This window comes from Lysinibacillus sp. KU-BSD001, from assembly GCF_042920265.1.
In the GTDB taxonomy this organism is placed as follows: domain Bacteria; phylum Bacillota; class Bacilli; order Bacillales_A; family Planococcaceae; genus Lysinibacillus_B.
On the sequence record NZ_JBDQZI010000001.1, the window covers coordinates 518,545 to 574,182 of the forward strand.

At 37.8% G+C, this 55,638-nt stretch carries 73 protein-coding genes (1 of these 73 only partly in view); 68 read left to right on the top strand and 5 right to left on the bottom strand.

What is annotated here, in order from left to right:
• The 3 genes from AAGS61_RS02700 to AAGS61_RS02710 form a co-directional block, all read left to right on the top strand.
• Positions 1-1,222, top strand: the 3' portion of a protein-coding gene (locus AAGS61_RS02700; RefSeq protein ID WP_391366988.1) for a hypothetical protein. 47 nt of this gene lie to the left of the window's left edge; the window shows 1,222 of its 1,269 coding nt (coding positions 48-1,269); its start codon lies off the left edge, out of view; its stop codon occupies positions 1,220-1,222.
• Between the two features lie 105 nt (positions 1,223-1,327).
• Positions 1,328-1,804, top strand: coding sequence for a nucleoside 2-deoxyribosyltransferase (locus AAGS61_RS02705; protein ID WP_391366990.1), 477 nt, complete (start codon positions 1,328-1,330; stop codon positions 1,802-1,804).
• Positions 1,805-1,952: 148 nt separating this feature from the next.
• On the top strand, positions 1,953-2,669 hold the full coding sequence (locus AAGS61_RS02710; RefSeq protein WP_391366991.1) for an SIR2 family NAD-dependent protein deacylase: 717 nt from the start codon (positions 1,953-1,955) through the stop codon (positions 2,667-2,669).
• Between the two features lie 39 nt (positions 2,670-2,708).
• Here AAGS61_RS02710 and AAGS61_RS02715 read toward each other — a convergent pair whose 3' ends face one another.
• Positions 2,709-3,725 (bottom strand): DUF4179 domain-containing protein, encoded by a 1,017-nt coding sequence (locus AAGS61_RS02715; RefSeq protein ID WP_391366992.1) that lies wholly within the window; start codon positions 3,723-3,725, stop codon positions 2,709-2,711.
• Entirely contained in the window at positions 3,722-4,291 is a 570-nt protein-coding gene (locus AAGS61_RS02720; RefSeq protein WP_391366994.1) for a sigma-70 family RNA polymerase sigma factor, read from the bottom strand. Before AAGS61_RS02720 ends, AAGS61_RS02715 begins: the two co-directional genes overlap by 4 nt.
• A gap of 1,000 nt (positions 4,292-5,291) precedes the next feature.
• Here AAGS61_RS02720 and AAGS61_RS02725 point away from each other — a divergent pair.
• From AAGS61_RS02725 to AAGS61_RS02775, 11 genes are all read left to right on the top strand, one after another.
• The gene (locus tag AAGS61_RS02725) at positions 5,292-6,485 is read left to right on the top strand and encodes an NAD(P)/FAD-dependent oxidoreductase (RefSeq protein WP_391366996.1); all 1,194 of its coding nucleotides are present in this window, start codon (positions 5,292-5,294) and stop codon (positions 6,483-6,485) included.
• 13 nt (positions 6,486-6,498) lie between these two features.
• The gene (locus tag AAGS61_RS02730) at positions 6,499-7,041 is read left to right on the top strand and encodes a hypothetical protein (protein ID WP_391366998.1); all 543 of its coding nucleotides are present in this window, start codon (positions 6,499-6,501) and stop codon (positions 7,039-7,041) included.
• A 13-nt stretch (positions 7,042-7,054) separates the two neighbouring features.
• Complete coding sequence (locus AAGS61_RS02735) at positions 7,055-8,470, top strand: MBL fold metallo-hydrolase (protein ID WP_391367000.1); 1,416 nt, start codon at positions 7,055-7,057, stop codon at positions 8,468-8,470.
• Between the two features lie 727 nt (positions 8,471-9,197).
• Positions 9,198-9,524 carry a geranylgeranyl pyrophosphate synthase gene (locus AAGS61_RS02740; RefSeq protein WP_391367002.1) on the top strand — a complete coding sequence of 109 codons (327 nt, stop codon included), beginning with the start codon at positions 9,198-9,200 and terminating at the stop codon, positions 9,522-9,524.
• A gap of 116 nt (positions 9,525-9,640) precedes the next feature.
• Positions 9,641-10,786 carry a radical SAM family heme chaperone HemW gene (hemW, locus tag AAGS61_RS02745; RefSeq protein WP_391367004.1) on the top strand — a complete coding sequence of 382 codons (1,146 nt, stop codon included), beginning with the start codon at positions 9,641-9,643 and terminating at the stop codon, positions 10,784-10,786.
• A gap of 89 nt (positions 10,787-10,875) precedes the next feature.
• Complete coding sequence (gene hrcA / locus AAGS61_RS02750) at positions 10,876-11,898, top strand: heat-inducible transcriptional repressor HrcA (RefSeq protein ID WP_391367006.1); 1,023 nt, start codon at positions 10,876-10,878, stop codon at positions 11,896-11,898.
• Positions 11,899-11,916: 18 nt separating this feature from the next.
• Positions 11,917-12,489, top strand: a complete 573-nt coding sequence (gene grpE, locus AAGS61_RS02755; protein ID WP_391367008.1) for a nucleotide exchange factor GrpE — start codon at positions 11,917-11,919, stop codon at positions 12,487-12,489.
• A gap of 60 nt (positions 12,490-12,549) precedes the next feature.
• Entirely contained in the window at positions 12,550-14,394 is a 1,845-nt protein-coding gene (dnaK, locus tag AAGS61_RS02760; RefSeq protein WP_391367010.1) for a molecular chaperone DnaK, read from the top strand.
• A gap of 175 nt (positions 14,395-14,569) precedes the next feature.
• A complete protein-coding gene (gene dnaJ / locus AAGS61_RS02765) occupies positions 14,570-15,688 on the top strand; it encodes a molecular chaperone DnaJ (RefSeq protein WP_391367012.1) in 1,119 nt (372 codons plus the stop codon).
• Positions 15,689-15,705: 17 nt separating this feature from the next.
• Complete coding sequence (gene prmA, locus AAGS61_RS02770) at positions 15,706-16,647, top strand: 50S ribosomal protein L11 methyltransferase (RefSeq protein ID WP_391367014.1); 942 nt, start codon at positions 15,706-15,708, stop codon at positions 16,645-16,647.
• A gap of 185 nt (positions 16,648-16,832) precedes the next feature.
• A complete protein-coding gene (locus AAGS61_RS02775) occupies positions 16,833-17,576 on the top strand; it encodes a 16S rRNA (uracil(1498)-N(3))-methyltransferase (RefSeq protein ID WP_391367016.1) in 744 nt (247 codons plus the stop codon).
• Positions 17,577-17,712: 136 nt separating this feature from the next.
• Here AAGS61_RS02775 and AAGS61_RS02780 read toward each other — a convergent pair whose 3' ends face one another.
• Positions 17,713-19,617 (bottom strand): recombinase family protein, encoded by a 1,905-nt coding sequence (locus tag AAGS61_RS02780; protein WP_391367017.1) that lies wholly within the window; start codon positions 19,615-19,617, stop codon positions 17,713-17,715.
• A 92-nt stretch (positions 19,618-19,709) separates the two neighbouring features.
• Entirely contained in the window at positions 19,710-20,207 is a 498-nt protein-coding gene (locus AAGS61_RS02785) for a helix-turn-helix domain-containing protein (protein ID WP_391367019.1), read from the bottom strand.
• A 253-nt stretch (positions 20,208-20,460) separates the two neighbouring features.
• Between AAGS61_RS02785 and AAGS61_RS02790 the strand changes: the two genes are divergently transcribed.
• Both AAGS61_RS02790 and AAGS61_RS02795 read left to right on the top strand, forming a co-directional pair.
• Entirely contained in the window at positions 20,461-20,610 is a 150-nt protein-coding gene (locus AAGS61_RS02790) for a hypothetical protein (protein ID WP_391367020.1), read from the top strand.
• 84 nt (positions 20,611-20,694) lie between these two features.
• Positions 20,695-20,862 carry a hypothetical protein gene (locus AAGS61_RS02795; protein ID WP_391367022.1) on the top strand — a complete coding sequence of 56 codons (168 nt, stop codon included), beginning with the start codon at positions 20,695-20,697 and terminating at the stop codon, positions 20,860-20,862.
• Here AAGS61_RS02795 and AAGS61_RS02800 read toward each other — a convergent pair.
• Positions 20,859-21,077, bottom strand: a complete 219-nt coding sequence (locus AAGS61_RS02800; protein WP_391367024.1) for a hypothetical protein — start codon at positions 21,075-21,077, stop codon at positions 20,859-20,861. The two genes, AAGS61_RS02795 and AAGS61_RS02800, sit on opposite strands and share 4 nt — an antisense overlap.
• A gap of 58 nt (positions 21,078-21,135) precedes the next feature.
• Here AAGS61_RS02800 and AAGS61_RS02805 point away from each other — a divergent pair, with 58 nt between their 5' ends.
• The 52 genes from AAGS61_RS02805 to AAGS61_RS03060 all read left to right on the top strand — a co-directional run bounded on the left by AAGS61_RS02805 (position 21,136) and on the right by AAGS61_RS03060 (position 55,359).
• Entirely contained in the window at positions 21,136-21,315 is a 180-nt protein-coding gene (locus AAGS61_RS02805; protein ID WP_391367026.1) for a hypothetical protein, read from the top strand.
• Positions 21,316-21,341: 26 nt separating this feature from the next.
• Positions 21,342-21,527 carry a hypothetical protein gene (locus tag AAGS61_RS02810; protein ID WP_391367027.1) on the top strand — a complete coding sequence of 62 codons (186 nt, stop codon included), beginning with the start codon at positions 21,342-21,344 and terminating at the stop codon, positions 21,525-21,527.
• A 36-nt stretch (positions 21,528-21,563) separates the two neighbouring features.
• Positions 21,564-21,818, top strand: coding sequence for a DNA-entry nuclease (locus AAGS61_RS02815; RefSeq protein WP_391367029.1), 255 nt, complete (start codon positions 21,564-21,566; stop codon positions 21,816-21,818).
• 21 nt (positions 21,819-21,839) lie between these two features.
• A complete protein-coding gene (locus AAGS61_RS02820; protein WP_391367030.1) occupies positions 21,840-22,052 on the top strand; it encodes an IDEAL domain-containing protein in 213 nt (70 codons plus the stop codon).
• Between the two features lie 5 nt (positions 22,053-22,057).
• On the top strand, positions 22,058-22,606 hold the full coding sequence (locus AAGS61_RS02825) for a sigma-70 family RNA polymerase sigma factor (protein ID WP_391367032.1): 549 nt from the start codon (positions 22,058-22,060) through the stop codon (positions 22,604-22,606).
• Entirely contained in the window at positions 22,603-22,860 is a 258-nt protein-coding gene (locus AAGS61_RS02830; RefSeq protein WP_391367034.1) for an AbrB/MazE/SpoVT family DNA-binding domain-containing protein, read from the top strand. The genes AAGS61_RS02825 and AAGS61_RS02830 overlap by 4 nt, the downstream gene beginning before the upstream one ends.
• 352 nt (positions 22,861-23,212) lie before the next feature.
• A complete protein-coding gene (locus tag AAGS61_RS02835; RefSeq protein WP_391367035.1) occupies positions 23,213-24,118 on the top strand; it encodes a rolling circle replication-associated protein in 906 nt (301 codons plus the stop codon).
• Complete coding sequence (locus AAGS61_RS02840; RefSeq protein WP_391367037.1) at positions 24,115-24,873, top strand: ParA family protein; 759 nt, start codon at positions 24,115-24,117, stop codon at positions 24,871-24,873. The genes AAGS61_RS02835 and AAGS61_RS02840 overlap by 4 nt, the downstream gene beginning before the upstream one ends.
• A 28-nt stretch (positions 24,874-24,901) precedes the next feature.
• Positions 24,902-25,870, top strand: coding sequence for a ParB/RepB/Spo0J family partition protein (locus AAGS61_RS02845; protein WP_391367038.1), 969 nt, complete (start codon positions 24,902-24,904; stop codon positions 25,868-25,870).
• A 9-nt stretch (positions 25,871-25,879) separates the two neighbouring features.
• Entirely contained in the window at positions 25,880-26,131 is a 252-nt protein-coding gene (locus tag AAGS61_RS02850; RefSeq protein ID WP_391367040.1) for a DUF2187 family protein, read from the top strand.
• A gap of 37 nt (positions 26,132-26,168) precedes the next feature.
• The gene (locus tag AAGS61_RS02855; RefSeq protein ID WP_391367042.1) at positions 26,169-26,417 is read left to right on the top strand and encodes a hypothetical protein; all 249 of its coding nucleotides are present in this window, start codon (positions 26,169-26,171) and stop codon (positions 26,415-26,417) included.
• A 15-nt stretch (positions 26,418-26,432) separates the two neighbouring features.
• A complete protein-coding gene (locus AAGS61_RS02860) occupies positions 26,433-26,570 on the top strand; it encodes a hypothetical protein (protein WP_391367044.1) in 138 nt (45 codons plus the stop codon).
• 5 nt (positions 26,571-26,575) lie between these two features.
• On the top strand, positions 26,576-26,977 hold the full coding sequence (locus AAGS61_RS02865) for a DUF7694 domain-containing protein (RefSeq protein ID WP_391367046.1): 402 nt from the start codon (positions 26,576-26,578) through the stop codon (positions 26,975-26,977).
• Positions 26,978-27,084: 107 nt separating this feature from the next.
• On the top strand, positions 27,085-27,246 hold the full coding sequence (locus AAGS61_RS02870; protein ID WP_391367048.1) for a hypothetical protein: 162 nt from the start codon (positions 27,085-27,087) through the stop codon (positions 27,244-27,246).
• A 19-nt stretch (positions 27,247-27,265) separates the two neighbouring features.
• Positions 27,266-27,607 (top strand): hypothetical protein, encoded by a 342-nt coding sequence (locus tag AAGS61_RS02875; protein WP_391367049.1) that lies wholly within the window; start codon positions 27,266-27,268, stop codon positions 27,605-27,607.
• Positions 27,608-27,669: 62 nt separating this feature from the next.
• Positions 27,670-28,620 (top strand): hypothetical protein, encoded by a 951-nt coding sequence (locus AAGS61_RS02880; RefSeq protein WP_391367051.1) that lies wholly within the window; start codon positions 27,670-27,672, stop codon positions 28,618-28,620.
• Positions 28,621-28,634: 14 nt separating this feature from the next.
• Entirely contained in the window at positions 28,635-29,063 is a 429-nt protein-coding gene (locus tag AAGS61_RS02885; RefSeq protein WP_391367053.1) for a hypothetical protein, read from the top strand.
• An 8-nt stretch (positions 29,064-29,071) separates the two neighbouring features.
• On the top strand, positions 29,072-29,317 hold the full coding sequence (locus tag AAGS61_RS02890) for a YopX family protein (protein ID WP_391367314.1): 246 nt from the start codon (positions 29,072-29,074) through the stop codon (positions 29,315-29,317).
• Between the two features lie 24 nt (positions 29,318-29,341).
• A complete protein-coding gene (locus tag AAGS61_RS02895) occupies positions 29,342-29,638 on the top strand; it encodes a hypothetical protein (RefSeq protein WP_391367055.1) in 297 nt (98 codons plus the stop codon).
• 45 nt (positions 29,639-29,683) lie between these two features.
• Positions 29,684-30,055, top strand: coding sequence for a hypothetical protein (locus tag AAGS61_RS02900; protein WP_391367056.1), 372 nt, complete (start codon positions 29,684-29,686; stop codon positions 30,053-30,055).
• Positions 30,056-30,090: 35 nt separating this feature from the next.
• Positions 30,091-30,282: a DUF7248 family protein gene (locus AAGS61_RS02905; RefSeq protein ID WP_391367058.1), complete on the top strand. Its 192-nt coding sequence runs from the start codon at positions 30,091-30,093 to the stop codon at positions 30,280-30,282.
• Positions 30,283-30,544: 262 nt separating this feature from the next.
• On the top strand, positions 30,545-30,694 hold the full coding sequence (locus tag AAGS61_RS02910; protein WP_391367059.1) for a hypothetical protein: 150 nt from the start codon (positions 30,545-30,547) through the stop codon (positions 30,692-30,694).
• A gap of 54 nt (positions 30,695-30,748) precedes the next feature.
• Positions 30,749-31,027 (top strand): hypothetical protein, encoded by a 279-nt coding sequence (locus AAGS61_RS02915; protein WP_391367061.1) that lies wholly within the window; start codon positions 30,749-30,751, stop codon positions 31,025-31,027.
• A gap of 13 nt (positions 31,028-31,040) precedes the next feature.
• Complete coding sequence (locus tag AAGS61_RS02920) at positions 31,041-31,610, top strand: hypothetical protein (protein ID WP_391367063.1); 570 nt, start codon at positions 31,041-31,043, stop codon at positions 31,608-31,610.
• Positions 31,611-32,011: 401 nt separating this feature from the next.
• Positions 32,012-32,626 carry a hypothetical protein gene (locus tag AAGS61_RS02925; protein WP_391367064.1) on the top strand — a complete coding sequence of 205 codons (615 nt, stop codon included), beginning with the start codon at positions 32,012-32,014 and terminating at the stop codon, positions 32,624-32,626.
• Positions 32,627-32,737: 111 nt separating this feature from the next.
• The gene (locus AAGS61_RS02930) at positions 32,738-33,166 is read left to right on the top strand and encodes a hypothetical protein (protein WP_391367066.1); all 429 of its coding nucleotides are present in this window, start codon (positions 32,738-32,740) and stop codon (positions 33,164-33,166) included.
• A 447-nt stretch (positions 33,167-33,613) separates the two neighbouring features.
• Positions 33,614-33,769, top strand: a complete 156-nt coding sequence (locus AAGS61_RS02935; RefSeq protein ID WP_391367068.1) for a hypothetical protein — start codon at positions 33,614-33,616, stop codon at positions 33,767-33,769.
• A 69-nt stretch (positions 33,770-33,838) separates the two neighbouring features.
• Positions 33,839-34,420 (top strand): hypothetical protein, encoded by a 582-nt coding sequence (locus AAGS61_RS02940; RefSeq protein ID WP_391367070.1) that lies wholly within the window; start codon positions 33,839-33,841, stop codon positions 34,418-34,420.
• A complete protein-coding gene (locus tag AAGS61_RS02945) occupies positions 34,417-34,632 on the top strand; it encodes a hypothetical protein (RefSeq protein WP_391367071.1) in 216 nt (71 codons plus the stop codon). The genes AAGS61_RS02940 and AAGS61_RS02945 overlap by 4 nt, the downstream gene beginning before the upstream one ends.
• Positions 34,633-34,946: 314 nt before the next feature.
• On the top strand, positions 34,947-35,327 hold the full coding sequence (locus AAGS61_RS02950) for an HNH endonuclease (RefSeq protein ID WP_391367073.1): 381 nt from the start codon (positions 34,947-34,949) through the stop codon (positions 35,325-35,327).
• 124 nt (positions 35,328-35,451) lie between these two features.
• Positions 35,452-35,973 carry a phage terminase small subunit P27 family gene (locus AAGS61_RS02955; RefSeq protein ID WP_391367075.1) on the top strand — a complete coding sequence of 174 codons (522 nt, stop codon included), beginning with the start codon at positions 35,452-35,454 and terminating at the stop codon, positions 35,971-35,973.
• Positions 35,970-37,673, top strand: coding sequence for a terminase large subunit (locus AAGS61_RS02960; RefSeq protein ID WP_391367077.1), 1,704 nt, complete (start codon positions 35,970-35,972; stop codon positions 37,671-37,673). Before AAGS61_RS02955 ends, AAGS61_RS02960 begins: the two co-directional genes overlap by 4 nt.
• A 15-nt stretch (positions 37,674-37,688) precedes the next feature.
• Positions 37,689-38,918 (top strand): phage portal protein, encoded by a 1,230-nt coding sequence (locus AAGS61_RS02965; protein WP_391367079.1) that lies wholly within the window; start codon positions 37,689-37,691, stop codon positions 38,916-38,918.
• Positions 38,915-39,676, top strand: coding sequence for a head maturation protease, ClpP-related (locus tag AAGS61_RS02970; protein ID WP_391367081.1), 762 nt, complete (start codon positions 38,915-38,917; stop codon positions 39,674-39,676). The genes AAGS61_RS02965 and AAGS61_RS02970 overlap by 4 nt, the downstream gene beginning before the upstream one ends.
• A 76-nt stretch (positions 39,677-39,752) precedes the next feature.
• Positions 39,753-40,949 carry a phage major capsid protein gene (locus AAGS61_RS02975; protein ID WP_391367317.1) on the top strand — a complete coding sequence of 399 codons (1,197 nt, stop codon included), beginning with the start codon at positions 39,753-39,755 and terminating at the stop codon, positions 40,947-40,949.
• Positions 40,950-40,997: 48 nt separating this feature from the next.
• Positions 40,998-41,237: a hypothetical protein gene (locus AAGS61_RS02980; protein ID WP_391367082.1), complete on the top strand. Its 240-nt coding sequence runs from the start codon at positions 40,998-41,000 to the stop codon at positions 41,235-41,237.
• Positions 41,234-41,554, top strand: coding sequence for a head-tail connector protein (locus tag AAGS61_RS02985; RefSeq protein WP_391367084.1), 321 nt, complete (start codon positions 41,234-41,236; stop codon positions 41,552-41,554). The genes AAGS61_RS02980 and AAGS61_RS02985 overlap by 4 nt, the downstream gene beginning before the upstream one ends.
• On the top strand, positions 41,532-41,867 hold the full coding sequence (locus AAGS61_RS02990; RefSeq protein WP_391367086.1) for a phage head closure protein: 336 nt from the start codon (positions 41,532-41,534) through the stop codon (positions 41,865-41,867). Before AAGS61_RS02985 ends, AAGS61_RS02990 begins: the two co-directional genes overlap by 23 nt.
• The gene (locus AAGS61_RS02995) at positions 41,868-42,290 is read left to right on the top strand and encodes an HK97-gp10 family putative phage morphogenesis protein (RefSeq protein ID WP_391367088.1); all 423 of its coding nucleotides are present in this window, start codon (positions 41,868-41,870) and stop codon (positions 42,288-42,290) included.
• The gene (locus tag AAGS61_RS03000) at positions 42,287-42,631 is read left to right on the top strand and encodes a hypothetical protein (protein ID WP_391367090.1); all 345 of its coding nucleotides are present in this window, start codon (positions 42,287-42,289) and stop codon (positions 42,629-42,631) included. Before AAGS61_RS02995 ends, AAGS61_RS03000 begins: the two co-directional genes overlap by 4 nt.
• A gap of 180 nt (positions 42,632-42,811) precedes the next feature.
• Complete coding sequence (locus AAGS61_RS03005) at positions 42,812-43,390, top strand: major tail protein (protein ID WP_391367092.1); 579 nt, start codon at positions 42,812-42,814, stop codon at positions 43,388-43,390.
• 74 nt (positions 43,391-43,464) lie between these two features.
• Entirely contained in the window at positions 43,465-43,782 is a 318-nt protein-coding gene (gene gpG / locus AAGS61_RS03010) for a phage tail assembly chaperone G (protein ID WP_391367094.1), read from the top strand.
• Between the two features lie 197 nt (positions 43,783-43,979).
• A complete protein-coding gene (locus AAGS61_RS03015) occupies positions 43,980-48,470 on the top strand; it encodes a phage tail tape measure protein (RefSeq protein ID WP_391367095.1) in 4,491 nt (1,496 codons plus the stop codon).
• Positions 48,467-49,330: a phage tail family protein gene (locus AAGS61_RS03020; protein WP_391367097.1), complete on the top strand. Its 864-nt coding sequence runs from the start codon at positions 48,467-48,469 to the stop codon at positions 49,328-49,330. The genes AAGS61_RS03015 and AAGS61_RS03020 overlap by 4 nt, the downstream gene beginning before the upstream one ends.
• Positions 49,331-49,345: 15 nt before the next feature.
• On the top strand, positions 49,346-50,920 hold the full coding sequence (locus tag AAGS61_RS03025) for a pyocin knob domain-containing protein (protein WP_391367099.1): 1,575 nt from the start codon (positions 49,346-49,348) through the stop codon (positions 50,918-50,920).
• Positions 50,921-50,937: 17 nt separating this feature from the next.
• Positions 50,938-51,219: a hypothetical protein gene (locus tag AAGS61_RS03030; protein WP_391367100.1), complete on the top strand. Its 282-nt coding sequence runs from the start codon at positions 50,938-50,940 to the stop codon at positions 51,217-51,219.
• Positions 51,219-51,377 (top strand): hypothetical protein, encoded by a 159-nt coding sequence (locus AAGS61_RS03035; RefSeq protein WP_391367102.1) that lies wholly within the window; start codon positions 51,219-51,221, stop codon positions 51,375-51,377. The genes AAGS61_RS03030 and AAGS61_RS03035 overlap by 1 nt, the downstream gene beginning before the upstream one ends.
• Position 51,378: 1 nt before the next feature.
• The gene (locus tag AAGS61_RS03040; RefSeq protein WP_391367103.1) at positions 51,379-52,527 is read left to right on the top strand and encodes a siphovirus ReqiPepy6 Gp37-like family protein; all 1,149 of its coding nucleotides are present in this window, start codon (positions 51,379-51,381) and stop codon (positions 52,525-52,527) included.
• 87 nt (positions 52,528-52,614) lie between these two features.
• A complete protein-coding gene (locus AAGS61_RS03045; protein WP_391367105.1) occupies positions 52,615-53,289 on the top strand; it encodes a hypothetical protein in 675 nt (224 codons plus the stop codon).
• A gap of 65 nt (positions 53,290-53,354) precedes the next feature.
• The gene (locus tag AAGS61_RS03050; protein ID WP_391367107.1) at positions 53,355-53,783 is read left to right on the top strand and encodes a phage holin family protein; all 429 of its coding nucleotides are present in this window, start codon (positions 53,355-53,357) and stop codon (positions 53,781-53,783) included.
• Complete coding sequence (locus AAGS61_RS03055) at positions 53,780-54,502, top strand: M15 family metallopeptidase (RefSeq protein ID WP_391367109.1); 723 nt, start codon at positions 53,780-53,782, stop codon at positions 54,500-54,502. The genes AAGS61_RS03050 and AAGS61_RS03055 overlap by 4 nt, the downstream gene beginning before the upstream one ends.
• A 302-nt stretch (positions 54,503-54,804) precedes the next feature.
• A complete protein-coding gene (locus AAGS61_RS03060; RefSeq protein WP_391367111.1) occupies positions 54,805-55,359 on the top strand; it encodes a hypothetical protein in 555 nt (184 codons plus the stop codon).
• Positions 55,360-55,638 lie beyond the last annotated feature (279 nt).

Below are 55,638 nucleotides of genomic sequence, written 5' to 3' on the forward strand. Positions count from 1 at the left end.
ATTATTATTAGCAGCTTGTAATACAGATCAGGCAGAGGAAGAAGTAAAGGAAGAAGAAACAACTGCTCAAGAACAACATGAGCACGAGCATGAACATCAAGATACCTCACATGAACAGAAAGAGACGGACGGCACTCGTCTACTTGTCAGTTATGCAGAAGGCTTTATTGTGATGAATAGTGCATTTGAAGAAATCAAGCGTTACAATATCGGTCCTTCATCTTTAGCGTTAGGGAGTGATATGCGTCATGTATTTGTAAAGGATACAGCCAATAAGGATTCATACACATTATTCGATATCGGTATATGGCATGAAGACCACAGTGATCATGCGCATCCTTATGAAGAAGACCCTGTTTTAGCCTCGTATGAAATCGAAGCAAAAAATGCAGCCCATGTAGTCAGTCATAATAATCAAACAGCTGTGTTCCATGATGATAGTGGATTAGTGGAAGTGTATGATGCAGCAAGCTTATCTACTATAGAAGAACCGATTCCAGCATATACGTATCAAGGGAGCGCTCATCACGGTGTAGCGGTGCCTTTATCTGATGGAATCCTTGCTGTTTCTTATCAAACGGAAGAAGGAGCAAAATTACCAGGCGGTGTGAAAATCGTAGACAGTCACGGTCATGATGTAGCAACGATTACCGATGCATGTAACGGTCTTCATGGAACAGTGTATACAGGAGTAAATACGACTGAAAAACTAGCTTTCGGCTGTATTGGAAATGTTGTTGCGTACGATGTAGCATCTAAACAAACGACAGCGATTGCACTACCTCATGCAGAAGCTCGCGTAAGTACAATCAAGCATCATGCGGACAGTTCTTACTATTTAACAAACTATAAAGAAGGCGAAAATCCATCGACAAAAGTGGGCGTAATCAATAGTGAAACGAATGATTTTACATTAGTAGAGCTGCCAGCAGCCTATAGTTCGGCATTGTTAGTCGCTGCACATAATATCGGCTATGTACAGGCTGAAAATGGTATTCTTTATAAAATTGATTTAGCGAAAGCTGAAATTACCGAAGAAATTGATGCTTTACAACCGTTTAACTTAGATGAAGTGAACGTCACATTAGCCTTAATGAACAATGACGTATTAATTGTTGTACCGACGGCGAATGCCATCTTACAAGTGCACGGTGATCATGTACACCAAGTAACTGCTTTAGATGTGGAACCTACAAGTGTTTTATCGGTAACGGCTTACTAATAAAGAAATGATCCAATCGGTAGTGAAAAGCTACCGATTTTTGTGTTTTCGAAATTGATGACTTTTGGTACGCTTGTACAAGAGAAGGAATAAGGAGAGAGATAGATGAAAGCATATTTAGCAAATGGATTATTTTCGATTGGGGACCGTTATGTCAATCAATACCTTGCAGCGGAAATTAGAAAGGCAGTAGAAGGTATTGATTTATATGTACCGCAAGAAAATGATGCGATTAATGATAAATCTGCCTATGCGGATAGCTTGGCGATTGCAGAGGCGGATTTACAAAGCTTGCAAGCGAGTGATGTATTGATTGCTGTGATAGACGGGGGAGAAATCGATTCAGGTGTAGCGGCAGAAATCGGTGTGTTCTCTACATTGAACCGCCCGATTATCGCCTTATTTTCAGATGTGCGCCAACAAGGCCGCGATAATCATAAAAAAATCGAGGCGCTCATTGCAGATGGTGTGGAAAATCAATTTATTTACCGTAATTTATTTGTCATTGGCTTAGTGAAACGTACGGGTGTAATCGTTAGCACGGTGGAAGAAGTAGTAGAAGAGATGAAGAAGTTAGTATAAAGGTAAAAGCGACTGTTTTGGGGCAGTTGCTTTTATTATATAGGAGCAACATAATAATTCGTAGCGGTGCAGGTAAACAATAAATGTTACGTGTTTTTGAATACTATTACAAATAAACCTATAATGAGTGAAAAGCGGGGTGGAACTAATGGATAAAGTCAATCAACTAGTAGATTGGTTACGACAATCGACGAAAACCGTTGTATTAACAGGTGCGGGGATGTCAACAGAAAGTGGTGTACCGGATTTTCGCTCGAAGTCAGGGTGGTGGCGGAATATCGACCCATCAACGGTTGCGAATATACAAGCACTTGAGCATGATTATGATTTATTTCACGCATTTTATTGTGCACGTTTTGAAGCGTTAAAAGGGTGTGAGCCTCACGAAGGACATCGCATTTTAGCTGATTGGGAAAAGCGCGGAATCATTGTACATGTGGCGACACAAAACGTCGACGGCTTTCATAAAGCAGCAGGCAATACTAAGGTAGATGAACTACACGGTAGTATTCATGCTGTACGTTGTCACAAATGCGGACACGAAGCAAGCGCACAAGCTTTTTTTGAACAAGAAACATGTACTGTATGCGAGGGCAAGCTTCGACCCGGTATTGTATTATTCGGTGAACTGTTACCAGAAGATGCGTGGAATAGTGCGCTACACACCATCAAAACGGCAGACCTTGTCATCGTCATTGGTACAAGCTTGCAAGTATATCCTGTTAATCAGCTTCCGAGTATGACGCGCGGCAAGCTTGTGTATATTAACCGAGAAGTGCATGGCTTTGAACGTGATTTTGATTTATTATTCGAAGGCTCTGCAAAGGAAACATTACAACAAATTGATGCAGCTTTAAAAGGATAAAATGAAAGCGTGAGGAAAAGTAGCCTCACGCTTTTCAGTTTACTTTAGTGTAATGTGAATCGGTTCAAGTTCTTCTTTCATTGCAATGGGCCCATTGCCAGCTGAATAATGAACAGTAGGTACTAATGTTAACGTACTTGCATTTTCATCAATTGTTTGAATAGAGCTGCTCCATTCATATGTCTTGAGTGCATCATAGCTGGCACCCCCGTTGTTATTTGGATAATATTCATTGCCTAAATCATCTGTAATGCGTAGGAAATGAGTTGTGACATGCTGCCATTTTTCTAACACTGCATCACTTGCGACTTGTTGTACATGGAAAACAGTGGAGTAATCATTTGTTTCATAGGAAGTGAGCGTAACTGATATATCGTCATTTGTTACGGTTTCATTCACGATCACTTTATTATTTTCCAATGCCTGAATCGTGAAATCGAATGACCAATCTCCGTTAACCGTTTGATCGGTGTCATAGTCGGTAAAAGCAGTTGGCTCCCAAGTTACTTCAAGTGTTTGAGGCATTTCTTCTTTAAAGTGAGGTACTATTGTTGCTGTACCAATATAGGTTGTGTCACTTATTTTTTTCATATAGTCGGAACCTCCTTGAGCAGTCGTCCCTTTTACATCGAAGAAGACTTTCGCGTTTGGATTGTTCCCGAGATGTTTTTCTGTTTCAATGGCATAAGCAATCGTGATAGCTGTTCCATCGAAAACGGCATCCTCAATCATTACGGTTACGCCGTTACTCGATTGAATTTGTGTCACATCTGTTGCAACGGCACCGAAATGAGAATTGAATGTTTCCTCTTCGGAAAAATAGTGCATAACGTCCTTTATAAACGGGATTTGCGAGGCAATGGATGGTGCTGTAAACATCGTTGTAGCGGTCACAACGCCTGTCAATGTTGCAGCGACAGCTACGTATTTAAACCAGTTTGCCTTTTTCTTTTTACCAAGGACATGCTGTTTCACACGTTGTTTCTCCAAGTCACTCACTTCTGCTAGTTCAATAGTATCGATATTTAGATCCACTAATTTTTTAAAGGCACTCATAAGAGAACCTCCTTTAGCTTTAAGTTTTTTGCTAGCTTTTGTTTTCCACGGTATAGTCGATTATCAACAGCAGATTTACTTAAATTCAGCGCTTGTCCAATATCACCGTTTTGCATTTCTAAATAATATTTCAGTATAAAAATATCTCGGTCGAGTTCATCTAGTTTACTTAATTCAAACAGTAGCTCATTTCTACGCTCTCGTTCCAATAAGGTAGCCTGTATGCTGACGTGTGAAGAGCCCGTTTCCTCAAACTCCTCAACCTGCTGCTCCCGCGCACGTTGTTTTTCATAAATACGATAGTAATCAATCGCTTTATATTTCGTAATCATGCCGATCCATTTCTTAAAATCAGCGGCATCCCCACTAAATTGATGACTATTTTTCCACACGTCTAAAAACACATCGTTAATACAATCATCCACGGCATCCTGCTTTCCTAATGGTTGTAAAACTTTCAGGGCGATTGCCTTCACTAATGGCATGTATTCATCGATGATATATTCTAAAGCATCTTCTTTTTTCTTCTGTAAACGTTTAATAAAATTACGATTCGTAACGGTCATATGCTCTTCTCCTTCATGTATTGAAAAAGCTTTTTCACTCACTACAACGAAGTAAACGATTAATTATTCGCAACTTTTTTATTTTAACTTATAACGAGCGAATTAATAAACATATATTACCATTTGAGTAACCGTTGATTTCCGCTCCATTCGGCTCGCTTTCCACGGGCATGGCTTCAGTCTCCTCGTCGTTCGTCCCTCACGCCTGCGGGGCCTTCAGCTCATGCTTTTCCCGTAGGAGTCTCGCCGATTCCGCTTCAATCAACTGGCAAGTCATTTTTGATTACGTTTTGCTAAAAAATAAGCTTCTATAAAGGAATATTTTGTTAATCAACACACCTGGCTAAAAATAAAGAAAGATTCTCATTCATTACGATAGAGACTGGGTAATTACACTTGCAAATAGAAAGAAAATGATTTCTTTTATATAGTCGGTTTTTAAAATTTAGAGTTAAAAAAGTACGCTAATTTAACAAAGGTAGTGCATTCACCTATTTCAAATACTCTTTCTGACTCTAAAAAACAAATGCCTTCTATATAGATAAGAGAAATATTTTTCTAGCATATCGAGAAGTATTCACTTTTGCCGTAGCGCGCCATCGCCACAGGAGCCAAGATTCTCTTTGCGACGAAAGTGCAACGTCAGGAGCAGGAACAGGAGATCCAAACAGGCCACGCCTGTTTTAGCTCCTGTGTAGGCTGTGGCAAAGCGCGGAGGCTATGATACAAACCTTTCACTATTTAAATGGTATTTTTAGGATGAATTTTTGCTCATTTAGAGTTTTAACTTAGGTTGGTAGTTGTGTTCGGTAGAAAATGGGCTCATTGTAATAAGTTTTTCGCAATTTCATCCATAACTGTTGGTGATCAAACTGAATTAACGTAATATTTTAAAATATCTGAATTTAATAGGGGGAAACCCCTATTTTTTTAATATTAGGAAATTTGTAGAATAGAAAGTGTAGAGTTTCACAATACAAATTCGAAAGAAGGTGGGCGTGTGGATAATTCTTTCAAGATTGTCATTGTAGGTGGAGGATCAGGGGGGATTACTGTAGCATCACGACTATTGCGGAAGATGCACAGTTTAGCTGGTAAAGTGGCGATTATCGATCCTGCTACGAAGCATTATTACCAACCTTTATGGACGCTAGTTGGTGGTGGAGCGAGTAAAAAGGAGCAATCTGAGCGAGAAATGGCCTCACTCATTCCTCAAGGTGCTACTTGGATACAGCAGGGGGTCACCCATTTTTACCCTGATACGAATCAAATTCAATTGGCGGACGGTTCCTTTGTGCGCTACGAGTATTTAGTCGTTTCAGCAGGATTGGAGATCAATTGGGGAGCGATTAAAGGCTTAGAAGAGGCACTAGGTACAAAAAATGTATGCAGTAATTATTCTTATCAGCATGTAGACTACACATGGGAAACCATTCGAAATTTCAAATCAGGCACAGCATTATTTACCCATCCCGCATCACCAGTAAAATGTGGTGGCGCACCCCAAAAAATTATGTACTTAGCAGATGATTATTTTAGCAAATCAGGCGTTCGACACAATATTGATATTATTTTTGGCTCAGCTAATCCAGCAATTTTCGATGTAGCAAAATATCGTAGTGCATTGGAAAAAGTAATAGAGCGCAAAAACATCGACGCCCGCTTTTGCTATAACTTAATTGAAATTAAGGCAGATGAAAAAGTGGCTATTTTTGAAGATTTGAATACAGGTGAAAAAGAGGAAGTTCATTATGACATGATTCATGTCACACCGTATATGAGCGCACCTAAATTTGTAGCGAAAAGTCCATTAGCAGATGGAACGGGCTGGTTAGAAGTCGATATTCATACACTTCAGCATAAAAAATATGAAAACGTTTTCGGTTTAGGGGATAATGCGAATTTACCGACATCTAAAACAGGAGCTGCTATTCGTAAGCAAGCACCTGTTGTCGTAGAAAACTTACTGGCATGTATGCGAAACCAGCCGCCAAAAAGTATGTATGATGGCTATACATCCTGTCCTATTGTCACTGGCTATAATAAGTTGATTTTAGCAGAATTCGATTATTCGAAGGAGCCTGTTGAATCGTTGCCTATTGATCAAGGAATGGAACGTACAAGTATGTATATCTTAAAAAAAGATTTACTGCCCATTATGTACTGGAATGGAATGTTAAAAGGCACAATGTAGAAAGGGGTAAATAATGATGATTAAAACACCTGTTCAGCATCAATTAGAGCAACCAGAAGTCCAGGAAGCGATTACTTCTTTTCTACAAAACTTACCTATTTACCAACAACAATTAGAATTCCTTGGACAGTTGACGAACTTCGGGCAGGCTGTATTTTCCGACAAGGAAGGTTTACAGCAATACGACCAAATGCTTCAAACATACAACCTGAATATGGAGACAATTGAAGCATTACTAGGACTGTTAGAAAAGCTGCCGCGCCTAAACCAAATGCTGGAGCAACTCGAAAATGTTGTAGCGTTTGTGATGTCCATTTTAGGAGATGAAACGACATTAGCAAATGCCACAGAAAGTATAAAGGAATATACAAAACCGATTGTTGAAAAGGGACAAGCAGGGCTATCACTTACCCAAGCAATTCAACAAGAGGCGGAGTCAAATAAAGAACCAATTACACTACTGATGATGTATAAATGGTTAAAAGATCCGACTGTTCAACAATCATTAAAGTACGTACAAGCGACTTTAACGATATTAAGTAAAAATAAAAACTAAGGGGGATATTAGTATGTTATTACGTTATTTTTATGATGAAAAATTAGCACACGCATCTTATATGGTAGGATGCCAACAAAAGGGGCAAGCTTTTATTGTTGATCCGATGCGTAATATTGAGCCATATATTGAAGTGGCAGAAAAAGAAAATATGAGTATTATAGGTGCATTGGAGACACATATTCATGCGGATTTTGTGACAGGTTCAAGAGAATTAGCAGACCGCTTTGGGGCTACAATGTATGTTTCAGATGAGGGTGGAGAGGACTGGCAATATCAAAACTTAGACAATATCCCACATCAGTTATTGAAGGATGGCGATCAATTTGAACTAGGGCTTCTCACATTTGAAGTCATGCATACACCAGGACATACACCGGAATCGATCTCCTTTTTATTAACAGACGGAGCGGCAGCTGATAAGCCAATTGGCATTTTTACGGGTGACTTTGTTTTTGCGGGTGATATTGGCCGTCCAGACTTACTCGAAAAGGCAGCGGGCATGATAGGGACAGCGGATGCTGGTGCAAAGGCGATGTTTAAATCCGTGCAGCGCTTTAAGGAGTTACCGGATTATTTACAGCTGTGGCCTGCGCACGGAGCTGGAAGTGCTTGTGGAAAGGCATTAGGAGCAATTCCATCTTCTACTGTAGGTTATGAAAAGCAATTCAACTGGGCGATGAAATTTGATACGGAAGAGGACTTTGTGCAATCATTATTAGATGGACAGCCAGAACCGCCGTATTATTTCGCAGTGATGAAATCCGTGAATAAGATCGGAATTGAGCTCATTAAAAATCTACCGGAATTGCAATTTATTCATGATGTCACAACAATCGAACAATTAATCAATGAAGGGCATCAAATAGTGGATACGCGTAGTACCGACGCATTTTCAAAAGGACATGTGAAGGGGACAATCAATATTCCATTTAATCAGGCATTCACAAATTGGGCTGGTTGGATTGTAGATTATGAGAAACCATTATATGTATTAACTACACCAGCTCATATGGAAGAAATTTTAATCGACTTACGCTCGATAGGTATTGACCAAGTAGTAGGATATGCAGATATCGATGCAATGTTATCACAGGCTAACGCGCTAGATTCCTATGAAAATGTATCCCCTTTAGAAGCCAAAACAATGATGGAACAGGACGATGTTGCGTTAATCGATGTACGTAATTTAGTGGAATTTAATGAAGGGCATATTGAAGGAGCGCAACACATTATGCTTGGCACGATAAAAAATCGATTAAATGAACTCCCAAACAAAAAGCTCATTATACAATGTCAGGCTGGCGCTCGTTCAGCCATTGCAGTAAGTGTGTTAAAAGCAAACGGCTATCATAATATCGTAAATATGTCAGGTGGCTATAGTAAGTGGCGAAAAGAAGTCCAGGAAAGCATTGTAGTAAATTATTAAAACGAGTAAGAATACGGAATTTAACGAGTCGCATGGACCAGCTGTAGCTGTCTCCTACGGCTCGTTCTTGTGTAGCGTAAAAGTAAGGTTTCTCACATTTCGTATCCTAGCTCAGTGGAAACTGTGTTACTTTAATCATAATGGCAAAAAAAGCATTTATCACTACATCTATTGTGCAATAATAGTATTTTTACCATTTATAGTAAAAATCATGTAGTATTCTGTTAAATGATGATGTAATTGATAATATAGTGAAAAAATAAGAAATAATAAATTTAAAAGTTAGTATATTCATGCTTTGGGTATTTACTTAATAATTATAATCATTCTATTTTTATAAATTAAAGATTATAAATGATAGAAAAAGGACATTTTATCATCACACAAATGGAGTAAATAACTAATTTTTTGAAAAATATTTATAAGGCACTTTTTACTATATGAGAAAATTTTATATTAAAAATGATTACATTGGTTTAAAAATTATTAAATATATGCTTGTGAGAAAAGAGAGTTGATAGTAATATTAATTTAAACAAACATAGTGCTTATAGATTTACAGGTTACGGTAGTTTTATACATACTTAAATATAGTTTATGGATTTTGGATATGTATCTAGTGACATGGCAATGATTTAATTAACTTAGTAACGTCATCGCTTTTGTGATGTTTTTATAGCACTATTATTATTTGTTCCTACCACAATTTTTATAGGGAGATGATTTAATGACAAAGCAAATCGAAATCAATTTACCAGATTGGTTTGAATTGGATGGATTAAATACTCTAGATACAATTATTAGTCCAAACTCGGAGGATGTAGGGATTTTAGTAGCAGGTGAAAATTTAGATTACACAAAAACTTGCTGCCCGACTGTACGTTTATATTTATTGCAATTAGTTGATGGTAAATATGAAGTAACAAAAGAATTAGAAGCATTTCCATTCCAATCGACAGATGAAGCAATTCAATTTTCATCTAAATTACCACAATTAAATGCATTTGATTTAGTGATGTTATTAAATAAAGAGCAACCTATTTTTACGGCTTAAATTTTATTCCGCGTTCGTATTCGTACGAATGCGTTTTTTTTATGCGTCAAAATTGTATTTTTGTGATGAATAGGTACAATGAAAAGGTACAAAGTAAAAAGAAGGGAAGTGATTGTGTGGTGCGAGGAGTATATATTCATATCCCTTTTTGTCATCAAATTTGTAATTATTGTGATTTTAACAAAGTCTACTTTAAAAACCAGCCAGTAGACCAATATATAGAAGCGTTAGGTCAAGAAATGGCCATGGCCGTACGTGAGATGCCGCAAGCGTTTGAAAACATTGAAACGATTTTTCTAGGTGGAGGCACACCAACGGCTTTGTCAGCAGCACAAATTGCTCGATTGATGGAATTGATCCGTGAGCATATTCCAATGGACAATGTGACCGAGTTTAGTTCGGAAGCTAACCCAGATGAATTGTCAGAGGATAAATTACAGGCACTGTTTAACGGTGGTGTGAACCGTCTTAGTATGGGGGTACAATCTTTTGATCAAGGGCTGCTCAAAAAAATTGGCCGTACCCATTCGAATGAGCATGTATATGAAACGATTGCGCTAGCGAAGAAAGTGGGTTTTGAAAACATTAGTATCGACTTAATGTATGGTTTGCCACATCAAACAATGGAGCAGTGGAAGGATACCCTTCGTTTCGCGTTGCAACTGGACTTACCACATTACTCTGCTTATTCATTAATCGTTGAGCCCAAAACGATCTTCTATATTCAATATGCAAAAGGGAAGTTAGCTTTACCGACGGAAGATTTAGAGGCGGATATGTATGATGTCCTCATGAAAGAAATGGAAGCACACGGCTTACAGCAATACGAAATTAGTAACTTTGCTAAACCGGGATTTGCGTCTGTTCATAACAAGATTTACTGGGATAATGATGAATACGCAGGTTTTGGCGCAGGAGCACATGGATATGTTGAAGGTGTGCGTTACTCAAACTATGGTCCCATCAAAAAATATATAGAAGCGGTAGAAGTCGGTTGTCGTCCAATCGTCCATGAACATACGGTAACGATGACGGAAAGAAAAGAAGAGCAAATGTTTCTAGGGCTTCGGAAAACAGAAGGGATAGTAGCAGACGTATTTGAAGCAAAATTTAATGAAACCATTGCGGCTACATATCGTAAAGTAATGGAGAAGCTAGTGGGTGAAGGTCTACTAGAAAGCGATGAACTCGGTATTCGGTTGACGCGAAAAGGTCGATTTGTCGGTAATGAAGTGTTTCAACAATTTTTATTAGAAGATTGAGCGATTCCGTTGACAGAAAAACAGGGATTTGTTAATTTATTATTAGTATTAGCACTCGAGGTAAATGAGTGCTAACAGAGGTGATGAGCATGTTAACAAATCGGCAATTACAAATTTTACAGGTAATCGTTGATGATTTCGTGACGTCTGCCCAACCTGTTGGGTCTCGCCAAATTTCTAAAAAGGATTGGATTACATTTAGTCCCGCAACGATTCGGAATGAGATGGCAGATTTAGAGGAGTTAGGTTTTTTAGAAAAAACACATACTTCCTCAGGTCGTGTTCCTTCTGAGAAAGGCTATCGCTTTTATGTCGATCATTTATTGCAACCACAAGTGATGTCAGCTGAAGAAGTTATTCAAATTCAATCTGTTTTTCAGCGACGTATGGTCGAAGCAGAGCAAGTGATTAAAGAGTCGGCGAGTATTCTATCAGAATTAACGACCTATACAACGATTTTACTTGGTCCAGATGTACAACGACATAAGGTGAAAAAGTTTCAAATTGTTCCATTAACAGATCAAACGGCAGTTGCTGTTATCGTGACGGACAATGGACATGTAGAAAATCGTGTATTTACATTACCAACGGGGTTTAGCCCTTCAGATATTGAAAAGATGGTAAATATATTAAATGACCGTTTAATCGGTGTTTCACTTCAAAACCTTCATCTAAAGTTAGAAGTTGAAGCACTCGCTGTATTAAAACAACATATACAGGCAGCAGATGCTGTCATTCAATCTTTAATACAAGTAACAAGTGGTCAAAAAGAGGGTAAGATTTACTACGCTGGTAAGACAAATATGCTCAACCAACCAGAGTTTCATGATTTAAATAAGGTCCGCATGTTGATGGATTTAATGGATAAGGAAAGTCAAATCCAAAATTTATTTAAGTCAAAAGATGCGAGTATTCAAATTCGCATTGGTTCGGAAAATAACCATTTAGCCATGGAAAACTGTAGTGTGATTACAGCATCATTTGGAGTTGGAGAAGAGAGCGGGTCTATTGCGATTATCGGTCCGACACGGATGGATTATCAACGTGTTGTCACGATTATTGATTTGATGCGCCGAGGGTTATCAAATGCCCTATCCCAGCGGAGTGACTGACTATAAGGAGGACATAAAGTGTCTAATACGACAAACGAAAAAGAAACAAAAGAAGAACTTGAGCAGCAGTTTACAGCTACAGAAGAAGTAGTAGATACAGAGCCAACAGAAGTGGTAGAAGAGACTGTTGTCGATGAAAAAGAACAAACAATTGCTGAACTAACGGCAAAGCTTCAAGAAGAAGAAAACCGTTATTTACGTTTACGAGCAGATTATGACAACATGCTTCGCCGCAACAAGCTTGATCGCGAGGCGGCTGAAAAATACCGTGCGCAAAGCTTGTTAAATGATCTTTTGCCGGTGCTTGATAACTTAGAGCGCGCACTACAAGTGCAAGTTACTTCTGAGGATGCCGTTTCATTATATAAAGGTGTTGAAATGGTACAGCGCCAATTTTTAGACGCTACAGCGCGTGAAGGTTTAGAGCAAATTGCCGCAGAAGGCGAAGCATTTGATCCGAATGTGCATCAAGCGGTTATGCAAGAGCAAGATGCTGAAAAGGAAAGCGGCAAGGTATTACGTGAGCTACAAAAAGGCTATAAGCTAAAAGACCGCGTATTACGTCCAGCAATGGTTTCTGTAAACGAATAGAACAATAACGAATAGATATAAACGCTACATAGGCGTTCAAATATTAGGAGGCAAATTCAAATGAGCAAAATTATTGGTATTGACTTAGGTACAACAAACTCTTGTGTCGCTGTATTAGAAGGCGGCGAACCAAAAGTAATTCCAAATCCAGAAGGTAACCGTACTACTCCATCTGTAGTAGCATTCAAAAACGGTGAAAAACAAGTTGGGGAAGTAGCAAAGCGTCAAGCAGTAACAAACCCAAATACAATTATCTCCATCAAATCAAAAATGGGTACTTCTGAAAAAGTAACGGTTGAAGATAAAGACTATACGCCACAAGAAGTATCGGCGATGATTTTACAATACTTAAAAGGCTATGCAGAAGAATACCTTGGCGAAAAAGTAACAAAAGCGGTTATTACAGTACCTGCTTACTTTAACGATGCACAGCGTCAAGCAACGAAAGATGCGGGTAAAATCGCTGGTTTAGAAGTGGAGCGTATCATTAACGAGCCAACTGCAGCAGCATTAGCATACGGTTTAGACAAACAAGACCAAGATCAAAAAATCTTAGTATTCGACCTTGGTGGTGGTACATTCGATGTTTCGATTCTTGAATTAGGCGATGGTGTATTTGAAGTATTAGCAACAGCTGGTGACAACAAGCTTGGTGGTGACGACTTCGACCAAAAAATCATTGATTTCTTAGTAGAAGAATTCCGCAAAGAAAACGGCATTGACTTATCAAAAGATAAAATGGCAATGCAACGTTTAAAAGATGCAGCTGAAAAAGCGAAAAAAGACTTATCAGGTGTGACAAATACACAAATTTCTTTACCATTCATCACAGCTGGTGCAGAAGGTCCACTTCACTTAGAAGTGTCTTTATCACGTGCGAAATTTGATGACTTAACTCGCGATCTTGTAGAGCGTACAATCGTACCAACTCGTCAAGCTCTATCTGATGCTGGTCTTTCAGCTTCTGAACTGGACAAAGTGATTTTAGTTGGTGGTTCTACTCGTATTCCAGCAGTCGTAGAAGCAATCAAAAATGCAACAGGTCACGAGCCACACAAAGGTGTAAACCCTGACGAAGTAGTAGCAATGGGTGCTGCTGTTCAAGGTGGCGTATTAACAGGTGACGTGCAAGATATCGTATTATTAGACGTAACACCATTATCACTTGGTATCGAAACAATGGGCGGCGTGTTCACAAAATTAATCGATCGTAACACAACAATCCCAACATCTAAATCACAAGTGTTCTCAACAGCAGCTGATAACCAACCAGCTGTAGACATTCACGTATTACAAGGTGAACGTCCAATGGCAGCAGACAACAAAACATTAGGTCGCTTCCAATTATCAGATATTCCACCAGCACCACGTGGTATTCCACAAATCGAAGTAACATTCGATATTGACAAAAACGGTATTGTATCTGTAAAAGCAAAAGACCTTGGTACAAACAAAGAGCAAACAATCGTCATTCAATCGGATTCGGGCTTAACAGATGAAGAAATCGAACGCATGGTAAAAGATGCAGAAGCGAACGCGGAAGCAGATGCAAAACGTAAAGAAGAAGCAGAACTTCGCAATGAAGCAGACCAACTTGTGTTCCAAGTAGACAAGACAGTGACGGATCTTGGTGAGCAAATTTCAGAAGATGAGAAAAAATCGGTTGAAGATGCACGCGATGAACTGAAAAAAGCTTTAGAAGCGGGCGAAATCGAAGGCATTAAATCTGCAAAAGAAAAATTAGAAGGCATCCTACAACCACTTGTGATGAAAGTATATGAGCAAGCGGCAGCAGCAGCACAAGCAGCTCAAGGTGCAGAAGGCTTTGACGGAGCAGCAGATGCTGGCAAAAAAGACGACGGCGTTGTAGATGCTGACTTTGAAGAAGTAAAAGACGATAAATAATTGTGAATGAAATAAAATGCTGAGCAACACTGCATCGGCAAGTGAGAAAGTCAAAGCCGCTTTTACGGACTTTGACTTTTTCACTGTAAAAATGCATGCGTGATGGATTGCGCATATACATCAAATTTTATACGTGTTAGAATATACGTTATGTAAAAAGAGCGGAGAGTGAACGATGAGTAAGCGCGATTATTATGAAGTGCTTGGCCTAGCTAAAGGGGCAAGTAAAGACGAGATTAAAAAAGCATATCGTAAGTTATCAAAACAGTATCACCCTGATATTAATAAAGAGCCGGGTGCGGATGAAAAGTTCAAGGAAATCGCAGAAGCGTATGAAGTATTGTCAGATGAACAAAAACGCGCACGCTACGACCAGTTCGGACACGAAGATCCACAAGCAGGCTTTGGCGGAGGCGGCTTTGGAGGCGGTTTTGGCGGCTTCGAAGATATTTTCTCTTCCTTCTTCGGTGGTGGTGGACGTCGTCAAGATCCAAATGCGCCGCGTAAAGGTGATGATTTACAGTTCCGCATGACAATTAGCTTTGAGGAAGCGGTATTCGGTCAAGAAAAAGAAGTTGAAATTCCGAAAGAAGAAAACTGTGAAACATGTAGTGGTACAGGGGCAAAGCCTGGTACAACACCTCAAAACTGTTCACAATGTGGCGGATCAGGTGAAATTAACCAAGCGGTGGAAACACCATTTGGCCGTATGGTAAACCGTCGCTCATGTCCATCATGTCGTGGTGCAGGTAAAATTATCGTGGATAAATGTACAGCATGTCGCGGTGCTGGAAAAGTGACAAATCGTAAAAAGATTAAAATTAATATTCCGGCTGGTGTCGATGATGGTCAACAACTGCGCGTAGCAGGGCAAGGGGAGCCAGGCGTTAATGGTGGACCAGCAGGGGATTTATACATCGTCTTCACTGTACGTAATCATGAGTACTTTGAACGTGACGGAGACGATATTTACTACGAATTAAAATTAACGTTCCCACAAGCATCACTTGGCGATGAGATTGAGGTACCAACTGTTCATGGAAAAGTAAAGCTGAAAATTCCGGCAGGTACACAATCGGGTGCACAGTTCCGTATTAAAGATAAAGGTGTTAAAAATGTGCACGGCTACGGGCAAGGGCATCAATACGTTGTTGTCAAAGTAGTAACACCGACAAAATTAACAGAAAAGCAAAAACAGTTGCTGCGTGAATTTGCGGAAATTAGTGGCGATATTCCAGAAGAACATGGAAGCTCACTATTAGATAAAATTAAACGCAAAATTAAAGGCGAATAAAAAGGAGAAGATTGCAAGTGAAATGGACAGAGCTATCGATTTTAACGACGCATGAAGCTGTTGAAGCTGTTTCAAACATTTTACATGAGGCAGGCGCAAGTGGCGTTGTCATTGAAGACTCGAAAGAATTAACGAAAGAACGTATTGATCAGTTTGGAGAAATTTACGCATTAAACCCAGAAGACTTCCCGAAAAGTGGGGTTGTGGTGAAGGCGTATTTATCTGCGACGAGCTTTTTAGCAGAAACGGTAGAAGAAATTAAGCTTGCAATTGCTAACCTTATCAATTTCGATATCAATGTCGGTGAAAATATTTTAACGCTTTGCGAAGTAGATGAAGAAGACTGGGCTACGGCATGGAAGCAATATTATCATCCGGTTAAGATTTCAGAACGTTTTACAATTGTTCCGACGTGGGAAGACTATACGCCAGTGAGTACAGATGAATTAATCATTGAACTGGACCCAGGGATGGCGTTCGGTACAGGGACACATCCAACGACAGTAATGTGTTTACAAGCACTTGAAAAAGTCGTCAAAGCAGGTGAGACAGTCGTCGATGTAGGAACAGGTTCAGGCGTACTATCAATCGGTGCGGCATTACTTGGAGCAAAAAGTGTGCATGCTTTAGACCTTGACGAAGTAGCGGTAGCGTCTGCACGTGAAAATGTGACATTAAATAAAGTAGATCATGTCGTCGAAGTATTCCACGGGAATTTACTCGATACAGTAAAAGAGCCTGCCGATATTGTCGTGGCAAACATTTTAGCAGAAATCATTGTAACGTTTACAGATGATGCGTATTCGATTGTCAAACCGGGTGGCTTATATGTAACGAGCGGTATTATTGGTGCTAAAAAAGATGAAGTAAGAGCGGCACTTGAACAATCAGGCTTCACGATTGAAGAAGTATTAATGATGGAAGACTGGGTCGCAATCGTTGCACGTCGTCCACAATAAAAAGTAGTAGGCAAAGTCTTGGCGGGCTTTGTCTACTTTTTTAGTGAGAGTTTTAACATTTTGGCGAAACTTTTCGAGGAAATGGCGAAACTTTCAGGAAAAATGGCGAAACTTTTCAAAAAAGTGGCGAAACAATCGTACCATGCCCAGTACTTTTAGCATGTTACGTATAAAGGAGGGATTTTATGCAACGTTATTTTGTTGAGCAGCCCGTAACGGAAACAGGCGAATTTATGATAACGGGTGATAATGCACGTCATATTGGTAAAGTGATGCGCATGACGGCTGGTGAAGAAATTATAGTGGTGTATAGCGGGGAAGCACAGATTTGTGAAATTACAGAAGTAGGAGCGGATGTATTCGCAAAACCTACAGGAAAAATCATTCCTTCTCCAGAAATGCCCGTACAAGTGACGATTGCTTGTGGCTTACCAAAGGGTGATAAATTAGAGTTAATCGCCCAAAAAGGGACAGAGCTCGGGATGTATGCGCTCCTGCCATTTGCTGCTGAACGGTCTATCGTGAAGTGGGATGACAAAAAAGGACGTAAAAATCAAGAGCGTCTTCAAAAAATTGCGCAAGAAGCGGCAGAACAATCACATCGTACATATGTACCAGAAGTGGAGATGCCGATTTCATTTAAACAATTAGTAGCACGAGTAGCGGATTTTGATGTCGTATTCATTGCCGATGAGGAGGATGCGAAAGCATCTGAACGCACAAGGTTTGCGGATAAGCTAAAAAAAGTGTATGATAATAAATCGAAATCAATTTTATGTATTTTCGGTCCTGAAGGTGGTATTTCGCGCAAGGAAGCAGAGATTTTAGTCGCAGCGGGTGCGCAAATTATGAGCTTAGGACCTCGTATTTTACGAGCAGAAACAGCGCCTCTTTATGCGCTTTCTGCCATATCTTATGAATTTGAATGAAAGAGGTGTACAAGCCTTGTCAAAAGTGGCTTTTCACACATTAGGTTGTGCACAAGTAAATATAAATATGATTGCGTAGGAATGCAGTAACATCAAGGCTTCAACGGCTTGGAAAAATCACTTAAAATGTCCGGTTTTAAGTGATTTTTTCGTTGTAATGATAACGTGTAGCTGTAGATTGTCCAGTTTTTATAACAACACCACGCTCAATTAATTCACTTAGTAACGTAAAGATTCCATCACGAGAAATGTTAGTAGCCTTTTGAAGATCAGCTCTAGAAGCAGGTCCATTTGCTTTCAAGTAATCCAATACAGCACCTTCATAATTTCTGTATTGCATCCGAGTTGATGCAGTAGATTTGCTTTGTAAAAGTGACTTATATGCAAAGGTATGTGTGATACCATTTTTAAAAGTGATAGATTGTACACGCTTATCTAAAACGACAATTTTATCAATTATTGTGTGCATAAAATCAGATAATGCTTCTCGGCCAATTATATCCGATAAAGTACGATAATCTACATGACGTGCTTGCTGCATTTCCTTAGTAATTAAAAAGTGCTGAGCATTGTCAACAAATGCGTCACTCGTTTTATCCTCGTTTTTCTGCTGCAATGTATTAATTTCAACTTCTATTTCTTCAAGGCGTTCTTGAAGGTCACGCTTCTTGAAAATATAGTCTTTCTGGCTAATGCCATCCTCATCAAACAAATACAAATCCTCTAAGCGTATTAGAGCCTTTTCATACTTTGTTTTTTCTTTTTGTAAACGCTCGATTTCGATATTAGGAATGTCAACTTCATCTTTTGAAGCAGCAGAATATTCTTGTCCAGACATACCGTTAGTAAGTGCGAAATAGGTTTCTTTTAAAGATTCGTTATCAACACCGACTACATCAATAAAAGCTGTACCTCGAAGTAAAGCTCGTTCCATATCACGTATGGAATGTCTAGGCGTTATGCGTTCTTGTAACCTAATTAGATTTGAAACATAGTTAAAAATAAACGGTCCAATAATAATATCGCTAACATAGTTACTACATCGTTTAGCACCACCGGATGTAACGCATGTATAACGAGAAGGACGATACCCATCTTTTCGAGCTGCATCTAAGCCAGCAGTTAATAAAGCGTTGCACTTACCACAGTAAAGCATTTTAGAAAATATATGTTTGTGGATATCGGCTCGCTGCACGTCAGTTAAACCTCTATAATTATCAGATAATAATTGATTAACTCGTTCAAATTGCTCCTTTTCGATGATACCAGGATGATTATTTTCAACGATAATCCATTCTTCTTTATTTTTTAACCTTCTACTTCCACTACTTTCACGCATGTTATAGCGATATGTCCCAATGTAAAAAGGGTTGCGTAAAATATCGCGAACGGTCTTTGCTGTCCATTGCCCATTTCGTTTTGTAGCAATATTTTCTTCATGAAGACGATAGGCCACTTTTATTGTTGATCGTAAGGATTCATACAAGTTATAAATGTGTTGAACAATCTTTGATTCTTCCGAATCAACCACAGGGAATTTTTCTTCATCTGACCATACATATCCTAGCGGCACAGTTGCGCCATTCCATAAACCTTTTTCAGCGCGGGAAAGCATAATCGAAAATACACGTTCTGCAGTAAGTTTGCGCTCTAATTCAGCAAACACTAGGATTATTTTTAACATTGCTTCGCCCATTGCCGTAGATGTATCGAATTGTTCGTTTTTTGAAACAAACGTTACTTTATAATCTTTTAATTCCTCATACATTTCCGAGAAATCTTTAAGATTACGTGAAATCCTATCAATCTTCCATACAAGTAAATGTGTAAATTCTCCGTTGCGTATACGCTGCATCATTTGTTGATATTTAGGGCGATCAGTATTCTTAGCTGAGTAACCAGCGTCCTCAAAAATTTCTATATCCTCAATATTCAATGCGTATTTTGCGTAGTTTTCTAACTCTTGGCGCTGGAAAGGTAAAGAATCCTTGTCTATTTGGTGCAACGTACTTACACGTACGTATAATGCTGCCTTTTTCACTTCAATAACACCTTCCTCATAAGAAAAGAGTAGCAAATGAGCTACTCTTTTCTATGTAATTAATTTGCAAATTAATTATTTCTTCATCAACTTCAACTTGTTTCTCTTTGCTCTTGTGAAGCTGATAACGTTTGGACTTTTTTCTCAGCTTCCAACTCGTGGCGATAATTCTCCAACTCTGCTTCAATTTCATCTTTTTCGGTAGTGGCTGCTGTTTCTACTAATCCATTAAGTTGAGCAGCTAACGAAAGAACATAATTTTTAATAGTTTTTCTATGTTCGCTATCTAACTTTACGTAATGTTCGATAATTTTTTTATCTAGATCATCTAGCCGATACTCATTTGCTAATTCGGTAATAATGGTTGAATCATTTTCAATGAACATTTCTCCCTCGCCAGTACGAAGCCAGTGCTCATTGACGTTGAAAGCTGTTGTAATGAGTTTTATATGTTGCTCTGTAACATTACGAACTCCTTTTTCTACGTTTGAAATACTAGACTTTGTTAGACCGATGGCATCTCCGAAATCTTCTTGATTTAAGTCTAATGCCTTGCGTAACTCTTTAATTCTATTATTTTCTTCATTCATATCTATCACCTCCTGAATCGAATATAACACACAAAGTTTTGTTTGAAAACTTTTTTGTTGGAAAATGTTGACTTAGTTTATTTTGTATACTATTATGTATTCATACACAACAAATAGAAGTTATGAGTTTCACTTTGAAAACTACTAACTAATGCGCTACTATACCGAATTCATAACGGTATAACTTACTCAGACTCATAGCTTATATGACGGTAGCAACGTTAATAGAAAAAGAAAGTGAGGTGCGATAGAAATGGCACAGCAAACAACGCATCAGAATAAAAAAATTGACGCAAAAGAATTGGCAGCAGCGTTAGAAAGATTGCCAGAAGAAGAAAAAATTAAAATCTTCTACATGATTAAGGGGATTGAGCTGGTTAATGGCGATAAGCAAACAGCGTAAGCAACATAAAATCAAGTTTCATGTTCGGATTTATAGCTGATGTGACGGTAGCAACGTTAATTAGATTTGGAAGGAGGGAGAGGGATGGAAAAAGCAAAAGAGGTAGCGGAGAATTTGGAGAATCTTGTTTCTCAAAAAGCAAAGTCATTCAATGAGCAAACAAGCCCAGAAGAGATTTTAGCTCTTGCTGAACTTGTACGCGCAATTACTAGCTATAAGAAGGTAAACAATTTAACGCTAATCGGACGCTAAATTTTTTCCCATTCATAGATATCGGTTGGAACATCATTCACTCTGCAGTCTAAAGCGTCCCACTTGTCATGTCCTGTCGTATGTGTATAAACGTCATCTGCTGCTGCACCAGCGGAATTATAGCATCCTAATACATCGTTTGCGAAACATAAGGCATAGCGACCGTTTAATACGCGGATTGAAAATGTTCCAATTGGACTTCGGTAAATAAACATATGTATCACCTCCTTTAGGTGATTGTACCAAATATTTCAAAATGAGGGAGGGTATAGTATGAGTACTGAAACTAAAAATAAGTCACCTATGGACGCGCAGCATGAAAAAATATGGAAGGCGTTGGCGAAATACGGGATTTATACAGAAGAGCAATTAAATGAAGCTATTAAAAATATGAAGCCACTAAATATAGGCTGCATGGTTTCACCAGTGCGGGTAAGGAACGAAGTCAGTTAGGAAATTTCTATATCGGGGGGCTGAACATGCTGGAATCGGAAGTGGCACATGATTTAGCAAAAGAACGTATGGATGCTTTACAAAATAGTATCAATTATATCGAGCAGCTAGAAAGTCAGCGGAAAGAGCAACGTCGAATCCATTTGTTTAATATTGCTAAAAGACTTTGTAAACAAGGTTATTCGGCGAAGGTAGTAAGGCGCACGGATTAATTTAGAAGTAAATATTTATTAGGAGAGTGAGGATTAGTGGAAGTTAGCGAAATTCCTATTACCTATGATCGTTTCGGAAGAATGCTGTATCATCCAGATTTTCATTTTTCACAGGGTGAACGCTTCACAGAGTCGGATTTAGAATACATTTGTAAGTACTACGAAGTGGACCATGCAAGGAACCTAGCTTTTGCAATCGGAAAAACCGAACATACAATTCGTTCGAAAGTTAACACATTAAAGCAGCTGGGTAAATATGAGTATTACAAAAATCTTAATAAACATTGGTAAAGAAAGCGAGGGTTAATTAGTTTGGATTCATTCATTGATCAGTATGTAAGTATGTTTCGTGCCATTGCCTTTTATTATCACGGATACAAGCTAGAAGAGGGGATTTTGTTAGCTTCAAATACTATCAAGCTAGTTACTGAATTAGAAGAAATCAATCGGCAACGATTAATCGAACAGGCTTTAGTGAATGGTGATAAAGAGTTGTTTATGGAATTAACTACAAAAAAGAGGTGAGATGGGTGTCAACACTAACTGTTGAACAAGAACAATTAGTAATAGAGCATAACCGTTTGGTTCATTATTTTGCGCATCGTTTTTATCAAGAAAATATGGATCATGCTGACATGGTTCAGATTGGCACGATTGGGTTAATTAAAGCTAGTAAAGTTTTTGATGCAAGTAGAGGTTACAAGTTTTCAACAATAGCTGGGAAATGTATCAAGAATGAAATCATTAAATCATTTCGCAAGAAGCGCGTACAAGCTACTTCACTTAACAGTCCATTACTTAACAATGCTAAGTACACAGAGCGTATTGAGTTAATCGACAATGATATAAACATACAAAATGAAGTTCCATTAAACATCGATCTGCAAAATGCTTTATCGAAATTGGATGAGTTAGAAAGGCTTATCATTAAGTACAGCTTTGGGCTAGAGGGATTTCAATGTTTAACGCAATCACAAATAGCTAAAATGGTCAATATTTCACGGTCACACGTAGGCCGACTGAAAAAGAGTGCACTTGAAAAATTACGAAAAGAGTTGGAAGGAGTATATAACATATGAAATCAACAGGTATTGTACGAAAAGTAGATGAACTAGGGCGTGTTGTTTTGCCGATTGAATTACGTCGCACACTAGGCATTGAGGAAAAAGATTCACTGGAGGTTTTCGTTGAGGACGACCGAATTATTTTACAAAAATATGCACCAAATGCCGAGAAAGCAGATGTTGTAAAAAACCTTGAGCAGTTAGCAAGCAATGCAAATAGCGCATTCGAACAAGAGACGCTATTACGTGCTATTAAATTAATTAAATAGTAGAGGTTGATTTAATGTTAAGTAAATGTCTTTTAGATATTTTAGGTGATATCCAGTTTGCACAAAAATAACCGTTTAATCGTGGGGCGATTAAACGGCCAAGCAGAAAAACAACGAGCCTTTGTGAGTAATTCGCAAAGGCTCTGAAATTACAAACTAATAAAAATGCCGTACACACTCTGACCAGCGAGTACGGCCCATTTGACTATTGCCAAATAACCTATTTTCAATATACACGCGTTGTGGCAATTAGTCAATTAGCGTCCTTGTAATGGATATTAAGTTTACGACCATACAAAAATATCCAGCAAGTAGGTTAATAGATTAATAGGTGAAAATGGGGGAGTTATCCATGACATCGACACAATATAACGTGGAGAATTATGAGGATATATTTACGGTAGATAGTAGCGCTTATGTAGACAGTATAGAAGAGCATGTTGAGAGATTACGAGATAAGCAAATAAGCAAGTATCGAGTAAAGTCAATATGGAGTGGAAATATGCTGGAGATTGAAGCGTATCCATTATGGGCTGTACCAATCGGAAAAAGAGGTAAGCGCGGAAAAGGAAGCAGCATTGCCCAGCAAAATTTAAACGATAAAAACACAATTAAACGAGTAACGAGAATCGTACATACAAACTTCACAGAAAAAGATATTTGGGCTACATGGACGTATGCAAATGATCAGTTACCAGCAGACCATGAACAAGCAAAAAAAGATATGCAAAACTTTATCAGACGCTTAAAACGTTGGTTAAAGAAGCAAAAGAAATATGAAAAGTTTGAGTTGAAGTATGTGTATGTAACAGAGTTTGATGATAGCAGCGGAAAAAAGGTACGCGTTCATCATCATATGATTACAAACTTTCCTGATCGCGACGTGGCGGAAGAGTTATGGAATGGCGGGGGGAGAGTGCAAACACGTAGACTTCAACCAAACGATTTTGGATTAGAAGGTTTAGTACGCTACATCATGAAGGACAAGAAAAAGAAACCTACAAAACGGTACACAATCAGTCGCAATATGAAACAGCCAAAAATAACAATTGCAGATAGCAAAATGACTAGAAAACGAGCTGAACGTATTGCGATGGAGGAGGTGCGTGCACAAGAGTTGTTCGAAAAGATGTACCAGGGTTACAAATTCAATGATATAGAAATTAAATACAGCGAATTCAATAGCGGTGTCTATTTATACGTAAGAATGAAACGGATAGACACGCTGGTTAAACATAAAAGGAGATTGGATGAATGAAAACAATTAGCATAATCAACTTAAAAGGCGGCGTAGCTAAAACCATTTCATCTATCAATATTGCGTATACGTTAGTAGAAAAACACGGTAAAAGAGTGTTGCTAATCGATAACGATAAGCAAGGGAACACGTCAAAGTTTTTCAATTTACATGGGTATGAGGATAAGAGTATAGCGGATTTGTTAACAGAGCGCGGCTTAGACATAAAGAGTGTCATCAAAGAAACAGCATATGAGCGATTAGACGTGATACCAGCCAACATGAACCTGCTACGTGCCAATAAAGAAATATTGCTAGATGTATCAAGACCACAACAAACGCGATTGAGCAAATATTTAAGACAACTAGAAGGCGAATACGATTACTGCATCATCGACAATGCGCCAGACATCAATATGAGTGTAATTAACGCGCTTGTTGCGTCTGACGATGTTTTAGTGCCGATTAAGGTCGATAAATTTGCATTTGATGGCTTGGAGCAGTTAGTGGAGCAAATTGAAGATGTAAAAGAGTTTAACGATAAGCTCGTTTTTCGAGGCTGCTTCATTACGATGTTTCAAAAGAACGGTGTCAACATTCAAGGTGGGGAATATTTGAATTCATACACAGATTATCCACTTTTCCACACGAAAATTCGTAAAACGGTGAAGGTGGATGAGACAACATTCGCTGGGAAACCACTCTTAGATTACAAGAAGACAACTGCTGGCGAAGATTATGAGGCACTCGTCAATGAATATCTAAAAATGTGTTAGTTTCGGACACAAAAGGAGGGACAAACACATGAAATTTAACTTAAACCAATTGATGAACGACAAATCAAAGGAAGCAGGAGAAAAGGAAGGAGTTGTGTTCAAAATAGAGCACATCTCCATCGATAAACTACGACTGTCTGAAATGAACAAATACACTGTTCACGATGTAGCGGAATTAAAAGCAAGCATTGAATTAATGGGGCTACAACAAAATTTATTAGTCCGTAAACAGGTGGATTATTTTGAAGTGATTAGCGGGCATAGGCGTTTAAAAGCTATGAAAGAGCTGTTCGATGAAGGCAATGAACAATTCAAGAAGATACCTTGCAAAATAATCGCATCTACTGATGATATTCAGGCAGAATTACAACTCATATTGGCCAATGCGACGGCACGTGAATTATCAGACTACGAAAAAACATATCAGGCATCGCGGCTACAGGAGTTGCTAAAGGATTTAAAAAGAAGCGGCTATAAATTTACCGGAAGAACAAGAGAAATCGTCGCGCAGCTTATGAATGTATCGTCTTCGCAAGTAGCTCGCATGGAGAGTATCAATAAAAATCTCACCTCAGAGCTAAAGGATGAATTTAGCGAAGGGAATATAAATATCACCACTGCCTATGAACTGTCGAAGCTGCCGGAAGAACAGCAACAAGAAGCTGCAGAGGAACACAGGGAAGGTAAATCATTAACGCCTGCAATCGCAAAAGAAAAGCGCTTAGAGTCAGAGCAAAAAGAAAAGCGCATGACGCACGAACTGAAAATCCATCCAGCACCATTTGAAGCAGTTTTAAAAGGACTGAAGACATTCGAGTATAGATTCAATAATCGCTCGTATAGAGAGGGCGACATCTTGAAGCTGAATGAATATGATCCGGACAAAATGCTTTATACAGGTCGCGCGGTAGAAGCGAAGGTCACTTACTTACTGGAAGGTGGACAGTTTGGCATTCCAGAAGATTACGTCCTCATGAGCATTAAAAAAATAAGGTGAAAGGCAGGTTTGAACATTAACAAGAAAGGGGGATTTTTTATGGCAAAAGCAAAACCAGTCGATGTCATTGAATGGGAGGACAGGAAAACAAAAGTTGTTCTAACAGGCGTAGTGCGTAAACTTCTCGAAAAATCGGTCATTGTAGACATATGCGGAACGGATGACGCGACCGTCGTTTCGCATAAGCGTTACGAAATCATTAGCGAGGGAATCGATGCGGCTGCCGTGCCAACTAAACAGCATCCACACAGACGTAAATAACCTAGCAAACAAAAGTAGGAGTGAAGGGGCTGGCGTTATGTCAATTGCTCAGTTAAATATGTTTGATTACGACATCATCATAAAGAAAAATGACTGTATTTTTAGAAAAATCAATGCGCTGCAACCAGGTGACTCATTATATGTTGAGGATATAAAAATCGAGCGCACCGAAAAGTTTTACATCGTGGAAAAAGAATCGGATTTCGAGGAAGTTTTTCGTAATGTAGAGCGCTGCTATGAATTTGTGAACCGAAATTTATTGGCGCTACCATACCAGGAGTTATGAAAGGAGTAATCGGATATGGAAGAGGCGTTAACGCGAGAGGAATTGATTATGTACTTGCAAACTTTTAATGCAAAAAATTATGCAGATTCATATTTCGAGAAGCTAACTGATGAGGAATTGCTGAAACTTTATAACGAAAAAATCGGAGGGTGATAGTTATGAATAGAGCAGAAAGACGTCGTTTTGAACGTGATTTAAAAAGTCCAAGAACATCCGGCGGAAGATGGATTCAAGTATCTTCACCAGCACAAAAAAATTACGGACGCGGCTGGGTAAACGAAATGAACGTAGCGTTTAAAGATATAGGTAACAACTACGTTGTGATGATCCGTGAGGTACAAACAGACTGGGGCATTGTACGTCATGCGTTTATCCGAAATGCTGACAACACAGATATCCCGTGGGCAGAAAAGCAACGTATCAAGAATGAAGTTTTCGGCAAAGAGTCAACAGCTATCGAAGTATTCCCGAAAGAAGCGGATTTGGTGGATGCAGCAAACGCCTATCATTTATGGATTCTACCGCCAGATATGAAGCTACCATTCGGATTAAAAAACTAAACTAGAATAATGCTCTAAGGCTAATCAATAGTGGTATCTAATGCGCGGCTCATATCAAATAATGGGCCGCTTATCTGAAGCGTTGCAAGAATCGTAGGGGGGATTACGTGGATTTTGAAGAACGCATAAAAAAATGGTCAGTAATCAATAGGTATGGCTACGTTGGAACAAAAAACGGCGAAGTACAGTTATCACGTATTTCTGATGGGTACCCGTTCTCTATTAAAAAGACGCTGATTGAACAAATCATGAAGGACGAGGGGATTTGATTTGGAGCGTATATGCGAAATGTGCAAGCGAAATTTTGATCCACAGGAGTCCACTTCATTCTTTTATTTTCGTTTTTGTAGCGATGAGTGTGAAAACGCTGCAGAAGATATAGCGAGAGGAAAGTTGCAAGAGGTTTATGTATACATTTGCCATTTACCATTCCCGATTGCAATTTATGATAATACGCCCACAGGGAAAACATGTATGGTTGCAGACGGTACAAAATGGCGCCGAGATGAAAGTCAATCGCGCGGATTGAATGCCGTTCATTTAGAGAATTTATCGGGTCGTGCCGGTGAAAAGATTACGTGGCTTGAAATCGGTGAGGATATGCTAGAAAAGCATTTTCAGAGAGTTTAATTGTAGTCATATTGTTGAACTCAGCAAAAGGGTAATTGAAACAAAGGAAGGGACGATAACGAATGGAAAATACACTAATAAAAATTCCGGTGATGTTACTGAAAAATAAAGAAAACGAAGGTCGTTTTTTAGCTGCTTCAATTGAACATCAAGATTTTAATGATCCAAACGGAGATGTGACAATCGATTCTGTTGCAAATGCGTATGTGATACATCGCAAAGATCATAAAGCACCTACAAAAGAAGATATCGATGAAATACTGAAAGAATCTGATGCGTATGTAGCAAAAATGATTGAACTGTATGGTCCTGGTGCACTTATTTCATACAACTTTAGAAACTGGCTGGATAAGTATGAGCTATACAACCATGAAGTTGATTTAGCTACTTTTAATTTAATCAGTTTTGAAAACGAATGGAACAATTTAATTGGCTCGCCAATTAAAATTGAACAGGATGATTTTGTGTTACTTCATCCATTCCCTGATGAGCCGACTATTCAAAATGTCTATGTAGTACTGGAAGTTGATGAGAATTATGTAGAGGTACATGGAATGAGTGGATGGGCAAGGATTCCAAATACAGAGCACAATATAAAATTTGTAGATTCAAAAGCCGTTAAATATGAGTTTGAAGATAATAGTTCAAGCAAGTACAGTGTACAAATTGCTGATGAATTAGAAAATGTGGCGTTACAGTTTTCGCAAGGTTGGCAATTACACGAAGGTCTAAAATTCATCGTAAATGACATTGAATTTTGTATTACTTTTGATTTCCCAGAAGCGACTTTATCAGACTTCCATTCAGGTGTAAAAATAAAAGATCTTGTAATACCTATATCTGAAAATCACATTGGGCTCTTACAGAAGTGGGTTTTGTCGGAACCGTTAGCTGTAATAATTGACGTTTTTGAAAACAAAACAGGAATCGAACAATTTAAAGAAAAAATCGCAAATGCGTATGAGTCCGGAGTGAAGAAATTTGGAGCAAAACCATTGAAACATCTTATCTAACAAGAGGTGATGAAATGCAGCAATTGAGTCTCTTTGGGGATGATGTGAATTTAAACATTGCACCTAGGCCTTACCATAAAGAATTACAGGATTTATATGATTATGCAAAAGAACAGTCATATAGATGGTGGAATCGCAAATTCGATATACAGATTGTATTAACTAGTGCGGATTGGCGTCGCCAAAATGGATGTTATATACACTATACAGACAATAGCAGACCTCCATTTATCAAAATGAGTGCAGTTAAAAATGCTAGGCGTTCTAAAGAAGAGGTATACAAGACTTTGCTACATGAATTGGTTCATTGGCATATGCATACAAGTGGTTTGCCGTGTAAAGATACAGACGAAGATTTTGTACGTGAATGCATAAGGGTAGGAGCGCCAATAAGTGGCACAAAGATTGCTAGAGAGGCATTAAGAAAAACGATGAATATTTGAAACATTATGTGGAGCAGAAAAGGAGAATTGGGATGAATAAAATCGGAATTAAAGATAAAAACGGAAAAGAAATTCGAGAAGGTGACGTTTACCATCAAGGAGCTAAAAACATCTTGTATGTAGTTGTTGAGCGTGATTCAAAGTACATTGGTAAACAGTTAGGAAGTAGTAGTTATGCAGGGATTGAACACTTCCAAAAAGATATAGAAGTAATTGGGAATGTTAATGAAAATCCTAATTTAATTACTGCGTAATCCGTCAATGAAAGGGGAAAATGTATGAAAAACGCTACAGTAACAATTGACTACGAAAGTTTTCAAGCAATTAAAGAAAAAGCAGATAAATATGATGCTTCTTGTAAAGAGAATAAAACGATTTTAGACACTCAAAGTGAGTTTGTAGATAAACTTTGTACTTACTTAGATTTAGCGAATGAGCAAACAACGGCAAAAAATAAACAATTTTTCATCGCACAAGGTATTCGAACATTCTGTGAACATTATGAGATGGATGTAGAGGTAGAGTATGAGCAATTGGACGATGGTGTTGCGCCAAAAGGATACGATTCAAAATAAATTACTAAGCATTTCGTCGATTTTGTGTAGGAAGGAGCAAAGTGAATGCATTCGAGGTTATATGGTTCTAGACGGGTACCACTCAATTTATTTCCTGTTCCTAAAGCGTGGTTTCCAGTAATTGAGCAAGCTCTTGAGATTAAATTAACGCAACAACAAAAGAAAAAACTGTTTTATCCCGAAACGCAAATGTTCGGCATGCGATGCGGGAAAACGACTATTCACTGTATTTTAGTAGCATTATCGATTGGGCCACCGTTAAAACCTGAAGAAGCGAGTGATTATGGGGACGGCAAGTTAAATTACAAACAACATTTTTTCATGAAAGTTTATCAAGAAATCGCTACAAAGCTAGAAAGTGCAGGTTTTGATGTTCGGCAAGTGGGGCGAGTTGGAGGTTGGAAGTTAAAACGATGAAATACGAGAATTATGTGTAGGAAGGAGCAAGCAAGATGAACAACTTTGAAAAAATGCGTAAAGAAGGAGAACGCTTAGAAAAGTTTGTTAAATGGTTTATTGCTTTTGTATTCGTGATGATTATCCTTTCTTGGATAGGACAAGGATTAATCGCTGCATATTTCATTAAAAATCCAGATGCTATCGGCGGGTGGATTGGTGACCTATTACAAGGATTCGACAATTAAGCAACCGTCAATTTTGCAAAGGTAGGTGGGAGAATGGAATCTTGTTGGCTTATAGAGTTTAAAGACGGTTATAAAATAATTCTTTCAGAAAGTCTATATAAAGAAGAATGCGAAAGAAAATTTGGAGGTCGCGAAGTGTTAGTTGAATCCCGTTGGTACGATTATGGCAAATGTAGAGAACGGAATCGAGGAGTTTTGGTTGCAGGAATTTAATAACTGTTAATCGGTAACACATTAATTTTTCTTAGATGGGAGATTGAACATGAAGTACCAATTCACGCCCGAAGAAGTCCTAAAGGCTAAATCGATAATGGAAACAAAATCGGATTGTAAAGTTGCAGACGTTCAGCGGGCGATTCGTAAAGGCTATATGCATACAGCGATGTTGATTGAGTACATCAAAAACAATTGAATTTACTGAGTATTTCACCTTTACCGAGTATTTAGAGAATAACGGGAGGTCTGTATGCTTGAAATATTAAATAAACGAATGGTAACAACGAGGAAAGAACATGAATGCTATGGTTGCACTGGAATAATAAAGAAGGGCGAAAAATCTGTATATGTGCGCGGCAAAGAAGATTACCAGAGAGTTAATTTCCATCTACATCCAAATTGTCATGTTAAAGTGGTTAAACAAAAATTATTCATAGAAGGTTTTATAAAAGGTGCAGTCAAGTATGATGAAAAGTCACTTGATGATTTTAGTTTAGATGAAACGGATAATGAGAATTTTTCATTTTGAAAGAAGGTGTGTTATGACCACGGTTGAAGAGGCAATTATGAATAACCAACAAATAATTGAACTGATAGTTGCGATTGCATCAGAGGTTGCATCTGAAAAAGCGATAGAAGAATACCAAAAGAAAAAGAAAGCTATCGAGCAAGAAGAAAAAAACAAACGATTACACAATGTAGAAGAGTTGTTAAAAAGCTATATTATGCTGAAAGAATATGTGAAGCGTATTGACGAAAAAGCAAAAGCATCTATATCTAGTTCCGTTGTTATGAAAGAAACAGAAAGTTTGATTGAATTACTCGAATTTTCGGATGATATTGTTGGGGCGATTAAAGAAAGTTCGCAAAGAACTATAGTCATGATAAGGCATATGGACAGCGCTTTAGAAGCTTTGGAATTTATTTATAAGCGTGAAAATAATGAAAGAGACTTTAATATTTTGAAGAAGCGGTATGTAGATGCGACTATGCCAGCAGAATTGGCAGAGTTTTATCAATTCAACAAACGTACTATTCAGAAAATATTAAGCAGAGTAAGAGCGCGGTATTCAGTTTTATTGTTTGGTATATATGGGGTGAAGCTGGAATGATAAGGGCGCAAAATGGGCGCCACATGGGCATACCTTATGTGTTATGATGGTAGTGTGATATTTTTGTACACATCGCATGATCCATTTATTTTATGCACACAAGAAAATAGATCTTTTCTATAATCAATTGATTATGCGATTTGCTTTTTAATGCGAGGCAGTGGTGGAAAGGGTAGACACAATGAAGGTTACTTAAAAGAACCGCTTTCCTATTTTGGGTTGTAACATAGTCGCTTGATTCAATTGCGGGTAAACATCAAGCTTGCAAGGTTCGATTCCTTGCCTGTCTCTTAAAAATATTTCACAGTCGTACCATCCCGGTACGACTTTTTATTATCAAAATTATATTATTGGCATGTACTTCCATTAGCATTATTATTAATGCGAGAGGAGAGATTAGGATGAATTTTTCTTTAGTAAAAAACGGGGCTGATTCTTTAAAAAATGCATATATTAACCTATATAGAATTGAAGATTTAGAAAAAGGTAAAGATCACACTTTAAAAGATGCGGTGATTTTTTTAAATCACGGAATTGAAATACTGTTAAAAGTTATACTTTCAAAAAGAAGTTTCGCTTTGATATTTGATAATATAAAAGAATATCAAAAAGCAAAAATAGAATTATCTAAAACTGATAAGAAAGATGTATTTGAAGTTAATCCAAATTTAAAAACCGTTTCATTAACAGAAGCACTGATTAGAGTTGAATTTTTATGTGATATAGAAATTAGCAATGAAATGAAAAGTGCAGTACTAGCCTTAAACAGTGTAAGAAACAAAATAATGCATTTTAGTGTTGATCTTGAAGAAGATGAAGTAATTGAATTAACAAAGAAATTAGAGTTTTGCTATAACGCAATAAATGATTTTTTTGGAGAACACATTGAGAATTTTGATGATTTTATTGATGAAGCAAGATTTGAATATACTGTAGAAGAATATTATCAAGATTTAGCTGAATGGCATGCTGAGGATATAATGGACGAAATGAGATTATTAAGTAAATACGAATAATTAGTTCATAAAGTCTCACTCAATCGAGTGGGGGTTTTTATTATCAAAATTATATCATGTTCATTCATTTCCAATTTACTTACAATTATAGGTAGATTGGAGGTGAGAATGATGAATAGTAATGAATTAATTAATAAAGATGCTTTTCATTATGAAGTTGGGGAAATTGATAAATTTGATAAGGTAATTCGTGATATTATTAAAAGTTTTGTTAAAGATAGTAATATTAATCCATCAGATTTAAAATTCCCTGGACCTACAGATAATGAATACTTTAGAATTTGTAACTATTTTCTGCATATTCGTTTTCGTAGGGCTGAAAATGATTCAGAAGAATCTACATTAACAATAAAAAAAGGTAAAATAATCGATGATGATACTGATTATACCGAACAGTTAATGATCTTAAGGTTTAGAAAAGTGAACGAAGATTTAAAAGGTTTATTTGTGTGTTCAGAAGAGAACTATAGGCCGTTGAAAAAAGCGGATTTAGAATTCTGTGTAAATGAGGCTTATAAAGAATTACTCGAGATAAGATAATTACATCCAGTCACGTTCAAACGAGCGTGGCTTTTTATTATGTATAAAGATAAACAGGTGAAAAGACATAATTTGATTTCACATTAAGTTATACCATTATTTAATTTAATGTTAGCAACTGCCCTTGATTTCTCAAGAGAAGTTGGCATTGTCATTAGCTAAATAATAAGTGAACTAAGACAACGACTAACAAAATATCTTTTAATGATATTTTGAGTTTAATGTGAACCAAAGTCTTTTCACCTGCCTTTATACAGTTGTATAGGTATCTTATGCAAAACCGAGAGTTTATACTCGCGTTAATCTTAAGTATTTATAAATAGTCTTTTAAACATCTCTATATGAGGTGTTTTTATTATGAAATCAAAAGGAGAGATGAACATATTTTCAAAATTATTCGGTAAGTATAAAAAGCAAAAACGTAAACAATGATTGGAGTTTTCTTCGATGGATAAAGAAGTAGTTTTAAAACCCTTAGAACGTTTAATTACTTTATTAGCTAATACTGAATATGAATCAGAGGCATTGGAAGTTAAAAAAGAAATAGAATCTATCTGGGACGAAGAAGCTTTTCAAGAATGGGCTAATAATTATCGAGATTAATATAAGTCGAAAGCTAAACAGACTATAAAAGCTAATAAGCAAATCATTATAAATTGTGGAGGATGAACAATGAATATTGCTTATCAATGTATGAATGATTCTTTCCATGTATTTAAAGGTAAAAATTTGGATGGTGTGTCTTGTCCTATTTGTGAGGCACCAGTTTTACTCAAGACTTTTGATGATCAAAAAGATAATGCTCTGCCTGAATATAAAGAATTAAAGAAACAGTACAGAAAAAAGTTTATACAAAGTGAATGCTTAAAATGCAAACATGTTCAACGAAATGAATGTAATAACAAAGCTATTGAAGTGTTTGTGTGTGTGAAATGTAATGGTGCTTCCATTGATACATGGGTAAAGAATATTAAATATCCTTCTAATCCTAAACTTAAATCTACAATCGCAATTGATTTAGGATTAGATGACAAAACTAAATTAAAGCTACGTGCAATTGCTCAACATACAGAGGCATTAGCTGATGAGTTGGATGCGATTGACAATGCATGGAAATGTGAATGTGGTTCGATTCATTATGAAGATAGTATTTTAAAAGAATGTTTTAGTGAAGAAGTAACATCTCATAAAAGAGAATGCCAAGAGTGTAACAAAGTTATTTCGATGCTTAATGAATTGGAGGGTACGGAATGACAGATAAAGAAGAATTGGGAATTAAAAGCCCGTCGAGATACTTCATGGAACAAAACACCTTAACAGACGAAGACATTATCAGCATTATTGAACGTGGTCAATTCCTTAATGCGAAACAAGGTATCAAATTAGGTAAGTTGATTGCGGCAGGTTTGGTTAAAGGTTTAACAGAGCCTATTGATTTACCAACTCGATTAGAAGGTAGTGAATAACATGGAACCAATTTATACAAAGTGTGACAAGTCATGTGAACAAAGCTTTCATGTAAAACATTTAAAGACAGACAAACTTCATAACAATATCGAGAAGACGTACTTCAACTGTCCTAATTGTGGATGTGAGTATGTCTGTTTTTATACAGACGATCAAATCAGACAACTTCAAAATGAGCAACAAAATATCAAAAAGAAGCTTAAACGAAAACGGATTAACATTTTCGAGAAAAACGGTTTAATGTTCAAATTGGATAAGTTGAACAAGGAAGTTAAAAAGTGTATGAGCTCACTTAAACAAGAGGTTGAACAGCATGAACCAAAAACCTTTACGTCCATGTAACAAACCTGGATGTGGAAACCTTACGCGAAAAGGATATTGCGAATCACATTCAAATACCAAATCCGAAAACAACCGCTACTACGATAAGTATCAACGAAATAAAAAGCACGATCGATTTTATCATTCAGCAGCTTGGATTAAATGTCGTGATTATATTCGTATTCGTGACACTGGTTTGTGCCAGCATTGTTTAGCCGATAAACGAATCACAGTCGGTGTCATTGTTGACCACATCATTCCGTTGTCCATCGACTGGTCAAAGCGATTGGAAGAAGACAACTTACAATTGCTATGCGGTGGTTGTCACAACAAGAAGACGAACGAGGATATACAGAAATACAGTAACAAATAGGGTAGCCCCCCTCCATTTTAATATAGAGAGGTCAATGCCCCTACACCGACTGCCCATTTCCCGTACAGAAAAATCCGTTTTTGAAAAAATTTTTTATATGAAAAATTGAAAGTGAGGTGATAGCATGGCAGGGAGAAATAAGCAGCCGTTACAAGTGATTATTGGAAAAGGTCGTTCAAATCATTTAACAAAAGATGAAATGAAAAGACGTCAAAATCATGAAGAAAAGATGCGCGGACCAACTGAAAATATTGTGCCTCCATCATATTTAACTGCAGCACAAAAGAAAGAATTTATGGAGCTTGCTGAAAAGTTAGTTGCATTAGATATTTTTAGTGAGTTGGATGTAGATGCGCTAGCACGTTATTTAGATTCAAAATACCAGTATTTACAACTGGTAAAAGAAATGCGGAAGATGAAGCCAACCATCACAATTGAAGATGAAGAAACTGGAAAGAAGACCGTGTTTGCAAATGATGATTATCCGAAACTTGCTCGAGTAAAGCGAGGGTTATTCAGTGAATGTCGTGCGGCTGCATCTGATCTAGGGCTAACTATCACATCTCGCTTAAAATTAGTTATTCCCACTCCTACAATTGCACAAGGCAGTAGCGAAGCAGAAAAACGCTTCGGTGGTAGGTTGTGAATTGGGTATTAGAGCGCGTCTTTAATTACTGCGATGATATTCTAAGCGGTCAAATTAATGCTTGTATAAAACATAAATGGGCAGTAAAACGCTTCTTAAAGGACTATGAGGATTGTCAAAATGATGACAGTCCTTTTTATTTTGATGAGGAAGTGGCCGAAGATTTTTATTGGTGGGCTCATGAATTTAAACATGTTGAAGGTGTATTAGCTGAACAAAATGTTGAATTAACTGACTTTCAGTTATTCATATCAGTTAATGTTTTTTGCTTTAAAAAGAAACGTAATGGAGCGCGTCGTTTCCGTAAAGTTTATATCCAGTTGGCCAGAAAAAATGCTAAATCGCAGTTTTTAGCGATTGTTGGTTCTTATATTGCTTTTTTAGGTAACGAAAAACAGCGTATGTACATTGCAGGTTGGCAAAAAGATCAATCGGATGAGGTATATGTCGCTGTTCGAGATGGGATTAATTCCAGTGAACTTTTAGACGGCAAATGGAAAGAAGCTTATGGGAAAATTGAAGTTTTTAAAAATGGCTCTGTCATTGTTCCACTGTCTCGAGAAACTCGTAAAACAGGTGATGGTAAAAACCCATCTGTTGGTATTGTCGATGAGTACCATAACCATTTAACATCCGAAATTTATGACGTACTTCAGTCGGGGATGGTAGCTCGTAAAGAGCCGTTAATGTTTGTTATTACAACAGCAGGTTTCGATTTGAGTAGACCATGTTTTGTTGAATACGAGTATGTTTCACGTATTTTGAATCCGGATGATGATACAGACAATGATGATTATTTTGCTATCGTCTGTGAGCTTGATCCTGGAGATGACATTAAGGACGAAAGCAACTGGATAAAAGCTAATCCGATTGTCGCTACTTATGAAGAAGGACTTGAATCAATTCGTTCAGATCTAAAAACGGCGCTTGATGTTCCAGAAAAAATGCGTGCTTTTTTAACGAAAACGATGAATGTGTGGGTGGATATGAAAGAAGGCGGCTTTATTCCAGCTAATAAGTGGAAGGCTTGTGAAATTGAAGAGTTTGATATGAATGGGCGAGATGTTTATATAGGTGTCGATTTATCCAAGAAAATTGACTTAACTTCAGTAGGCTATGTATTCCCAACAGATTACGGTTTTCATGTTGGGCAACATTCATTTATGCCACAGGATACATTGAACGAAAGACGCACAAAAGATAAAGTACCGTATGATTTATGGGTAGAAGAAGGCTGGATGGATGTAACTCATGGTGCTGTAGTCGATTATGCATACGTCGAACAATGGATAATGAATTTTATCAACGATTATGAATTAAATGTTATCCTCTTCTGCTATGACCCGTACGGAGCTACGCAATTCGCGCAAAATATGGAAAATTACGGGCTCATCACTGTAGAGGTTCGGCAAGGTTTTCAAACTTTATCGGAGCCTACCAAGGATTTTCGTGATTATGTTTATGAAAGTAGTGGAGAGTATAAAAAGATTACTCATACGGGTGACAAAGTATTGTCCTGGGCTGTAGGGAATGCGATTGCTGAAATGGCGGGTAATGAAAGTATTAAGCTTTCAAAATCGAAATCGAGGGAACGTATTGACCCAATAGCAGCTATTATTACAGCATTTGTACAAGCACGGCACGCAACCGTAGAAAGTGGTGACGGAAACATCGGCTTCGTTTCAATTCACGATTTATAAGAGGGAGGTGAGAAATTGAAAATATGGCGGCGTACTAAACAAGCAGTCTATGCAGCGTATGCGAGTTGGAAAGGGCCGACATACGACTTTAGTAATTGGTTTGGACGAACCTTTTGGGGCATTGATAACAGCCAATTAGCAACAAATGAAACAATTTTTAGTGTTATTACTCGTTTAGCCAACACACTATCAACGCTACCAATTAAATTACATCAGAATTATGATGTCGTGATGAATCGTGCAGCTGACGTTTTGATTAATGAGCCGAATCAAAATATGAGTTCGTTCGATTTTATAAATGCATTAGAAGTGAGTCGTAATGAGCACGGGAATGGGTACGCGGTTATTCTTCGCGACATTCAAATGCAACCGATGGAAATTATTCCTTTGGATCCGTCATGTGTTACTGAATTTATCAATAAAGATGACAGCTCTTTGTGGTACGAAGTTCGTGGAGAATCAAAAACAATGTATGTTCACAACATTGATATGATTCATGTTAAACATATTCGTGGTCCCAATCGATTGCGCGGTTTAAGTCCATTGAAAGTATTAGCTAATACAATCAAGTATGATAAGGCAGTACAAGAATTCTCTCTTTCTGAAATGGAGAAAAAAGAATCCTTCATTTTGAAATATGCGGCTAACGTGGATAAAGACAAAAAAGATCGTATTATTAATGACTTCAGACGTTTTTATGCTGAAAATGGCGGTATTTTGTTCCAAGAGCCGGGTGTCGAGATAAATGATCTTGAAAAAAAATACTTTGCTTCAGATACGTTAGCATCCGAGAAGATTACTCGTTCTCGTGTTGCTAACGTTTTTAATGTTCCAGTTTCTTTTTTAAATGAAACAGATGGTGGTACTTTCGGGAGCAATGAACAAGAGATGATTCGTTTTGTCCAGATGACTTTATCGCCGATTGTACGACAATATGAACATGAATTTAACCGAAAAATGCTCACAAAAACTGATAGAACAGCAGGAAAGTACTTTAAGTTTAACCTTGGAGGGCTTTTACGTGGTGATACTGCTGCACGTACTGCACTTTATCAAACGATGTTACGATCAGCTGGAATGAAACCAAATGAGGTCCGAGCACTTGAAGATTTACCACCGGACAAATCTGAAATGGCAAACACGTTATGGATTAGTGGTGATTTATATCCAATCGATTTACCGATTAGCGAAAGAAAATCAGCTTCTGCTACTTCATCAACTGTGGAAGGAGGTGGAAAAGAGTGAACAATAAACAGAATAAATTTTGGGAAATGAAAGCGTCTGCTGATGAAAAATCTGCAGATCTTTTTATTTATGGCGCTATTGTCAGTGGATATAAATGGAGAGATGAAGATGTAACACTTACAGATTTTCAAAAAGCATTAGATGATTTATTGCCATCTGTAAAAACGTTGAACATGTATGTGAACAGTCCTGGGGGTTCGGTATTTACAGCAATTGCTATGATGAATCAATTGGAGAGAAAGAAAGGTCAATTAACTATCAATGCTTATGTGGATGGTGTAGCAGCTAGTGCGGCGTCCTTTTTAATCATGAAGGCAGATAATATTTTCATGTACGAAAATACTTTCTTAATGATTCATAAGCCAATGATAACACTGTGGAGTGCAAATGCTGTGGAGTGTCGAGAACAGGCTGATTGGCTAGACAAAACAGAATCTAGAACTTGTATTCCGGCTTATAAAAGCAAAGGTACAGAGCTTTTGACAGATGAAAAAATCAAGGAATTACTAGATGGCAAAGATAACTGGCTAGATGCAGAAGAAGCCTCTAAATACTTTGACATCATAGTATTGGAAGAAGAAAAGGATGCTGTTGCTTGTGCGGATATGGAGTTGCTAAATAAATATCAAAATGTACCTAAGCAACTCTTAGAACCTGTTCAATCTATACCAGTAATGAGTGCAGAAGAAAAAGCGTTACGTAAAAAAATTCTTGCAGATTCGAAGGCGAATCTTACTTATTTAAACACTATTCTTTAATTACTAGGAGGTATTTTATATGAAAACTCAAACAAAAAAGCTTTTAAAATCTTTAGAACATAAAAATGCAATTAAAATGCTTTTACCATTAGACATTCAGTTTTTCTCTGACAAAACACTTTATGAGTTAAAGCAAGCGATGGCTACGATTGGGCAGCAATTAAAAAAGGTTGAAGGTGAACTTTCAGCAAAAGCCATTGATCCGTCTGCATCAATTGAAGATATTCAAGCGCAACAAAAATCTAAAGAAGATTTACAAGCTCGTTTTAATGTCATTAAGCAACAGCATGATGAACTGGAAGCGGAACAAAAAGCGAAATTTGCCCAACAACAAGCAATGAAACAAGCAACAATTGGGCATATCGAAGATCCACAGCAAAAAGTAATTGCTGCTAAAGCGGAATTATACCGTAACACAATTCGTAAACAACCTATCTCAGAAGAAGCTATGGCACTTTTAGATGACAGTACAACAGGTGGTAATAAATTTTTACCGAAAACAGTGTCGACTCAAATCATTACGGAACCAAAAGCTAAAAATCCGTTACGTGGCCATTCAATGCATACCCAAATTACGAACTTAGAAATTCCGAAATTAACGTATGTACTGGATGATGACGACTTTATTGAAGACGGTGCAACTGCAAAAGAGCTAAAATTAACTGGTGACACAGTGCAATTTGGTCGTCATAAATTCAAAGTAAAAGCAGAGGTATCTGAAACAGTTGTTAATGGTACAGATGTAGCTTTAGTGCAGTCTGTAGATGGCGCACTAGAATCTGGTGTCGCTGCAAAAGAACGTAAAGTAGCTTTTGCCACATCTCCGAAAGCAGGAGAGGAACACATGTCGTTCTATCGTACAGCGACAGCGACATTACCAGAAATCGCTAAAGTACAAGGCGCAACACTATTTGATGCCGTGACAAATGCGATTGCAGATTTACATGAAGATTACCGTGAAAACGCAAAAGTTTTCATGCGATTCACTGATTATTTATCAATTATCAAAGATTTAGCTAACGGATCAGCAACACTGTTTACAGCTCCACCAGAACAAATCATTGGAAAGTCGGTTGTTTTCACTGACGCAGCTGTTAAACCGGTTGTTGGCGACTTTAATTATTCCCATTTCAACTACGATTTAAATGCGCTTTATGATACAGATAAGAATATTTCTACGGGTATGCATCAATTTGTTGTAACAGCTTGGTTTGACCACCAAATTAAATTGGCGTCTGCATTCCGTATCGCAGAAGTGACTCCTACTCCTTAATTTTTATGGAGCTAGGAGTTTTTATTTTATCGAAAGAAGGTGAATTAAGTGAGTCAGTACAAAGTGATTAATCGATTCCAAGAAAAAAATCATGACGGCCATGTTTATGAGGAAGGGAAACCTTATCCAGCTGAAGGTAAAAAGCTAGTTAAAGCACGCGCGGAATTTTTAACAAAAGTGCATGCAGAATATGGAGTAGCATTTTTAGAAGCAATTGAAGAACCTAAAAATGCAACTACAAAGCAATCAAATACGGAACCTTCCACAGATGGAGAGGGTGCTGAATGATGCCCCTGCTTGATGAGCTTAAAGAGTATTTGCGAATTGATGGAGATGATGAGGTTCAATCCATTTCCACTATTCTGCAAACGGCCATTCTGATATTAGAAAATGCCGGCGTCAAGCAACCATCGAATTATTACTTGATTGTTAATGACAAAGATGTTTTCGCAGAGCACCGTTTAGCAATTCTGACGCTCGCTACTCATTTGTACGAGAATCGCACAGTGATAACTAATCAAAAAAACGAATTACCTTATGGTCTGCAGACGATGATTTTGCAATTAAAGTGGGTGGATCCAGATGAATTATCAGCACAACAATAATGTAGGCAGGATGAATAAACGTGTAACCTTTTACAATCCACCAGGTCAAATCGTAAACGGCTGGCCAAGTGAAGATTGGGTGAAGCACATTACGGTGTGGGCAGAAGTGAAAACCCAAAAAGGTAATCGGCTCTTTAATTCAGATGCTACTCAATGGCAAGATAAAAAAATAATAGGTTGTCGTTATAGAAGCGATATTCATGCGAGAATGCGCGTTGAAATTAACGGGAAAATGCATGAAATGGAGTCTCCACCAATTAATGATGACGAGCGAAATCAATGGCTTACAATCATAGTGAAAGAGGTGTTGTAGGTGGAAGTACAATTTACCGGATTACAAGAGATTTTGCAATCACTGGGGAATTTAGCTCTGGAAGAGGAAGAAGAAAATAAAGCTTTGAACGCAGGAGCGAAAGTAGTGAAGAAAGCCGTGATTGAGGAAGCGCCAATAGATGCAAATAATCCAGTAGACAGTGGGACATTAAAAGAAAATATCCAGAACAGTCGTGCAAAAGATGGCGTAGCAACAATACACTCAGGCGGTGCTTATCACGCCCATTTAGTAGAGAATGGGCGAAGTGGTGGATCTGGAATTTTCACAAAAAACGGTAAACGGCAAAAGATTACATGGGGCCCTACTGCACCGAATCCTTTCTTCACACGTGGTTTTGAAAAAAGTAAAGATGAGGCGACGCAAGCAATGATCGATGAAATCAAGAAGGCGAAAAACTTATGATTGATATTTCAGCACATGTTACATCAATTTTGAATCCACTTGATCTGCCTGTTCTATTTAATATAGTACCGACAGGCTCTGATATACCGGATCAATACATTACTTTTTTAGAAATTACGGCCAATCCAGCATTAGAGGCGGCAGATAAAGAGTTTGAAACGAAACGACTCATTCAAGTCAATATTTGGTCAAAATCAGACTATTATCAGCTTGTTGAAGATGTTAAACGGTTGATGGAATCAGCAGGTTATGAACGAACATTTGAATATGATGTACCCAAGCAGGAAGGCGATTCGCACTTTAACAAAGTATTGCGATTCGTCTTTTTTGATGAATATTAATAGGGGGGATGGTGCGAAATGACTTTTTCGGAATGGATGTTAAAGAAATATGGCGTGAAAGTTACTAAGACACAGATGGTACTACCTACGCACTTTATTAAGTACAAAGAGTATTGCGAGGATAAAGGAATAAAAGAAGAATGGCATAAATAAGAAAACGAAAATTAGGAGGTCATGTAAATGGCTATTACACCGGTAAATGAAAAACCACAAAAAATTAGTTTGAAACGTATCCACTATGCAAAAATGACGGATGAATCAACTGAAACATGGGGGGCGGTTAAAACAATAACGATGCCGATTTCTTTAACACTTACGCCAAACTTTAGTGAAGCGCATTTAGATGCAGGAGATCGCGTGGTAGACCAGGAAGCACAGCTCGACTCGATTACAATTGCTGGCGAAACGGCCGATTTACCAAACGAAGTACAAGCAGATTGGTACGGTCATCAAATTTCGGATGACGGTGGCTTAATTACAAACGCTAATGACACACCGAATCCTATTGCTGTAGGGTTTGAATCAGGTTCAAAATTAGTTTGGCTATATAAAGCAAAATTTAAGCCAGGTGAAGAATCAAACAGCACACGTAAAAAAGGTGAAACAAATTACAAAACTTATCCATTCAGCGGAGAGGCTTTGCCACTAATAGAAGGTATTTTAAAGCATACAATTGATACACGTGATACAGGCGTAACTGAAACAGCAGAAACATTCTTTGCTGCTGTGAAGAAACCGACTGTCACACCAACACCTTAATTTTTAGAAGTCCTTTCGAGGGCTTCTTTTCTTTTTAAATAAACTAAGTGACTAACGAAAAGGATGGATGGAAAATGAAAATTACATTGCGAATTAAAGGCGAGGATAAAACGTTTGTGAATGATTATGTTCCTGCTCGATTATTACGAGAAGCGTTAAAAGTAAATGAGGATATGGCTAAAAATAAAGTCGATGGCACTCACAGCGTTGCTGATCAGCTCGATGAATTAGCGGAATTTGCTGTTAAAGCATTTAACTTTCAATTCACATTAGACGAGCTATGGGACGGTATTGAGCTGAAAAGATTCCAATCTGAATTATCAAGAGTGTTTAATGAAGTGCTAGGACTTGGGGGATTAGCATTAAAGGGGAACGAAGATGAGGGAAAGTAAGCGAATTAACAGCGTATCAAAGTATAAAGAATTTCTATCGTTCTTTGATGAAAGAAGGTCATAAACTTCATGAGATAGATCAGATGGATATTTGCTTTTTCTTTGAGCTTTTTGCAGAGGATGAAATGGAAGAAGTCACAGCTGATGATATAGATTGGCTGTGATTTTTATTTTGCTATAAAAGGCGGTGAGACAACATGACACAAGAAATCGGCTCACTTGCGGTCAGATTATCACTAGATGCAAATAACTTTAACGGTACCATATCGCAAGTGAATCAAAATATGCGCGCGATGGGGAGCGAATTACAGGCTATACGAGCGCATGGGCAGGAATATGAGCAGTCACTAGAAGGTATGAGGCGAAAGCAAGATGTATTGCAACGAACAACGGATGCAGCGTCATTAAAGTTGCAGGAACAACGCAGACGTTATGACGAGCTTGTTGCTAGTGGAAATGCGACAGAAGCTCAATTAGCAAGACAAGCCAATGCGGTTAACCAAGCCCAGGCACAATATACACGGTTGAATAGGGAATTGTTAGAAGTCACAGAAGCCATTGAAGATGCGACCAATCGATGGAAGCAAGCCGAGACAGCCATTAGTGGTTTCGGTGAGCGAGCGACAGCTGTTGGCGGGAAAATGAAAGACATTGGAGGCACACTTACAGCCAGTGTAACAGCCCCGTTGTTAGCATTTGGTGCTGGAGCGATAGCAGTAGCGACCCAATTTGATACAGCACAAGCAAAGATCCAGGGGCAACTAGGTATCACAGCTGAAGAGGCTCAAAAGCTATCTGATGTAGCGCAGTCTGTATGGAAAAAAGGTTTTGGCGAAGATATTGTCCAAGTCACATCCGATTTAGCGATATTAAAGCAATATCTAGGAGATGTAGGAGAAGAAGATTTATCCAATCTGTTAGAGTCTAGCTACACGTTGCAAGAATTATTCGGAGCTGAGATACAAGAGAGTGCTCGTACTGCATCTGTCATGATGAAAACTTTCGGTATTGACGGCCAACAGGCAATGGATTTAATCACGACAGGTTTCCAACGTGGAGGTGATTTTAGTGGTGAATTACTCGACACTTTACGTGAATATGCACCACAATTTAAGGCGCTTGGCTATGATGCTGAGGCATTTACAGCGATTTTAATTGCTGGTGCTGAATCTGGCGCATTCAACTTAGATAAATTAGGAGATGTGGCAAAGGAAAGTTTTTTACGTATCGGTGACGGTTCAAAAGCTAGCCGTGAAGCTTTATCGGATTTAGGTTTAGATTTTAAACAAATTGAAACAGATATCAACAGCGGTGGTGAGACAGCCAATAGCGCTTTTGCAGCTGTTGCATCTGCCATTGCTATGGTAAAAGATCCGGCAGAAAAATCAGCACTTGCGATTGCTTTAATGGGTACACCGATTGAAGATTTAGGACCAGAATTTCAAAACTTTTTCGCGAATGTTTCCACAGAATTAGAAGGTTTTGAGGGTGCTGCATCTAAAGCAAGCGAAACGCTACAGCAATCATTTGGCGAACGTTTACAGAGTACATGGCGAACTGCACAAGAAAGCCTTTTACCACTTGGGGAGACATTATTAGACATCGCAGAAGATTGGCTACCACGTATTTCAGCTGGCGTTGAAACTGCTACAGGATGGTTTAATGATCTATCACCATCGGCACAAAATGCAACATTAGCGATTGGCGGTATCGTTGCAATAGCTGGTCCAGCTGTTATGGGTATCGGTATGATTGCTAGTGGGATTGGTGCCATTTCAGGTGTGATTGCTCCCGTTGTAGGTGCTATCGGTGGATTTGGAGTAGCTGCAGGAACAGCAGGAGCTAGTGCGGGTGTCTTAGGAACAGCTATCGGTGTACTCTCTGGACCCATCGGTATAGCTGCAGTACTAGGTATAGCGGCAATTGGTACAGCGGCGGTTGTTACGGCAAAAGAGATGAGTGAATCGTCCATACAGATTGCCGATTGGTCAAAAGGTGTTTCAGAAGCTACAGCAGAGGCGGTCGGAGGGTTTGTAAAAATTTCTGATGATGTCGGTCAGTCATTAAGTCAGTTACATTTAACATCTACGACAATAACCGATGAGATGGCAGCTGAAATGACCTCAAAGTTTGATGCAATGCACGCTCAAATTGTGGAGGGTGCTAACACAAAACATGAAGAACAAATGGAAAGTTTGCGTGGCTTTTTTGCTAACTCTTCTGCATTGACGTCTGATGAGGAAGCCAAAATACTAGAAAAACGTCAGCAAGCTCACCAAACAGAACTTGAAATATTAGCAGCTAAAAACAAAATCGTTGCCGACATCATGCAAAAGGCATCTGACGAGAAACGAGAGCTCACTGATCATGAAAGAAAAGTAATTAACAATATCAACGAACAGATGAAAGAAGATGCTGTACGTGTTTTATCTGAATCGGAAGTCGAGCAAAAAGTCATCTTAGAAAAGATGAAAGCGGACGCTAGTGAGTTGTCTGCATTACAAGCAGCTGAAGTAGTTAAAAATGCCGTTAAGCAAAAAGAAAAAGTTGTGGAAGAAGCGAACAAGCAATACGAAGAAGCCATCGCCAATATCACACGTTTGAGAGATGAAACAGGTGATATAAGTGCAGAACAGGCTGAACGGATGATAGCCGAAGCACAAAAGTCGCGTGATACAACCATTAAATACGCTGAGGAAATGCATGAAAATATTGTTTCAGAAGCAAAGGCACAAGCGGGTGAACACGTTGACCAGGTTAATTGGGAAACTGGCGAAGTGAAATCGAAGTGGGAAGTCATGAAAACAGACGTATCCCAAAAAATGAAGAAACTTGGTTCGGATATTAAGCGTGATTGGACCCAAGCCTATAACGATGCAAGAAAATCTGTATCGGATATGAAAGATTCTGTTACCTCGAAATTTACAGAAATGCGCACTTCCGTTGAAACAAAAATGACTGAAGTAAAAACGAAAATCAAGACAAAGTGGAATGAAGCTGAGACTTTCCTTACTTCTATTGATTTAAAAGCGATTGGTAAAGATATCGTACAAGGACTGGTTAACGGTATTAATGAAAAAATCGATGGCGTTGTCACAGCTGCAAAAAATCTAGGTCGAACTGTTATTGATAGTGTATCGAATGTTTTACAGCGTCGAAGCCCAGCACGTGAATTAATTTATATAGGACATGACGTTGGTGAAGGTTTAGCTATCGGTATTGAAGATAAAAAGACGCGTGTTGCAAACGTCATGAAAGATATGGCGAACAACCTTTTGGATATTTCAGACCATTATAAAGATGAAGAGAAGAAAATTACCGAAAAGGCGAATGCTCAAATTACTAAAATCGAAAAAAGAACACAAGAGGATATTGAAAAAATCCAACGTGCAGCTACATCTAAAAAGCGCCAATTAACACAAGATGAAAACTTAAAAATTCAACGACTTCAGGAAGATGCTGTAGCTAAGATAGCTGAAATTGAGAAGAAAGCCACGTATGATTCCGTAGCATTAATTGCAAAGGCGCAGAAAGATAAGCTAGAAGAAATCAAATTATTTATTCAAGATAAAAAGTCATTGGAAGAATTGACTCTTGTCGAAGAAGCACTTTTATGGCAACAATCATTAGATCAATTTGATATGTACACAAAAGAGCGTGTAGAAGCGCAGAAAGCTTATCAAGCAGCTGTTGATGCTATTAATAAAGAAATCACAACAATCAACACCAATTATTCTAATCAGATTCAAAAAATAAATGAGGACTTAATCAAGCAGGAAGAAACCTTAACAAAGGCTTACGCTGATGCAGTGGATAAACGAGCGCAGTCTCTTGTATCTTTTAAGGGGCTTTTTGATGCGTTCAAAGTGGAGATCGATGTAACTGGAGAACAGCTAATTGCGAATCTCGGTACGCAAGTAGAAGGATTCAAGGCGTGGCAAACAGAAGTTGAGAAGCTATCTGAGAGAGCTATTGATAAAGGGCTACTTGAAGAACTTCGCCAGATGGGCCCGAATGCGTTGCCACAATTAGTCGCATTAAATAAACTAACGGACCAACAGCTTCAACAATACAGTAATCTGTATCAAGAAAAGGCCAGATTAGCTCGCACACAAGCTGAAACTGAGCTGAAAGGCATGAAAGATGATACGGATAAGCAAATCACAGCGTTACGTGAGGCTGCTAACAAGCAATTAGTTCACTTACAGAGAGAGTGGCACGAAAAAATTAAGACTCTTACACAAACAACATCCACTGAATTATCATCGTTGCGACAAGTTGGTCGAGATGCTGGACAAGGTTTGCTCGAGGGACTATCAAGCATGCAAGGTCCTTTACAAGCAAAAGCACAATCCATTGCCGATAGTATCTCATCAACCATTAGATCTGCTTTACAGGTTCGAAGCCCAAGTCGTCTCACAAGGAAGATTGGTGTAAATGTTGGTGAAGGTTTAGTGCTCGGTATGGATGACATGGCTAGTAAGGTTGCGGGAGCTGCACAACGACTCGCATCCACTGTTGAGGGCAATGTAAGTGCAAGTTCTTCCACATCGATCAATAAGTCTCGTACCTATAATGGTGGAGAGACACATATTCACGTTTACGGGAATAATCCTTCACCGTCGGAAATAGCACGAAAGGCTCTACAAGTAGAAAGACAACGAGCAATGGAATGGGGGATAGCATGATTACGGAAAAAGTAACATTTACAAATTCACGAGGGCAGTCTATTGAATTATCAAATAGGCGCCCTTTTCTTTTGCAATCTGTGGAAGGCAAAGCGGATGTTGCAGCCAATATTCAAACGCAAACAGCCCCGTTTCAGGATGGTAGCACGTATATTGATAGCTTGTTACAAGCACGAGCGATGGCGCTTAATGTATCAATATTAGCGGATAGCCCAGAAGGATTAATTGAAAAACGACAGTTACTTGCATCTGTTTTTAATCCTAAGCTCGGTCCAGGAAAGCTTATTTATATGAAAGGGAATACTCAACGAGAAATTCAAGCAATTGTAGAGAATGTACCTGTTTTTGGCGTAGGTAGAGAAAATAACGGCATGCGATTCCAACGTACAATCATCAATTTATTATGCCCTTCGCCTTTCTGGGAGGACCTACTAGCCGAAAATTACAAGCTAGAAGATTTCGTCAGCAATTTCCGATTTTCATTCCATTTCCCTGTGCGATTTGCTACCAGGGGAGACTCTAAATTATTAATCAACAAGGGCGATGTACCAACTCCGATTAAAGTTGAATTTCGTGGTCCGGTAGTAAATCCGAAAATCACCAATTTAACTACAGGTGAATTTATAAAGGTCAACCGTGAGATTCCAACAGGTTATAAATTGATACTTGATACCTCATTCGGACATAAACGAGTAGAGATAGTAGGTCCTGATGGTGTGGTGCAAAATGCATTCCATTATATCGATTTAGCTTCAACATTTTTCTCATTAGATGTTGGTGAAACGAAATTTAGTTTTATCACAGAAGGCGGCAATCCAGAAGTATATGTAGAGTACAAACATCGCTATCTAAGCGTTTAGAAGGAAGTGAAATAAATGGCTGAACATTTTAGTTTTTTTGACCCTGTACAATTACCTGATGGCACATACGATCGTGAGTACAATGCTGAAAAATTTACAAAGTATTTTGGAGTGCTTGTTACAACAGGAGTTATGAAGGGCGTTGGCAATATGCTAGCTGTAAGTGCGAACGGCTCTAATATGGTCACTAGGATTGATACAGGTATCGCATTTGTAGAAGCTAAATATTACGAAAATGATAGCTTTTTAGAATTAACACATGACACGGAAACACTTGGTAAAAGTCGTATCGACCGTATTGTTGTACGGATGGATTTAAGTACAGAAGCAAGGTATGTGAGAGCCTTTATTAAAAAAGGTGTGTCTTCCACAAGTCCAGTTGCCCCGGCTTTAACACAAACTGCTAATATTTATGAAATTTCGTTAGCACAGGTGAAAATAGTTGGTGGTCAGACATTCATCGCAGCTAATGCCGTTACTGATGAGCGAGGTATTGACGTTATTTGTCCGTGGGCGGGTTCAAATATCTTACCTTCTTTTGACGATAATGCGTTAGCACAGCATATAAACAACCAACAAATACACGTTACTGAAGCACAGCAGAACTTTTGGAATGACCAATTAGTAACTAACACCAATGTTGTTCTCGGCGGTTCAGTAGATTTCAACACATTAGATTGGGGTTTTACATTTAAAATATACGATGTGTCTGGTGCTTTAAATGCACCACCGGAGGGTTACGGGGTTATAACGACATTTAGCACTAAAGATAATTCATGGGGTGTTCAAAAATTTTACGGCATGAGTACTGGCAACACTTATTATAGGACATATGCTGACGGTACTTGGAAACCATGGAGAATGTCAGGTTTCGCACAACAAACAGTAGTCAGTTGGAATAGTGTATATGGTCGCTTTCCAGAGTATTGTGCTATTATAACCGATTGGGATCTTGCTGTGCAAAATGGTAGATATATGGCGCAAGGCGCTTCAAATGCACCAAATGGCGAATGGTTTATGGGTATAGTGATATCACATAATGCAGAGTGGATTGTTCAAAAGGTAATACAATTTACAGGCATTTATGGGGAAAGAGAGTATGAGCGATGGAAGAAGAACGGCGTATGGGGTCCATGGACAGAAACATCCCCTAAATTACTTTTTCCATCTGTCAGTAACGGAAAAGCTACCGTTAATCAGGCGGTTACTGACATGGGGATATATACTGCGCCTGATGCCACTTTCCAAACCACTGCGAATAACATAAGAAACTTGAGCAACAGAGTTAGTGGGAATGGAATTGTATTATCATCTGGAATAACAGTAAGTAATCTTAATTTTAGACCGAGAATTGTATTAATTAAATTTTACAATGGTAGTAATCTTAATGGGGAAGGTATCTATGTTGAGGGCTGGTACAATGTGTCGGTGGATGTTTTCAATCCTTATCTATTTGATAATTCAGTTCAGAGATGGGGGAACTACGGTAATGTATTTACAGTAATGAGTAACGGTTTCTCACTTACGGGTGGGGTTACATCATCGCTATCTGCCGTAGGATCGCGATACGAATATGTTTGTATAAAATGAGTTTGGAGGATTATTTAATGGCTATTGGAATGCGTGTATATTATGATAACAATTCTAAAAAAATAATACATGTTTCCCCTGAGTATTCACAAGGCGAACCATTAGGCGAAGAAGATGTGCGATATTTTGACGTACCATATGGAAGTATTGACTTTAAGAGGTCAAAAATAATAGATTTCGATATAGAAAACAAAAAAATTATAGTCGAAGAGATATTAAGTGATGAAGAAAAGAAAATTAGAGAATTAGAAGACGCTTTGTTATTACAAACGGATTCTGAAATTGGGGGGATTTTATAATGGTGAATCAAGTGGTAGTACAGATTGCAGCAGGACGTATCATGAACAAGGGGCTTAATCCCAAAACAGGGCAAGTATACGTAATTGATGACATCACGAATCCTGACTACAGACAAGCTGTGGAGGACTATATTTTAGCTAACACAGAGGGCGTGTAAAATGAAAAAGCCCATTCGAATATTATCTCTCAACATGGACATCTTAGGTGAAATTGACAACTATGAATCCATGTTTTTTAATCGTTCCTGGCATGGCATCGGGGGCATCGAATTGCGTATTAACCGTTACAAAAAATACGCAGATACATTATTAAAAAATAACCTTATTCTTGTTGGAAGCGACTTGAATAAGGTTTTTATGATTAAGCATAGGGAAATTGAGCTCGATGAAAACGGCAAGATTACGGAGAACTGGCTCATTAAAGGCTATGCGCTCAAATCAATCGTTGCACAGCGTATTACTATGCCACCAATGCATACAGCTTATGATAATCGTAGCGGTAACGCTGAAACCGTGATGAAGCATTACGTGAATAACAATTTAGTCAATCCGACTGATCAAAGGCGCAAAATACCACAGTTAGTAATGGCGCCTGACTTACAGCGAGGTATTCACACTGTCTATTCTTCGCGCTTTAAAAACGTAGCTGAAGAGATGTCTATAATGTCGCTCGCTAGTGGCTTAGGGTGGGACGTAACGCTCGATATTGAGAATAAAAAATGGGTATTTGATGTCATGGAAGGGCGACATTTAGTAGCTGGTCAGTCGGTGAATCCACCGGTTATATTCAGTCCACAGTTTGAAAGTTTGAAGTCATTACAATATGTACAGTCGGATTTGAATTATAAAAATGTAGCTATCGTTGCCGGGCAAGGTGAGGGGATAGATAGGCGTGTGATTGAAGTCGGCAACTATAGCGCCATCCATCGCCATGAAATCTTTATCGATGCACGGGACGTAGCTGAAACAGATGATAACGAGCAGCCATTACCAGTGGAGCAAATTATTCAATCTCTTACTGATCGTGGTCAACAACAATTAAATGAGTTACTTCAGGAAGAGTATTTAGAGGGGCAAATATTGACGAATAGTCCGTTTAAGTATCAAGTTGATTATGATTATGGTGATATTACCACGATTCAAAATGTTGATTGGGGCATTGCGATGGATGCTCGTATTACGGATATAAAAGAGGTGTATGAAACGGGTGGGTTTAGCATTGAGGCGACATTTGGTAATAGTAGACCTACTTTGATTCAGAAGATTAAGCAGGAACTTTCGCAGATTAGTGGGGAGGTTAGGAGGTAAAAGTAGCAGTAGCCATTTTTAATGATAAAAAGTTATTAAAGGTAGATTTCCTCCTTTGGTAGAATATTTTAGTGAGGAGGAGAGTATATGATAAAAAAAAATATTATTTCAGAAATAATTAAACCTAATATTTCAGGTGAAGAATTGTTTCAAGTTATTAAAAGTTTTGCTCAGGAGAGTACAAATTTTATACCTGTATTAAGTAGTTTAATGAATTGGGTAGATCACAGGAACTTTAAAATTAGAATTGAAGAACATGAAGAAAAAATAAAAAAGATTTTTCTTTCGATTCCTGAAGATAAATTTGAATTTATATTTACTAAAGTAACGCCATTAGTATTCGAGAAAATAATAAAAGATCATGAAGATGATAAAGTTGATTTGTTATTAAACGGATTTGAAAATTGTGTAGAAAATGATGTTACAGATTATGATGAAATATTATATTATTTCGATATGATTTCATCTTTACGAGTGTATGAGATTAAACGCTTGTTTAGTTATTATAACATTAATGAAGAGGAACCTGTTGAAATAATAAATCACACTTCAAAGGGAATGTTATTAAAAGCAGCAGACAGAAAATTAAATGATTTGAATTTGGTTAAATTTGGATCTAGTACAGATTGGCAATCTTTTGGAGATGGTTTAGATCATCTTAATATTTATAAAGAAGATGATGACCGATTAATAAGAAGTAAGATAGAAAAAACTTTTACAGGCAATAAATTAATAGAATTTATTGGATATAGTAATATCTAGCCTTTTAATGCCTACTAGAATTAATTTTAGTAGGCATTTTATTACGTGAATAAAGGAGCTATAGCATGGAGCAATTAGCAAAAAACATTATAGCAGGTATCACTTCGGTTTTTACCTACTTTTTCGGGGGATGGTCAATTTTATTGACATCCCTTTTAATTTTGAATGTATTAGACTTTGCATTAGGCATTTTATCAAGTGACGAAAAAATCAATTCAAAACGTCTTACGCAAGGTGGTACGAAAAAAGGCATCATGTGGATGTGGATTTTAGTTGCGAATTTAGTATATATGGTGCTAAATCACATGGGATATGATATCGGTGTCTCTATAGCAAACTGGGTAACTTTATACTTCATTCTGACAGAAGTAATTTCATTAGAAGAAAATAGCGCAAAACTAGGCTCACCGATCCCTACACCGGTGAGTTTTTTAATTAACAAATTAAAAGATGTTGTAGAAACAAAATTTAAAGTGGAAGGTGATAAAAAATGACCTTCGCAATGATTTATGACAAACGGAATCGTGAAAATTTAAATAAGCTTGCGGATCACACTCGTGTTGCTGCTTACAAGTGGTATCAGTATTGCATCGATAAAAAATATCAAGTACTTATCTATGAGACGCTACGTGATAAAGCTACACAACAAAAATATGTGCAAGAGGGTAAGTCCCAGACCATGCGCTCGTATCATTTAGTTGGCCAAGCTTTGGATTTTGTGTTTGTAGATAATAACGGCAAAGCGCTTTGGTCTATCAATGCCTACGTAACAAAAATGGATGTCATTAATTATGCAAAAAAATGCGGCTTCACTTGGGGCGGTGATTGGGATAATGATGGTGATTGGCGAGATGAGACGTTTCTGGACTCACCACATTTACAATATGAGTACACAGGTTATGGCAAAGATACATTCGGCAAAATTAAAGGAAATGGAGATGTATTAACAGTGGATCAATTCAATATTTTAATGAGTAAGATTAACGCACAAAATGAGGAACTTGCTAAACTGAAGAAACAAGTTGCAACGAAAGCGGATGTAGAATCTGACGCTGAGGTGCACGAATCTCATAAAGTAGCGTGGGATTGGGCAATTGACGAGGGAATCATTAAGGGCAATGGCACAACACTAAATCCAAATGGAGCACTGACACGTCAGCAAATGGCGACGATGCTCAAACGTTATCATGATAAACATGTAGCCAATAAATAAACGAGAAGGACCAGCTAGGTTTAATCTCTTTGCTGGTCCTTTTTAGGTAAAAAGTAGGGCGTACCGACAGGCGGAATATCGGTGTCCGACAGATAAAATGTCGGTTGTAATATCGGTATAGGTACTGTTAGACTTAAGTTGACTCGAGCCAAGGGAATATTTCCCAAAAAATATGATTGTATGTACATATAAAAGTTTTAATAATATCAACAAGAATAGCTTAATTTTATGAAAAAAGTAGTGTTTTTGAATTCAATTCAAAGTTAATTGCATAAAAATATGTTTTAAAGGGGTTATTTCGTGTGAAAAAGAGGATACTTAATAAATTTATTATTTGTTTAACAGTAATTTTAACTGTATTTGCCTCAGGAATGAATCAATTTGCTCAAGCATCATCTCTTGATGAAATAGAGGATAGAAAGATTGTAGAAACAATAGAAGTAACTAATGAAGAATTACTAAAGACTTTAGAAGAACAAAATTTTGATCCAGAGCAGTTACAAATATTTAAAAATATAATTGAAGAAGAAAAATTAGCTCCTTCTTTAACTCCTTTCGCAGCAACACTTAGCGATACGCCAAACTTTATTCGTTATTATGATAATGGTACTTTTGAAATAGGTTTAAATAAAGAGTCATTACGATGGGCTGCTATAGGTGGAACAGCTGTACTTGTAGGAATACTTGCTGCTATACCTGTTGCAGGCGGAGTAATTTCTGGAGTTACAGGCACTATTTTGGGATATGCATCTGGTAGTATTTCAAAAGGATACTCATTTGTTTTTCGTCCTATATATAGTCATGGCATGGTAAGGTATGAACCTATTGGTGTTTACCCAATTGCAGGTTATGAATAAAAATATATATATATATATATTAACTGTCTTAATTTATTTTTTTATACTTATTGCAGTTACTGAATTGTTTGCTAATATTTATATTAGAGGTATTTTAACTTTTTTATTAATTTATTTAGTTTGGATTATTGCCTATGGAAGGAAAAGTAAATAAAGACAATTTTATTTCTCTCAAAAGCCAGTCTCGGAGATAAATAGAGAGGGCTATGGTTGTAGATTTTGGATAAAGTTTAATTATTAATATTAAAGATTGACGATTAAATTTAAACTGTATTATAT

Coding starts and splice junctions, on each gene's coding strand:
- AAGS61_RS02710 (WP_391366991.1), top strand. CDS start 1,953: ATGGATAAAGTCAATCAACTAGTAGATTGGTTACGACAATCGACGAAA.
- AAGS61_RS03015 (WP_391367095.1), top strand. CDS start 43,980: ATGACACAAGAAATCGGCTCACTTGCGGTCAGATTATCACTAGATGCA.
- AAGS61_RS02950 (WP_391367073.1), top strand. CDS start 34,947: ATGAACCAAAAACCTTTACGTCCATGTAACAAACCTGGATGTGGAAAC.
- AAGS61_RS02945 (WP_391367071.1), top strand. CDS start 34,417: ATGACAGATAAAGAAGAATTGGGAATTAAAAGCCCGTCGAGATACTTC.
- AAGS61_RS02800 (WP_391367024.1), bottom strand. CDS start 21,077: ATGTTTATTTACCGAAGTCCAATTGGAACATTTTCAATCCGCGTATTA.
- AAGS61_RS02830 (WP_391367034.1), top strand. CDS start 22,603: ATGAAATCAACAGGTATTGTACGAAAAGTAGATGAACTAGGGCGTGTT.
- AAGS61_RS02810 (WP_391367027.1), top strand. CDS start 21,342: ATGCTGGAATCGGAAGTGGCACATGATTTAGCAAAAGAACGTATGGAT.
- AAGS61_RS03040 (WP_391367103.1), top strand. CDS start 51,379: ATGAAAAAGCCCATTCGAATATTATCTCTCAACATGGACATCTTAGGT.
- AAGS61_RS02795 (WP_391367022.1), top strand. CDS start 20,695: ATGGAAAAAGCAAAAGAGGTAGCGGAGAATTTGGAGAATCTTGTTTCT.
- AAGS61_RS03020 (WP_391367097.1), top strand. CDS start 48,467: ATGATTACGGAAAAAGTAACATTTACAAATTCACGAGGGCAGTCTATT.
- AAGS61_RS02835 (WP_391367035.1), top strand. CDS start 23,213: ATGACATCGACACAATATAACGTGGAGAATTATGAGGATATATTTACG.
- AAGS61_RS03035 (WP_391367102.1), top strand. CDS start 51,219: ATGGTGAATCAAGTGGTAGTACAGATTGCAGCAGGACGTATCATGAAC.
- AAGS61_RS02840 (WP_391367037.1), top strand. CDS start 24,115: ATGAAAACAATTAGCATAATCAACTTAAAAGGCGGCGTAGCTAAAACC.
- hrcA (WP_391367006.1), top strand. CDS start 10,876: ATGTTAACAAATCGGCAATTACAAATTTTACAGGTAATCGTTGATGAT.
- AAGS61_RS02990 (WP_391367086.1), top strand. CDS start 41,532: ATGAATTATCAGCACAACAATAATGTAGGCAGGATGAATAAACGTGTA.
- AAGS61_RS02775 (WP_391367016.1), top strand. CDS start 16,833: ATGCAACGTTATTTTGTTGAGCAGCCCGTAACGGAAACAGGCGAATTT.
- AAGS61_RS02715 (WP_391366992.1), bottom strand. CDS start 3,725: ATGAGTGCCTTTAAAAAATTAGTGGATCTAAATATCGATACTATTGAA.
- AAGS61_RS02805 (WP_391367026.1), top strand. CDS start 21,136: ATGAGTACTGAAACTAAAAATAAGTCACCTATGGACGCGCAGCATGAA.
- AAGS61_RS02915 (WP_391367061.1), top strand. CDS start 30,749: ATGCTTGAAATATTAAATAAACGAATGGTAACAACGAGGAAAGAACAT.
- AAGS61_RS03030 (WP_391367100.1), top strand. CDS start 50,938: ATGGCTATTGGAATGCGTGTATATTATGATAACAATTCTAAAAAAATA.
- AAGS61_RS02740 (WP_391367002.1), top strand. CDS start 9,198: ATGACAAAGCAAATCGAAATCAATTTACCAGATTGGTTTGAATTGGAT.
- AAGS61_RS02735 (WP_391367000.1), top strand. CDS start 7,055: ATGTTATTACGTTATTTTTATGATGAAAAATTAGCACACGCATCTTAT.
- AAGS61_RS02875 (WP_391367049.1), top strand. CDS start 27,266: ATGTGCAAGCGAAATTTTGATCCACAGGAGTCCACTTCATTCTTTTAT.
- dnaK (WP_391367010.1), top strand. CDS start 12,550: ATGAGCAAAATTATTGGTATTGACTTAGGTACAACAAACTCTTGTGTC.
- AAGS61_RS02920 (WP_391367063.1), top strand. CDS start 31,041: ATGACCACGGTTGAAGAGGCAATTATGAATAACCAACAAATAATTGAA.
- AAGS61_RS02790 (WP_391367020.1), top strand. CDS start 20,461: ATGGCACAGCAAACAACGCATCAGAATAAAAAAATTGACGCAAAAGAA.
- AAGS61_RS03025 (WP_391367099.1), top strand. CDS start 49,346: ATGGCTGAACATTTTAGTTTTTTTGACCCTGTACAATTACCTGATGGC.
- AAGS61_RS02730 (WP_391366998.1), top strand. CDS start 6,499: ATGATGATTAAAACACCTGTTCAGCATCAATTAGAGCAACCAGAAGTC.
- AAGS61_RS03000 (WP_391367090.1), top strand. CDS start 42,287: ATGATTGATATTTCAGCACATGTTACATCAATTTTGAATCCACTTGAT.
- AAGS61_RS02935 (WP_391367068.1), top strand. CDS start 33,614: ATGGATAAAGAAGTAGTTTTAAAACCCTTAGAACGTTTAATTACTTTA.
- AAGS61_RS03050 (WP_391367107.1), top strand. CDS start 53,355: ATGGAGCAATTAGCAAAAAACATTATAGCAGGTATCACTTCGGTTTTT.
- AAGS61_RS02955 (WP_391367075.1), top strand. CDS start 35,452: ATGGCAGGGAGAAATAAGCAGCCGTTACAAGTGATTATTGGAAAAGGT.
- AAGS61_RS02865 (WP_391367046.1), top strand. CDS start 26,576: ATGAATAGAGCAGAAAGACGTCGTTTTGAACGTGATTTAAAAAGTCCA.
- AAGS61_RS02985 (WP_391367084.1), top strand. CDS start 41,234: ATGATGCCCCTGCTTGATGAGCTTAAAGAGTATTTGCGAATTGATGGA.
- AAGS61_RS02900 (WP_391367056.1), top strand. CDS start 29,684: ATGCATTCGAGGTTATATGGTTCTAGACGGGTACCACTCAATTTATTT.
- AAGS61_RS02905 (WP_391367058.1), top strand. CDS start 30,091: ATGAACAACTTTGAAAAAATGCGTAAAGAAGGAGAACGCTTAGAAAAG.
- AAGS61_RS02925 (WP_391367064.1), top strand. CDS start 32,012: ATGAATTTTTCTTTAGTAAAAAACGGGGCTGATTCTTTAAAAAATGCA.
- AAGS61_RS02895 (WP_391367055.1), top strand. CDS start 29,342: ATGAAAAACGCTACAGTAACAATTGACTACGAAAGTTTTCAAGCAATT.
- AAGS61_RS02880 (WP_391367051.1), top strand. CDS start 27,670: ATGGAAAATACACTAATAAAAATTCCGGTGATGTTACTGAAAAATAAA.
- AAGS61_RS02885 (WP_391367053.1), top strand. CDS start 28,635: ATGCAGCAATTGAGTCTCTTTGGGGATGATGTGAATTTAAACATTGCA.
- AAGS61_RS02930 (WP_391367066.1), top strand. CDS start 32,738: ATGAATAGTAATGAATTAATTAATAAAGATGCTTTTCATTATGAAGTT.
- AAGS61_RS02940 (WP_391367070.1), top strand. CDS start 33,839: ATGAATATTGCTTATCAATGTATGAATGATTCTTTCCATGTATTTAAA.
- AAGS61_RS02975 (WP_391367317.1), top strand. CDS start 39,753: ATGCTTTTACCATTAGACATTCAGTTTTTCTCTGACAAAACACTTTAT.
- AAGS61_RS02705 (WP_391366990.1), top strand. CDS start 1,328: ATGAAAGCATATTTAGCAAATGGATTATTTTCGATTGGGGACCGTTAT.
- AAGS61_RS02720 (WP_391366994.1), bottom strand. CDS start 4,291: ATGACCGTTACGAATCGTAATTTTATTAAACGTTTACAGAAGAAAAAA.
- gpG (WP_391367094.1), top strand. CDS start 43,465: ATGAAAATTACATTGCGAATTAAAGGCGAGGATAAAACGTTTGTGAAT.
- AAGS61_RS02785 (WP_391367019.1), bottom strand. CDS start 20,207: ATGAATGAAGAAAATAATAGAATTAAAGAGTTACGCAAGGCATTAGAC.
- AAGS61_RS02910 (WP_391367059.1), top strand. CDS start 30,545: ATGAAGTACCAATTCACGCCCGAAGAAGTCCTAAAGGCTAAATCGATA.
- dnaJ (WP_391367012.1), top strand. CDS start 14,570: ATGAGTAAGCGCGATTATTATGAAGTGCTTGGCCTAGCTAAAGGGGCA.
- AAGS61_RS02845 (WP_391367038.1), top strand. CDS start 24,902: ATGAAATTTAACTTAAACCAATTGATGAACGACAAATCAAAGGAAGCA.
- AAGS61_RS02855 (WP_391367042.1), top strand. CDS start 26,169: ATGTCAATTGCTCAGTTAAATATGTTTGATTACGACATCATCATAAAG.
- AAGS61_RS02860 (WP_391367044.1), top strand. CDS start 26,433: ATGGAAGAGGCGTTAACGCGAGAGGAATTGATTATGTACTTGCAAACT.
- AAGS61_RS03045 (WP_391367105.1), top strand. CDS start 52,615: ATGATAAAAAAAAATATTATTTCAGAAATAATTAAACCTAATATTTCA.
- AAGS61_RS03055 (WP_391367109.1), top strand. CDS start 53,780: ATGACCTTCGCAATGATTTATGACAAACGGAATCGTGAAAATTTAAAT.
- AAGS61_RS03005 (WP_391367092.1), top strand. CDS start 42,812: ATGGCTATTACACCGGTAAATGAAAAACCACAAAAAATTAGTTTGAAA.